This is a genomic window from Noviherbaspirillum sp. FW303-A3 (assembly GCF_058788695.1).
This window is the reverse complement of sequence record NZ_JBYTAZ010000001.1, coordinates 2825764-2883275: the sequence shown is the minus strand read 5'-3', so window position 1 is coordinate 2883275 and position 57512 is coordinate 2825764. Positions and strand designations below refer to the sequence as shown.

Below are 57512 nucleotides of genomic sequence, written 5' to 3'. Positions count from 1 at the left end.
TTTTCGATGCGAATGCAGCGATGCGCCGATTGCGTGCGAGTCGTTTTGCCGCAGCGTTGCCGGCGAGGACCAGCAGGCTGCCGTAGAACAGGGTGCAACAGGAAATCACCACGCCCATCGCCGCGAAGGTGACTGCACCCTGATGCGTCGCGGGATCGATGAAGAGCGGGAAGAAAGCCATGTAGAACACGATGGCCTTCGGATTGATGAGCGTGACGAGGAAGCCGCGGCGGAAGTCGGCGGCATTCGAGAACGGCACGACCGCCCCGCCCTGTTCACTCTTGGCGAATACGAGACGCAGGCCAAGATACGCGAGGTAGGCGGCGCCAAGATATTGCAGTCCCTGGAACAGCAGCGGGTTCGCCTGCAGCAGTGCGGCGACGCCAATGGCGGCGAGGAACATCAACACGAGGTCGCCCAGCATGAGACCGGCGAGCGACGCGAAGCCGCCGCGCAATCCACGCTGGCCTGCGCAGGTGAGGACGCAGAAGGTGCCCGGACCGGGCAGCATGAGGAAGACCATGGTGGCTGCGATGAGTTGCCACACGTCGGTGATGCCGATGGAATGAAACAGTGCGTTCATGCCTGTCCTTCAGCTTCGATGAATACGAGATGGCGCTCGGCGTCGAGGCCGGGCACGGTCAGCGATTCTACCTTGCCGACTTTCCATCCGGCAGGAAGTCGCGCGATTTCTTCGTTCGGCATGACGCCCTTGAGGGCGATGAAGTGTCCGCCCTCCTCCAGCAGATGGCCGGACCAGGTGACGAAGTCGTTCAGTTCGGCGAATGCGCGCGAGGTGATGACGTCGAATTTCTGCGGCACTTTCAGCTGCTCCACCCGGCTGGTGTAGACAGTCACGTTGGCCAGGCCGAGTTCGGCTTTGACTTGCGTGAGGAAGGCGGTCTTCTTGTGCACGGTGTCGACCATGGACACGCGCATGTCGGGACGCGCGATGGCGAGCACGATGCCGGGCAAGCCGCCGCCTGCGCCGACGTCGAGGATGTTCGTCGCCCCGGCGAACGCGGGTACGACCGTGAGCGAATCGAGCAGGTGGTGCGTGACCATCTGCTTCGGATCACGCAGCGCGGTCAGGTTATAGACAGCATTCCATTTTGACAACAATGCGAGGTAATCCATCAGCTTGCCGAGCTGGGCATCGTTGAGGTCGAGTTGCAATGTGCGGGCGCCGTCGGCAAGCGTGCGCATCAGTTCATCGCGGGAAAAGGAGGTCATCGGCGGACTGTCCTTACACGGCCGCCGGGGCGTTGACGAAGTCCTTGAATCCGCCCTTCTTCAGGTGCACCAGCAGCAGCGAGATCGCTGCCGGCGTGACGCCTGAAATGCGGGAAGCCTGGCCCAGGGTCTCGGGACGGTGCTTGTTCAGCTTCTGGCGCACCTCGACGGACAGGCCGCGCACTTCCATGTAATCGATGTCGGCGGGCAGCTTCAGGTTTTCGTAGTGGTCGTGGCGCTCGACCTCGCGCGCCTGGCGGTCGATGTAGCCGGCGTATTTCACCGAGATCTCGACCTGCTCGGCGACAGTGCCGTCGGCGACGCCGGGGCCGGCGAGATCCTGGCCTTCCATGCCCTTCAGCGTCATCAGGCTTTCGTAGCTCACGTTGGGACGGCGCAGGAGGTCAGCAAGCGCGTACTCCCGCTCGATTGCCTTGCCGAGGATACGCTCCGCTTCTGCCTGCGGCAGGATGCGCGGGTTGACCCAGGTGGACTTCAGCCGCTCCAGTTCGCGGGCCACGGCTTCGCGCTTGCGCTCGAAGACTTCCCACTGGGCGTCGCCGACGCAGCCGAGTTCGCGGCCGATTTCTGTCAGGCGCATATCGGCGTTGTCCTCACGCAGGCTGAGGCGGTACTCGGCGCGGCTGGTGAACATGCGATAGGGTTCCTGCACGCCCTTGGTGATCAGGTCGTCGACCAGCACGCCGAGGTAGGCTTCGTCGCGGCGCGGCGTCCATGATTCGCGCCCCTGGGTTTGCAGTGCGGCGTTGATGCCGGCAAGCATGCCTTGGGCGGCGGCTTCTTCATAGCCGGTGGTGCCGTTGATCTGTCCGGCGAAGAACAGGCCCTGGATGGCTTTGGTTTCCAGCGAGGACTTCAGGCCCCGCGGATCGAAGTAGTCGTACTCGATGGCGTAGCCGGGACGGAGGATGTGCGCATTCTCCAGGCCGCGCATGGAGTGAACGAGTTCGAGCTGCACGTCGAACGGCAGGCTGGTCGAAATCCCGTTCGGGTAGAACTCGTTGGTCGTCAGCCCTTCCGGCTCCAGGAAAATCTGGTGCGCGTTCTTGTCGGCAAAGCGGTGGATCTTGTCCTCGATCGACGGGCAGTAGCGCGGGCCCACGCCTTCGATCACGCCGGTATACATCGGGCTGCGGTCGAGGCCGCCGCGGATGATGTCGTGGGTGCGTTCGTTGGTATGGGTAATCCAGCACGGCAACTGCTGCGGGTGCATGGCGGCGGAGCCCATGACCGAGAAAACCGGGATCGGGTCGAGATCGCCCGGCTGCTCTTCCATGACGGAGAAGTCGATCGTGCGGCCGTCGATGCGTGGCGGGGTGCCGGTCTTCAGGCGGCCTTGCGGCAGCTTCAATTCCTTCAGGCGCGCGGACAGTGAAATCGCGGGTGGGTCACCGGCACGGCCAGCGGAGTAGTTATTGAGGCCGACATGGATCTTCCCGTCGAGGAAAGTCCCTGCGGTCAGCACCACGGCGCGGCTGCGGAAGCGGATGCCGACCTGCGTCACTGCGCCGACAACACGGTCGCCCTCCACCATCAGGTCGTCCACCGCCTGCTGGAACAGCCAGAGGTTGGGCTGGTTTTCGAGACGGCGGCGAATGGCGGCCTTGTACAGGATGCGGTCAGCCTGGGCGCGGGTCGCGCGGACGGCCGGACCTTTCGAGGAATTCAGGATGCGAAACTGGATGCCGCCTTCGTCGGTCGCAATCGCCATCGCCCCGCCCATCGCATCCACTTCCTTGACCAGATGCCCCTTGCCGATTCCGCCGATGGACGGATTGCAGGACATCTGGCCGAGGGTTTCGATGTTGTGGGTCAGTAGCAGGGTCTTTTGACCCATGCGGGCGGAAGCCAGTGCGGCCTCCGTGCCGGCGTGACCGCCGCCGACAACGATGACGTCGAATTCAGTAGGAAAAAGCATATTTCGCCTCGAAGAGACGGGTAAGGAAGTGGGCGGCGGATACGGTGCCGGAGGCGAGATTATAAAGTGTTTTTCGCCCTGCCCCTTCCGTTAGTCACGCTTTCGCTCCTGTTTGTTTCACGTGAAACAAAATTAGGAGGTGATGCGGGCGAGGACGAAGCCGACGATGAATGACAGTCCGGACACGATCAGCCAGTAGCCCCAATGTACCGCCTTGAAGGGATTCAGCTCCTCGTAGGGTTGCTGCATGACCGGGTCGGGGATCAACACGGGTGCCGGCTGGGTGATGGCGACTGACTGCTTTTGCACCCTCCTCGCCCGCAACTCCTCCATGAGCGCGTCTGCAGCCTGGACGTCGTCCGCATCAAGTGTCGGCTCCGGCCATGCCGGACGGCTTGGCGGCGATGTGGGGACGGTGAGCAACGGGGCATCGTCGACAACGGCAGCCGCTGCAGCCGGTGTGCTTTCCATCATCTGCCCGGCGGCGACCGGTGCGGGTGGATCTGCCCATGCGCTGACTTGCATCCCGTGACTTAACATCCCAAGTTCATCCTCCGGATCCCTGAGGATCACGGTTACCGGGTCCATTGGGTCTTGCTGGAGGAATCGGTCTATGACCGTCCGTTCGAGCTCATCGGGAGCCTGCCCGTCCAAGGGCATGAAGACCTCCAGCACAAGTTCTTTTGCCTGGAGCTTTTGCAGGGCGCGACCAAACCGCTCGTCCGTCAGGACGGGAAGCTTCGCGCGGATCTCCTTGTAGGACGACACCCCGTCCACCATGATCAGGACAAGTCGTTCGCTTTGGGTCAGCCCATGGCTCTTCTGATGAATCTCTTCGCGTCCGGAATGGGTACGCTGGAATATGGTGGCAGGATCGGTCATATCTGGTGAAAGGTTATGTTTCACGTGAAACACTTGGACGTCAAACCGCGCTGAATGTTTCCGGCGGCCATCAATTCATCCTAGTCTCCGATCCTTTAGACCGCTATACCAAACGTACAACATGCCTGCCGTAAATTGTAAGCAGGGATTACCTCCCCGCCCCACCTGCTACTGCACCCTCCCCTTGCTACAATAGAAGATCAACCAAGGAGAAGAGATGAGCACAACAACAGCCCTCGGCGCATTTACCTTCAGCACTGTCCCGCATATCGTGTCCGAGATTGGCGCAGTAAAAAGGATCGGCGCGCTTGTCCAGCAACATTTCCCGAAAGCCCGCCGTGCGCTGGTCGTGACGGATGGCGGTTTCCTTAAGACTGGGCTGGTCGATGCTCCCATTGCCAGCCTGCGTGCAGCCGGATTGACGGTCAGCATCTTCTCCGATGTGGTCGCCGATCCGCCGGAACCCGTTGTGCTGCAAGCCGTGGCCGATGCCCGCAAGAACGAGATCGACCTTGTCATCGGACTTGGCGGCGGCAGCTCCATGGATGTCGCCAAACTCATTGCCGTGCTTGTGGACAGCGACCAGGACCTGAAGTCCATGTATGGCATCGGCAATGTCAAAGGCAGCCGTGTGCCGCTGGTGCAAGTGCCCACCACGGCCGGCACTGGCTCGGAAGTGACGCCGATTTCCATTGTCACGACCGGTGCAACCACCAAGATGGGTGTCGTCTCGCCCCAGCTTTACGCCGACCTCGCCATCCTCGACGCGGAACTGACGATCGGCCTGCCGCCGAAAGTGACCGCTGCCACTGGTATCGATGCCATGGTGCATGCAATCGAAGCCTATACCACCAAGCTGAAGAAGAACCCCTTGTCTGACATGCTGGCGCGACAGGCACTCTCATTGCTGTCCAGCAATATCGTCACGGCATGCGAGGATGGGAAAAATCTCGGTGCCCGCCAAGCCATGTTGCTAGGCGCGATGCTCGCGGGGCAGTCGTTTGCCAATGCCCCCTGCGCCGCGGTGCACGCCCTCGCCTACCCGATCGGCGGCATCTTCCATGTGCCGCACGGCTTGTCGAATTCGCTGGTGCTGCCGCATGTGCTCCGATTCAACGCACCAAATGCCGCCGGCATGTATGCCGAACTTGCCGAGATCCTTGCCCCGGGCGTTACCGGCAGCACGGAAGCACGCACCCAGGCATTGATCGCCAGGATGGATGAGATCGCCCGCCGTACCGGGATCGAAACACAACTGCGCCAGGTGGGGATTGCCGAAGCCGACCTGGACCGGCTTGCCGACGACGCCATGCTGCAGACCCGGCTGCTGACCAACAACCCGCGCGAAGTGACGCGCGCCGACGCCCGGGCAATTTACGCTGCAGCTTTGTGAGCGTTCTGCGTCACCAAATAAAAACGGCAGCCTTGGCTGCCGTTTTTATTTCCACTCGCTAGTCCTAGTGGGCTGCACCGGATCCCGTCGGCGTTCGCTTGAACAGCGCACCGAGTTCGCCCACGATGCCGCGGCGGAAGGCCAGCACGCAGACGATGAAGATGAAGCCGGTCACGATCGTGACCGACTCGCCGATGGTACGGAACCATTCGATGTTGGTCAGCACCGCCATCCAGTTGCCGAAATCGCCAAGCTTGTTCTCCAGCGCGATGATCAGGACTGCGCCGACGATCGGGCCGGTCAGCGTGCCGAGGCCGCCGACCAGCGTCATCAGCACCACCAGTCCCGACATGCTCCAGTGCACATCGGTCAGCGTCTCGAAGCCGAGCACTACGGTTTTAGTAGCGCCCGCCAGCCCGGCGAGGGACGCCGACAGCACGAAAGCCAGCAGCTTGTACCTGTCGGTGTCATAGCCGAGGGAGATGGCGCGCGGCTCATTCTCCTTCACCGCCTTCAGCACCTGGCCGAACGGTGAATGCACGGTGCGCACGATCAGGGCGAAGCCGGCGATGAAAATCGCCAGCACGACATAGTAGAGCGTCATGTCGTTCGCAAGATCGACCACGCCGAGCAGCTTGCCGCGTGGCACACCCTGCAAGCCATCCTCACCGCCGGTGAAGGGTGCCTGCAGGAAGACGAAGAACAGCATCTGCGCCAGCGCCAGCGTGATCATCGTGAAGTAGATGCCCTGCCGGCGGATCGCCAGGCTGCCCATCAACAGGCCGATCAACGCGGCGACGACGACGCCGGCAATCAGCCCCAGTTCGAACGGGAAACCCCACACCTTCAACGTATGGCCAGCCACATATCCTGCTCCGCCAAAGAACGCTGCATGCCCGAACGAGAGCAAACCGGTGAAGCCGATCAGCAGGTTGAATGCACACGCGAACAGCGCAAAGCACAGCACCTTCATCAGGAACACCGGGTAGACGAAGAACGGCAATGCCAGCGCGCCGGCGATGGCGATTGCGTATCCAACTTTCCTGTTCATCCTATGTCCCCTTTATTTCTCTTTGCCAAACAGACCCGCCGGACGGATCATCAGCACGATGGCCATGATGATGAACACCACCGTCGCCGAGAGTTCCGGATAGAACACGCGGGTAAAGCCTTCGATCACGCCCAGCCCCAAGCCGGTAAGGATCGAACCCAGGATCGAGCCCATGCCGCCGATCACCACTACCGCAAACACGACGATAATCAGGTTCGAGCCCATCAGCGGCGACACCTGGATCACGGGTGCAGCGAGCACGCCGGCGAAGGCAGCGAGTGCCACGCCGAAGCCGTAGGTCAGCGTGACCATCATCGGCACGTTGATGCCGAAGGCTTCCACCAGTTTCGGGTTTTCCGTACCTGCGCGCAGGTAGGCGCCGAGCTTGGTCTTCTCGATCACGAACCAGGTGGCAAGGCAGACCACCAGCGAAGCCAGCACCACCCAGGCGCGGTACTTCGGCAGGATCATGAAGCCGAGGTTGAATGCGCCGGAAAGTGCCTCAGGCACCGAATACGGCTGGCCCGACACGCCGTAGAAGGAGCGGAACAGGCCTTCCAGCATCAGGGTGATGCCGAAGGTCAGCAGCAAGCCGTACAGGTGGTCCAGCTTGTACAGCCAGCGCAGCATGGATTTTTCAATGATGATGCCGAAGATGCCGACGAGTACCGGCGCAAGCGCCAGCATCACCCAGTAATTGATTTCGAAGTAGTTCATTCCCATCCAGGCGAAGAACGCACCCATCATGTACAACGCGCCGTGCGCGAAGTTGATGACATTGAGCAAGCCGAAGATGACCGCGAGCCCGAGCGAGAGCATGGCGTAGAAAGAACCGTTGACGAGGCCGAGCAGAAGCTGGCTCAGCAAGGCCTGCAGGGGAATGCCGAATAATTCCATAGGCAGAATAGTGAAAGTTGCTGCTGGATATCTGCGCCTTTGATTGCAAGACGCACCGTAAGACCCCTTCCCCCTCTTGGGGGGAAGGAACTCTATCGCTAGTGATAAGAAGGTACTTGAATGACGCGGATTACTTCCACAGCGCGCACTTCGATTCCGCCTTGGTGGTCCAGGCTGTCGCCGCCGGAATCGTCTGTGCGACCTTGTAGTAGTCCCACGGATACTTCGAGTCCGACTGCTTCTTCACTTCCATCAGGTACATGTCGTGCACCATGCGGCCGTCCGGACGGATCTCGCCGCCCTTGGCGAAGAAGTCGTTGATCTTGGTCTTCTTCATCTGCGCCATGATCTTGTCGGCGTCATCCGAGTTGATCGCCTTCACCGCGTTCAGGTAATGCGTGGTCGCGGAGTAATCCGCGGCCTGCAGCATGGACGGCATCTTCTTCATCTTTTCGAAGTAGCGGCGCGACCACTTGCGGGTGTCGTCGTTCAGGTCCCAGTACCAGCCGTCGGTCAGGTACATGCCTTGCGTCAGGTTCAGGCCGAGCGCGTGCACGTCGTTGATGAACATCAGCAGCCCGGCCAGCTTCATCGACTTGGTGATGCCGAATTCGTTGGCTGCCTTGATCGAGTTGATGGTGTCGCCGCCCGCGTTCGCCAGGCCGAGGATCTGCGCCTTGGACGATTGCGCCTGCAGCAGGAAGGACGAGAAGTCGGATGCGGACAGCGGGTGCTTGACGCTGCCGACAACCGTGCCGCCGGCGGCTTTCACCACTTCCGCAGTGTCTTTCTCGAGCGAAGCGCCGAATGCGTAATCGGCAGTCAGGAAGTACCAGCTCTTGCCGCCCTGCTTCACGATCGCAGAACCGGTGCCCTTGGCCAGCGCAACGGTGTCATACGCGTAATGCACGGTGTAGGGCGAGCATTCTTCGTTCGTCAGGCGTGCGGACGCGGCGCCGACCGAAATGAACGGCTTCTTCTTTTCCGAAGCCACTTTCGCCATCGCCAGGTTGGCGCCGGAGTTGGTGCCGCCGATCAGCACGTCCAGGCCCTGCTGGTCGAACCATTCGCGTGCCTTCGAGGCGGCGATGTCCGCCTTGTTCTGGTGGTCCGCGCTCACGACTTCGATCTTCTTGCCTGCAACATTGCCGCCGAAATCGGCGACCGCCATCTTGATCGCTTCGACGCCGCCCGGGCCGTCGATGTCGGCATACAGGCCCGACATGTCGGTGATGATACCGATACGGATGACGTCACCCGAAACCTGTGCCGATGCGGTGCCTGCTGCGGCAAATGCACAGGTAGCCGATACTGCAACTGCAATTGCTTTCAATTTCATTGCGATCTCCTTGGTGTTCCAGCTAGTGGTTGTTATACCCCGAGCAGCGAATGCAGCACGGGCATCTTGTTATCCAGTTCGGATGCAGCGAAGGTCTCGACAATCTGACCGTGTTCCATGACGTAAAAGCGATCTGCCAGCGGCGCGGCGAAGCGGAAATTCTGTTCCACCATCACGATGGTGTAGCCCTTGGCCTTGAGGGTCGTGATCATGCGCGCCAGCGCCTGCACGATGACCGGCGCAAGGCCTTCCGAGATCTCATCCAGCAACAGCAGGCGCGCGCCGGTGCGCAGGATGCGGGCGACGGCCAGCATCTGCTGCTCGCCGCCGGACAACCGCGTGCCCTGGCTCGATTTGCGTTCCTTCAGATTGGGGAACATCGCGTAGATTTCATCGACCGACATGCCCTTGTCTGTCTTGGACACGAAAGGCGGCAGCATCAGGTTTTCTTCCGCCGACAGCGACGAAAAAATGCCCCGTTCCTCGGGGCAGTAACCTACGCCTAGATGCGCCACCTTATGGGTGGGCATTGCGATGGCCTCGGTGCCGTTGATCTTGATCGATCCCTTGCGTGCGCCAGTCAGTCCCATGATCGCGCGCAGCGTCGTCGTCCGTCCCGCGCCGTTGCGGCCCAGGAGCGTAACCACTTCACCGTGGTTCACGGAAAAGTTGACGTCGTGCAGGATGTGCGACTCGCCGTACCAGGCGTGCAGGTTGGTGATTTCCAATGCCGCTGATCCAGCCATTCAATGCGCTCCTTCGAGTGCGCCGGCGGTAGTGCCCATGTAGGCTTCCATCACCTGCGGGTTCTTCGATACTTCGTCATAGGTTCCTTCGGCCAGCACCGCCCCGCGCTGGAGCACCGAGATGCGGTCGCTGATGCCGGCGATCACGCTCATGTTGTGCTCCACCATCAAGATAGTCCTGCCCGTGGAAACCTTCTTGATCAGGTCGGTGACGCGGTGCACATCCTCATGCCCCATGCCCTGCGTGGGTTCATCGAGCAGCATGAGCTGGGGCTCCATCGCCAGCGTGGTGGCGATCTCCAGCGCGCGCTTGCGGCCATAGGGAAGATCGACAGTCGTCGTGTCGGCAAACTTTTCCAGGTCAACCTCGGCAAGCAGTTCCATTGCGCGGTCGTTGAGCACGTTGAGCTTGCTCTCGCTCTTCCAGAAATGGAAGGAATTGCCGAGCGGCCGCTGCAAACCGATACGGACATTCTCCAGCACCGTCAGGTGCGGAAATACCGCGGAGATCTGGAAAGACCGGATGATGCCCTGGCGCGCGATTTGCGCCGGCTTGGCCATCGTGATGTCTTTGCCGTTGAAAAGAATATGTCCCGAGGTCGGGACCAGGAATTTGGTGAGCAGGTTGAAGCAAGTGGTCTTGCCCGCACCGTTCGGGCCGATCAGTGCGTGGATATGTCCACGCTGCACCTTCAGGCTCACATTATTGACGGCAGTGAATCCTTTGAATTCTTTCGTCAGCTGCCGCGTTTCCAAAACCACATCCGCCATGGATTCTCCCTGTTGACTGTAAGGAGGGCGACCGAAGTACCCTCCACCGCCGCCGCTGAGGCTGCGATCATTAACCAAAAGGACGTGCATAACGCTGATGCACAGTACACAGTACGACTAGGGGGGTGGCAATACAACAGACAAATCATCTGCCGATTGTTTGGCCTGTATCAATACCGTACATGTATCGACATCAGGCACTCGGCCGATGTTAGCATGAAGAAAAAATAATTGCTTGTGGTTAAGTCAAGCTTTCTCTCGACGTGACTGTTGGTACTCAAACATGCACGAATACCGGCTGCATTGCAGACGGCGCCGTCTCCAGCATCTGCCAGCCGCGCGCCAATGCAACACGCTCGAGAGCCGGATCACCGTGCACGACAAATTGCTTGCCGACCGCTTCAAGCATGGGCAGGTCGCTCAAATGATCGCCGCAGGCAATGCACCGCTGCAGATCGATCCGATGCGCATCGGCAAAGCGTCGCATGGCTGATGCCTTGCCGTCGCCGATGATCTGCGGGGGAACAATGCGGCCGGTGTACGCACCGTGTTCCGATTCCAGCGAGGTCGCGAGACATGCATCGAATTCCAGGTGCCGCAGCATCGGACCCAGTATCTCGTGCGAAGACCCGGAGACAGCCACCAGGAGATAGCCCCTGCGTTGCAGGTGCCTGGCCAGATGCAGTGCAGATTCGATCCACAGCCTGTCGCCGTGCCGCACAAGCATTGTGGCAAACCACTGCTCGGCCAGGCGCTCTACCTCATCCACTCGACGGCTGCGGAAGCTTTCATAGAATCGGCGGTTCAAGGCCAAACGGTCATCCGGTGCAGCGGCGGCATGCAGGTCCGCGATGAATTCCTCATACGTCGCGAACGCGCCCCTGTGCGTCGCTGCCTGTGCGTAGAAATACTCCTGGAATGCAAACATCGACTTCAGGTTGAGCAAGGTATTGTCGACATCGAAGAAAGCGGCATTGCGGCATTCACGCTGCATCGCGCACCTCCTGCGACAAGACCGCATCACGCACGGCCACGCCGCACCTGCTGAAATAATGCGCGACCTCGTCAGGCGACCAGTTCCTCGAGGACATGGCGCAAAAGCCGTCCGGACGTGCCAGCACCATTGCCTTCGCGCTGCCGGACAGCGCGTGCAGCACGCTGCCGTCGCGATCGTCGACCAGGCAACAACCATCCGGAAGTCGCTCCTTCCATGCTGCCGTTTCCCGGGTAACCACCACCACGTTCAGGAAGGGATGGCGCGCACAGTTGGCCGGGGCCAGGAATTGATGCAGTTCAACGAGTGCCTGGGCGTCCAACCGCTCCTTCAGCAGCAGGAGCGTGAAAGCAGTCCCATGAACCATGCTGGCCAGGGGCACACGACCATCGCCCTGCGACACCCAGGCATGAGGTATGCGACTGCCGGCTTGCAACAGGCCGGAGCCGGAACTTCCCGCAAGCGGCCCCACTTCCCCATACCCCTGCAACATGCCCGCAAGCAGCCGTGGCAATTGTTTCTGCACGCGCTCGCTGCGATTGAACAGCGGCGTCACATAGCGGCGCAGCAGGCGATGCGGCAGTGTCGTCTTCGTGATGAATTCCGTGGTCTTTGCTGTTACTGCAGCAATGCGGCGTGCAATGGCTTCACGCTCCACCTGATACGTGGGCAGCAAGGAATGCTGTGCCCAATCTTTCTCGATGTAAGCAAGCTTCCACGCAAGGTTGAATGCATCCTGCAAGCCGGTATTCAGTCCTTGTGCACCAAGGGGGCTGAACAGATGAAACGCGTCGCCGGCCAGGATCACGCGCTGCCTGAGCGCGGTTTCCGCCAGCCGGTGATAGAAGGGAGCGCTGGTCAGCCACTGCGGTGAATGCACACGAATGCCGCCCGGACCGTTGGCGTCGACGATGCGCTGCAACTCTTCCAGCGTTGCCTGCGGGCGTTCATCGCCCTGAAAATCCGCATAACGCTTGTCTGTCTGCGCAATGATGCGATGCATGCCATCCGGCATCGGAATCACCAGCAGGTAGCCGCGGGCGGACAGGAAGAATTGCAGTTCCGTTTTCGGTCCATCCCAATCGATCAGGACATCGCCCAGAATAAAGGCCTTGCCGAAGTCGCCACCGGGAAAATCAATGCCTGCCATCTCGCGCACGGCACTGCGGCTGCCGTCGGCACCCACCAGCCAGTTGCACTCGACACGCTCGACACGGCCATCCGCATGCGCGATGCGCACGACCGCCGGCCGGTCCAGCGCAGCGGGATCGCCCTGATCCTCGATCGCTTCCAGCGACGTTCCCCATTCCACCGCCCCGCCCAGCTCCTCCAGCCTTTCAAGAAGACGGCGTTCTGTCCGGCTCTGCGGCAAGCCGAGCACAAAGCCGTAAGGCGACCCGATATCGTCGAAACCCGCTGACATCAGCGTGCGCCCGCCCTCTACCAGGCGAAAGCTGCGCATCGGAAGGCCGTCGTCGAGCAGCTGTCCGGTCAATCCCAGTGCATGCATGCTTTCCAGGGTGCGTGCATGCATTCCGATGGCTTTCGAATAGGGCGTCGGTCCGGCACTCTTGTCGACGATGCGCACGGCCACGCCGTGCTGGCGCAACAGCGCGGCAAGTGCGAGGCCCACCGGTCCCGCGCCGCAAATGAAGACTGACATTCTCTGACTTTTCATGTAAATTTTTTAACGCTTTCGATGCAATTCTGTCAATACGCTGACCTAATGGCGCGTTCCTTCGCCCATGCGCCAGATCCCGTCAACCTACCCTTCTCGCGCCTATGAAAAAAAGCAGGACCAAGTCCGTCGACCTGAATCTGTTCAAGGTATTCGCCGCCGTCTACAACCTGAAGAACCTGACCCATGCCGGCGAGCAGCTCGCGCTCACCCAGCCGGCCGTCAGCCGTTCCCTCGACCGCCTGCACCATCTGTTCAACGAGCGCCTGTTCATCCGCACCGAAGGGGAAATGCGTCCCACGCGCACCGCCGAAATGCTCGCGCCGCTGATCCTCGAAGGCCTGGCCATGATGGAGACAGCAGTGGCGACCAGCGTCGATTTCAATCCCCAGGAACTGGCCGTCACGCTCAAGCTAGGCGGCAACGACTATGTCTCCTCGGTGATCCTGCCCAACCTGGTGGCACGCCTCAGCAAATCCGCGCCGTCGGTTTTCCTGGCAACGATTCCATGCACTTACCTCGATGCATCGAACCTGCTCCAGCGCAACGTCATCGATTGCGCGGTCACTTCCTCGCTGCCGTCCGGCGAACGCATGGCGGCGCAACCCCTGTTCCGCGAGGACTACGCCGTGATCAGCGCGATCGACCATCCGATGCTGAAGGACGGTCATCCGCTCGACCTCGAAACCTACCTGTCCTGCGAACACATCCTTGTGTCCTACACAGGCAGCCGCGACGGCTGGGTCGACGAACGTCTTGCCGAAATGGGACGCCGGCGCCGCGTGATCGCCTCCACCCATATGTTCCTGACGGTGCCGCACATCATCCATTCCACGCCTTATCTCTGCACGCTGCCGCGGCGCCTCGCCATGCAATTCGCCAAGGCGCACCCGATCCGCGTTTCCGAACTGCCTTTCGAGAGCCAGACCCATCTGTTCCACCTGGTCTGGCCACGGCACCAGTCGAGAAACCCGATCTCGACCTGGCTGCGCGGCCAGATCCTCGATACCTGCGCAGAGCTGGGGGAATCGAAGGTGCTGAAGGTCGCCTAGGCCATCGCCTGGTTCGTCACCGGCGACATCACCTTCGTCAGCGTGCTGGTCAATGCAGCCAGCGCCATCTTCCTTTCCTTTTCCAGCAGGCGGTTCTGCTGGACGGCGGTGTACTCCACCGCCACTTCGCACACGCACTCGCCGCACTGATAGAAGGCAACGGTCGCCTTGGCCGAGATGCGGTCTTCACGGCGCCGGTCGATTTCGTTGAGGTTGAAGCAGATCTCGGTCGGCAGCGGGAAAGCAAACTTGTGGTACGAGGTATCGAACTTGTTGATCGCAAAGTAGTACTTCTCGTCCTTGGGCAGCAGGAAGCGTTCCGTCACCGCCAGGAAAGCCTGGCGCGCCGCCTCGATCAGCACCATTCCCTGCACATGGTGGCCGGTCACATGGTCGGACATGATTTCGCAGGCGTCGTCGATCGACAGCAGCATGCTGTATTCATTCAGCCCGATGCGGCGCGGATCGGTGATCAAGACGTTGTGGCGATCCCACTTGTGGCAGAACTTGCGGCCGGTGCGCTCGCTGATCTGCCGTTCGCCGATGAACTCGACCGGGAATTCGCCTTCCTCGACGCGGTTCTTGAGATAAGTACGCCAGCTTTCCGACACGCCCTGGCCAAACACCACCTGGCGCGGCAATTCGTCCGCCTGCACCAGCCCGTCAAGCAGGTTGGCCAGCTTCGATACCGTCATGACGCCTTCCAGCGCCGCGAAATCCGAGAATTTGTCGCCAACAACAACAGTGACTGCACTCTTTTGCATGTTGCTACTCCTCCGGTGATACGGTTGATCGGTTCGTTGCAATGAAGATGGGGAATGGATGGGCCGCCCGGCTCAGCGCACGGCGTCCAGCAGGGGTTGCATGCCCTTGATGCCGTTGGCGAACAGGGCCGCCAGGCTGGATGCGATCGCCTTGTCGTCGCCGCCGGCGGGCACCGTGTACCAGGCTTTCCACTGCAGCCGGGCTGACTGTGCGCCGTCGGGAAGGAGGCGGAATTCGGAGCGGTAGTTCGTGACCGGCAGCGGGCCGCTCTGGATGGTGTAGGCGAAGGCGCGGTCGTTGATCGAGTATTCTTCGAGGCGCTCGACGAAAGCCGAGCCGTCGCGCATGACGAGGGTGCGGTAGATGCCTTCCTTGCGCTCGTCGAGCACGCAGCTGGCGACCAGCGACTGCCATTCCGCAATGGCGCAGAAGCGGCCGAGGGTTTTCCAGGCGGTGTCGGCGCTGACGTCGAAACGATGCGTCACTTCGACATTCGCGGGACGCACTTCCGAACAGGACGCGCTGCTTGCCGCAAGCAATCCCGCGCAAAGCATGACCGAAGACAGGACTTTATTCAATTTGAGGTCTCTTTCTATCTGGCAAAGTTCGCAAAAACAAATCGGGCCGTCCGCCATGGAGCCGGTTGCTGGGACCGTTGCTTGCTCCATCACTGCGACGACATGGAAGATGATAGACAGGCCTGCACCGTTTATAAAAATGCATGATTTGTATAGTTGGTATGACTGGGCGTCATTACGCAACGGCAAGGAGGGAGAGAGGAAGGGACACCGGAAAGGCGCAGAGACAGCTTAACGCGGTTTGCGCCCCGGATTGCACACCCGGGGTGTCAACTCAAATAACCGGGGAAGTCATTCGGCGCCGAAACGCTGCACCATGAAATCCACAAAGGACTTCAGCTTGGGTGTCATGTTGCGGCTGGAGGGATAAAGGATGTGCATGGGCTGCGCCGGCAGCGCGTAATCGGCCAGCAGGCGCACCAGCCTGCCCTGGGCCAGGTCTTCTTCCAGCAGCACTTCGGGCTGCATGATCACGCCCATGCCGCACAGCGCCGCTGTCTTGAGCGCCTGCCCATTGTTGACGCGCAGGTTGCCATTGACCGCCACCTCGTTGAGACCCTCGTCGTCGATGAAGGTCCAGTGCTTCTGCGAGGCGCTGTACTTGAAGCCCATGCAGTTGTGCATCGCCAGCTGTTCCGGCGATGCGGGCGTGCCGCGCCGGGCGAGGTATTGCGGCGATGCGCAGACCACCATCCGGTACGGCATCAGCGGCCGCGCAACCATGCTTGAATCGGCCAGGCTGCCGATGCGGATCGCCGCCTCGATGCCCTCTTCCACCAGGTCGACCACGCGGTCATTGAGCGAGAGTTCCACGCTCACTTCCGGATAGAGCGCCAGGTAATCGCTCAACGCCTTGGCGAGGGCGTTCGCGCCGAAGGACACCGGCGCATTGACATGCAGAACGCCACGCGGCACCTGCTGCATCTCGCTGGCACAGGCTTCCGCCGCATCCACCTGCGCCAGCGCAAGCTTGCTGCGTTCGTAAAAGGTCCGTCCGATTTCGGTCAGGCTCTGCCGCCGCGTCGTGCGGTTCAGCAGGCGTGCGCCAAGGCGTTCCTCGAGGAAGCGCAAGTGCTTGCCCACCATCGTGGGCGATATGTGGCACGCGTCCGCCGCCGCACTCAGGCTGCCCTTTTCCACGACACAGACGAATACTTCCATGCATGCCAATCTATCCATGGATTACGCACTCCAGGTTCAAAGTAATGAAACTATTGTCGGGTTTATCAATTCAAGGTTGCCAATCATACTGGCGTCGCTGGGGAAAACGCAAAAACATCGGAAGACAGGTTGCAGGGAAAGGGGAAGCAAGGTGACGAGGGTATTCGGCATGTCCGATTCGGGAAACTGCTACAAGGTCAAACTGTTGCTGGAACAGTTGCAGGCTGCATATCGGTGGGAAGAAGTCGACAGCGTGAACGGCGGAACGCGCACACCGGCATTCCTGGCAATGAACCCGAACGGCAAGGTGCCGACCATGGTGCTGGACAACGGGGAAGTGCTAAGCGAGTCGAACGCGATCCTGTGCTACCTCGCCGACGGCACCCCGCTGTGGCCGGCCGAGCGGCTGGCGAAGGCGCGGGTGCTGCAGTGGATGTTCTTCGAACAGTACAGCCACGAACCCTATATCGCCGTGGCGCGCTTCATCTGCCGCTTCCTGCCGCCCGGCCATGTACGCCGAACCGAGCTGCCGCGGCTGCACGAACGGGGCATGCAGGCGCTGCAGGTGATGGAAAAGCATCTCGCGGGACAGGCCTTCTTCGGCGGCAGCGCATATTCGATTGCCGATATCGCGCTGTTCGCCTACACCCACAAGGCGGCGGAGGGTGGCTTCGACCTCGCGCCCTTCCCCGCCATCCGGGACTGGATCGCACGCGTCGAAGCGCAGCCCCGCTTTGTGCCGATGATGGGGGCGGCATGATGCCGCCCGGTGTTCATGCCGCGAGCGCAAGATCGCTCTCCTCCCGCTCCTTGCGCAGCGACATGGTTACCTTCGCGCTGGAAGGCAGGGCATTGAGGCGGCGCTCCAGCGATTCGACGATGACCTTAGAACGCAGCGACAGCAGGCTGAAGGAACCCGCGTCGCCCATGCCGTGCGTGGATTCGCACAGGCCGTTCATGTAACACGGATTGTCCGACTGAACCGTATGCAGCATCTTGACCGTGTAATCGCTATTGACCTGGATAACGCCGCCCTCACCCTTTTCCGCATAGGGCGCGAGCGGGGCGAAGATGGCAGGATGGCGTTCGTCCTGCGCGCCGGTGCCGAGGTTGCGGAAGCCCGTGGCCAGCACCACCAGGTCGAAATGCTCGGCGCGCTCCTCGGGATGCTCGATCTGCGTGTAGCGCAGCGTCGCGCCGCCCTCGTCGGTCTCGACGCCAAGGATGTCCGCGCTGCGGCGGATGGACAGGCGCTCGCGATTCTCCACCTTCTGCTGGTACATCTTCAGGTACAGCGCATCCAGCACATCCGAATCGGTCGCGGAATAGTTGGTGTAGTGCAGGTTCTCGGACAAGCGCTTTTTCTTGTCCTTGTCGAGCGAGTAGAACAGGTCGACGAATTCAGGGAAGTACACTTCGCCGGTGAACGGGCTGGTGTCCTTCAGGCGGAAACCGAAGCTCCGATTGAACCCGACCACTTCCGCATCCGGCAGCTCGTCGGCCAGGTGCACCAGAATCTCGGCCGCGCTCTGGCTGCCGCCCACCACCGCCACGCGTTTGGGCGGCGTACCGCTTTCCTGCAGCGCCTTGAGCGTCGGGATGTAATGGTTCAGGTGAATCACGCGCGGCGTCAGCTTGTTGGCAAACACCGGCGGAATGAAGGGCGTGCGTCCCGGCGCCAGCAGCAGCGAACGACCGCGATGCACCTCTCCGTCCGAGGTCGACACTTCATAGTGCGCCTTCCCGCCATTGGCCCTGTCCGCCGCGACATAGCTCACGCTCTGCACTGAAGTGCCGTACTGCACCTGGTGCGAGAAATGCCCTGCCACCCATTCCACATATTGTGAATATTCCGTACGCAGCGGATAAGTGCGACCCAGGTTCAGGAACTCGAACAGGCGTCCCTTGCTGAACAGGAAGTTGGTGAAGGAATACTGGCTGCGCGGATTGCGCGGCGTGGCGAGGTCGCGCAGCGGATGATTCTGGATGTCCGACTGGCCGAACTGCATGCCGGGCTGCCATTGAGAGGTCGGGGCGCGCTCCAGGAAGCGCATCGAAAGGCCGGTATCCAGTTCTTCATTCGCGATGGCTACGGCAATGTTTGCGGGACCAAAACCAACACCGATAACGTCGAGGACTTTGTTCATTTTTCAGCTCCAGTAAATTAAGAAATAAAAGGATTCAGCAACAATTCAGGTTCACTGCGGCGGCAGGTTCTTCAGCCATCCGCGCATGTCGGCGGCAACAACGTCCGCCCGTTCTTCAATCAGGTTGTGGCCGGTGCGCGGATACGTCACCAATGCCGTTCCCTGCCATTCCTTCGCAAAGCGCCGCCCATAAGCAGGCGGCAGCCACGTATCCTCCTCGCCCCACAGCACCAGCCCCGGCATACGCAACTCGCCGATCCGCTCATGCTCGTTGAAAGCCACGGCCCGCATGCGGGACAGCATCGCGGTGCGCGCGCCCTCGCGCAGCAGCATGCGGTGATAGCGATCCACCAGTTCCGGCGTCGCCCGCGACTTGTCGGCGAAGACTTCCCTGACGTTTTCCTCCACCACGAAACGCGGCGTCAGGCGCGACAGCACTTCACCCGCCACCGGCACCTGCGCCAGCCGCCACACCAGCGGACTGGCGGCGGGGTACCCGGTCGGTGCAGCCAGCACCAGCCCGCGTACCCGGTGCGGGTCCTGCAGCGCAAAGCGCCACGCGACCTGACCGCCGACCGAATGCCCTGCGATCACCGCCTTGTCTATCCGCAACGCATCGAGGAAAGCGCGCAGATAGCCGAGATAGGATTCGATGCTGTAGTCGCTGCCGCCGTCGAAACCCGAGAGCCCGGAACCCGGCAGGTCGACGCGAATCACGCGATACGCGCCGCGCAACTGCCGCGCGACGTCATCCCAGGCATGCAGCGATGCCCCCGAGCCATGGATCAGCACCACCGCCTGGCCTTGGCCTTCATCGACGTAATGCAGCGGCACACCCTGGATGTCGATGAAGCGCGATTGCGGCAATCGATATTCGGCGCGTACCTGCGCATCCGCGACGTCGGGCCGGTACAGCGAGCCGGCACCGAGCAGCAGTGCAGCCGACAGCAGTACGCCAGCCGCCATCCTCCATCGTGGTTTTCCGTCCGCGGAAACCGGCCAGGGCGGCGTCAGCAACGCGCCGACCGGGGTGTAGGAAACGTCATGCTTGTTCATGTGCGCTCCCTCATTGCCACGATGCGGCCAGCGGCAGCGCAGCAGCCGGTTCAGCCAGGAAGGACACGATCCGCTCGCGCATGCCTGGCTGGCCGTAGAAGGTGAAGTGATCCCCTTCCTGCGCGATCTCCAGCACGGCACCCGGTATCAGGCGTGCCGCCTTGCAGGTGCCGTCCGGATGTGCGGTGGTATCGCCGTGCGCGGTGACCATCAGCGTAGGTGCCTGTATCCTGCCCAGCCACGCTTCCGGCGCGTCGTCCACGAAGCGCGTCACCATCCGCGCATAGCGGTACACCTCTTCCACGCCGCGCGTGGGCATGGCAATCAGGTGCTGGTAGGCCGGGTCGGTCTGGCCCATCATTTGCTCCACCTTGCGCTTGAGCATCTGGTCGGCCCAGCTGAACATGAAGCTGCGCTGCTCCTGGCTGAACACCATGTTGAACATCATGCGCGCGGTGCCGCGGCTGCCGGCCACCTTGGGCATGAGCAGTTTCATGTTCTTCTGGAACTTGGTCAGTTCGCTGCCCTTGAGCATGAAACTGCCGTGCAGCAGCGCCAGCGACGTCACGAATCCCGGTGCCCGTGCGGCAGCCTTGGCCGCGATCAGCGCGCCAGTGGACCAGCCGGCCAGGGCGGCGCGCTCGACGCCGAAAGCTTTCGCCACCGTGAACACATCGTCCACATAGGCATCCGTCGTCACATCCATGCGGTCGAACTGCTCCGCATCGCTGCCCATGTCCGGCAAGCCGCGGCAATCCCAGGTCAGCACCCGGTGCGTGCGGCGCAAGACCGCCGCCAGCGGGAACCAGGCATCGACCGGCATGCCGTAGGCATTGGCCAGCAGCACAGCGGGCTTTGCCTCGTCACCGCACTCGTACGCCACCAGCTGGCCGCCATCGGGCAATGGCAGGCGGTGAACGCGGAACAGCTCTTCCAGGCCGCCATACTGCAGTTCGCGCAGGCCGGCTTCCACGTAGTTGAGCATGTCGGCGTCACTCATCTCCACATGCGGCGCACGCGTCCGTTCGAACGACTTGTCGTTCTGCGTATAGCCTGCATAGAAGCGCAACCGTTCCACCAACTGCCGTTCGGCGTCGTCGCGAGGCGCGAAATCCTCCTGCAGGCGGATGGCGTCCAGGCCAAGGCGGCCGGCAAGCATCTGCATCAGAACCGACACGGGGAAATCGCGGCTGTTCACCAGGTGGTGCACGCGGCAACCCGGTGCGGCAGATTCAGTGACAATCGCAAGGAAATCCTCCAGCAGCTCGTCGACCGGCACAAAATTGATCCGGCCTTCCCTGCCCGGCAGGTTGAGCGCCCTCATTCCAGCGCGGCGGGCCGCCCTGGCGAGGCGCTGCAATTCGCGCATCAGTCCGTACAGCCCGGTACGCGAACCGCCCGTGGTTTTCGACGCGCGCGGCCCGACCACCACCGATGGCCGCAGGATGTCGAGGACGATGCCGTGCTCGGCGCAAAATTGCTGCGCGAGATGTTCGGCCTCGGCCTTCGAGCGTTCGTAATCGTTGTTGTAGGACGCCGGGCGATGCAGGGCTTCCGGCACATGTCCGCCCATGGTGCCGGCCACGTAGGCGGTGGACACCATCACGAAGCGACGCACGCCAAGTTCCAGCGCCAGTTCGAGGAGATGACGAGTACCGTCGACGTTCACCTGGCTGGCGCAGTGCTCGTCATCGAAGGGGTGCAGGTTTGCGCCCACATGCCAGATTTCCTCCACGCCGGCGAGGGCGGCGCGGGCCGTATCCGACATGCCCAGTCGCGGCGCATCGAGGTCGCCCGTCACCACGTCCACACGCTCCAGCAGGCCAGTGGTGTCCGCGATCGGGCGGTAGGAACAGGCCGCCTTGGTCAACGACGCTTCCAGCCGCTCGCGGGACGCCTCGCCCTCACGGCTGCGCACCAGTGCGCTGACCGCATGGGACTGCGCCGTGCGCAGCAGCAGGTGGCTGCCGATGAAACCGGTGGCGCCTGTCATCAGGATGCGTTTCATGACCATTTTTGTGCCTCCATCGTGAAGACGGCCTGCGCCGGCTGCCGCTTGAACAGGTAAGCGATGTTCGCCGCGGCGATGCGCAACAGGTTGCGCGGCGACAGGAAGGTGCGGACGCCGATGTGACGGCCCATGAAAGCGTGCAGGTAATTCGCCATCGTCTGGTCGTGCACAGCGGCAATCGAAATCATCTTTTCCAGCAGGTTAGGACTGCGACCCGCCGAGCTGTCAGCGATGAAGAATTCATGGCCCCACAGCCGCTTGCGATGCAGCCTGCGGTAATCCGCCAGGCACCTTTCCAGCGGGCGGCTGCCCTGGAAGGCCGGCAGCACCGCATCGGCCAGCCAGCCCGCGCTCTGCATCGCCCAGCCGCAGCCGACACCCGACATCGGATCGGCGGAGATGGCGGCATCGCCAACCAGCGCCATGCCCTTCCAGACCGAGGGGCGGCGCGCATCGTCCAGGCGCAGCATGCCCTTGAAACCGGTCACCCGTTCGGCCGCGCCGAGATCGGGCGCATCCGGCAGGTCGCCGTAGAAGCGGCGGAAGGCGCCGTCGAGGTCATCCTTCCATTGCGGCAGCTGGTCATGCGGCGCGAAACAGCACAGCATGGTCAGGCCGTGGCCGAAGGGATAGGCGAAACCCATCTCGCGGTCCTTCACCCAGAATTGCGAACGCTGTCCCGACTTGAGCGGCAGGTTGCGGTAGTACGCGTAGTACACGAAGCGCTTGTTGTCGCGCAGCTTCGCCGGCACGCCGGCCAGCTCCGCCATGCGTGAGCCGCGGCCGTCGGCAGCAACCACCAGCGGTGCGCGCAGCGTCAGCTCCGGCCCGTTGCCCACCTGGTAGCGCACGCCGACGACGCGGCCATCTTCCTCGATGAGCGTCTTCACCTGTGCGCCCAGCATCAGTTCCACGCCCGGCGTCGCCTGCGCATGGGACCGCAGGATGGGATCCAGTTCCTCGCGCCGGATTGAGTAACCGTGCGCCGGCAGGTCGCGGTTGACCGCGTCGCGGGTGGCCGCAATGCGCCCCCATTTCGTCCAGAACTCGGCACTGTTTCGCACGCCGCCGGCGGCCTCGATGGCATCCTTGATGCCAAGGCGCTCGATCACCGGCAAGGCGCTGGCCTGGATGAAGGTGGTGCAGATTTTCTTGTAATCGTCGATCGATGCCTTGCGTTCCAGCACCGCGACCTTCAGGCCGCCGCGGCCGAGCAGGGTCGCTGCGGTACAGCCGGCGACGCTGCCGCCGATGACGATGACATCGTAATGTTGTGCGTTCATGTTCAGATGCTCCAGTCGGATATCAGGCTCAAATCATGTAGTCGACACCGAAGTCATCGAGGAAGGACTGGTCCCCGGTCAGCGCCGGCGGATCCTGGTTGTCCGCCATCGGCCTGTTGCGCGCCGGTATGCCGGTCGCGATGTGCCGCTGCGGCACGTCGCGCAGCACCACCGCCCCCGCGCCTATCCTGGCGTTGTCGCCGACACGGATGTTGTCCAGCAGGGTGGCGCCGGCGCCGATCAGCACGCCCGATCCGACCTTGGGATGGCGGTCGCCCTGCTTGCTGCCGCTGCCGCTGCCGCCGAGCGTAACGTTATGCAGGATCGAAACGTTGTCGCCGATGACCGCGGTCTCGCCGATCACCACGCCCGTGGCATGGTCGATCATCACGCCGGCACCGATGCGCGCCGCCGGATGGATGTCGACGCCGAAGGCCGCGGCGGCGGCGCTCTGCAGCGCCAGCGCCGAGAACTGTTGGCCGGTCATCCAGAAGTGGTGGGCCACGCGATAGGCCTGCAGCGCATGGAAGCCCTTGAAGAACAGGAAGGGCGCCGACAGCGAGTAACTCGCCGGATCCCGGTGGACGACGGCGAGCAGGTCCTTGACCATGACCGCCACCAGTTCCGGATTCTCCTGGTAGGCCTGCTGGCACAGCTTGCGTATCGACCATTCGCTGACGCCGGCGCTGCCCATGCGGCTGCCGAGCAGCAGCGCAGCGGCATCGGCCATGCTGCCGTTCTGCAAGGCCATCTTGTCGAGGAAGGAGGAGATGACCGGATTGGCGACACGCTGCTGTTCGACTTCCGCCAGGATGTCGTTCCACAGCACGTCGGCGTCGGAGAGGGTGTTGGCGGGTTGGGTGATGATGTCCAGAGTGTTCATTGCAAAAGCTCCTGTAAGTTGAAATGTGAAATGGGTATTGCCGGTTACGCGATTTCTTCCAATGCTGCTTCCTGCACAAACTTCACCAGGTCGCCCAGCGTAGCCGGCGGCGGCATGCCGTCCGACAGCAGGGCCAGGCGGCCTCCTGCGATTTCGTCGAGCCTGACGATGATGTTCACCAGCGCCAGCGAATCGATGTCCAGGTCGGACAGCGGCGTATTGCCGTCCTGCCTCCCTGCGTCGAGCGGATGTCCGAGCACCGCCTCGACCGTCTCCAGCACCTGTTGCCAGGCGCGTCCTTGTTCCTCATGCTTGAACGTCACGATGCCTCTCCTATGTCAGGCCGCCAGCGCATCGAAGGATGCGGCGCCCCGGTTGTTGAAATAGCTGGCGCGCGAACCTGCCACCGCCTGCTGCAACGCCTGCAGCGCACCCTTGCGGTCGGCCTTGCCGGAACTCATCATGAAACCGCCCGCCGTCACCGCCAGCACGCGCGGACACATGTAGGGCGGCAGCAGGTTGGCGATGTCCCTGCCCACGCTTTCCAGCCGCGCGCCGGACCAGTCCTCCCCTTTGCCGGTATCGAAGACCACGCCGGCGATCACCGGCTGCCCGTCGCGCTCGACCACGCCGACCACTGCGTTGTCCGCTTCCGTCACGCGCAGCAGCGCGGCCTGCACCTCGGTCAGATTGATGCGGCGTCCGCTGAGCTTGACCTCGTGGTCGCGCCGGCCGTCGAACTGCAATTCCCCGCTGTCGAGGTAGTGGCACAGGTCGCCGGTGCGGTAGTAGCGCTGGCCCGCGATGTCGACGAAGGCGACGGCGGTCTCCGCCGGCTTGTCCCAGTAGCCGTCCATCAGTTGCGGTCCGCCCAGCAGCAGCTCGCCGACGACGCCCGGCGCAACGATGGAAGCGCCCTGTTCATTGACCAGCAGCGTGCTGACCGTCGGCAGCGCCCGTCCGATCGGATAGAACGCGGTGCGTCCCTCCTCGGCCCGTTCGATCACATGCACCAGGCTGATCGAATTCACTTCGGTCGGACCATATCCGTTGATGACGCGAATGCCCGGATAGCGGGCCAGCCATTCATTGATGACCTTCACGTCGCACACCTCGGCGCCGGTCATGACTACGCGCAGCGCGCCCAGGTCGTGCCGTGCCAGCGCGCTGCCGTCGCCGGTGATCAGGCGCAGTACCGTCGCCACCGCGATCAGGTGGGTGATGCGATATTCCTCCATGCGCTTGAGCAGCAGCGGCTGCAGCGGCAGGCCCGGCGTCAGCACCACGCCCGCGCCGAAGGACAGCGGCAGGAAGGTGTCCTGGATCGAGACGTCGAAATGGAAGGGCGCATTGTTCAGGCAGCGCGATTGCGCATCGAAGCCGAGCACGCGGTTGTGGCCGTCGAAGTAGGTCAGCACCGCGCCGTGCGACATCACCACGCCCTTGGGCGTGCCGGTGGAGCCGGAGGTATGCAGGATGTACGCCGTGTCACTGCGCGAACCCGCCGGCACTTCCTCCTCCGGCACCTCGTCCACCGCTTCCAGTGCGCGGATCTGCTCGAACGACAGCGAGCGGATCGCACCGAGCTCGGACTTCAGCGCCGCCAGTTGCGCCTTGGTGGCGATCACCAGCGCCGGACGGATGCTGTCGCGCAGCCAGGCGATGCGCCCGGCCGGCGAACTCACATCGACCGGCACATAGATGGCGCCCGCCTTCCAGATGCCGATGGCGGCCGGCACAATGTCCGTGGTCTTCTCCGCCAGCACCAGCACGCGGTCGGTACGCGCCACGCCGCTGGCGGCGAGGCGATACGCAACGGCGACGGCCTTGCGTTCGAGTTCGGAAAAGCTCAATGCGCTGCGGCCGTCCGTCACCGCCAGCGTATCCGGCTGCGACAGTGCCCAGCGGCGCACGATGCCGCCCAGCGTCTGCAAGCCTTCCAGGTTGATGTTGCAAATCTCAGTCATGTTCTTGCTCCGTATCAAAAGTCGGATCGCGAATGTCGGATCGTCTTGTTCAGACATGGCCTTCGAAGCCTGCCTGCAGGTAGGCGGCGATATCGCCCTTGCCCTCGGTCAGCACATCGCGCACCCAGCGGTCGCGCTCATGCTTCATGACTTCCAGCTCCCATACGCAGCAGGCGATGCGGCTGCCTGCGAAATCGGTGAAGCCACCGCCGCCCGGCACCTCGTAGAACACCTGCGAGCCCAGCATGTTTTCGCCGGTCCACCAGTTGAGCAGGAAGAAGCTGCCGTCATTGGCTTCGTGCACGATCAGGAAGGCGGCCCCGTACACCGGGAAGTCATGCCGCATGTTTTTCAGCAGGCGCATCGCCTGTTCCCAGGCTCGCTCCACGATTGCCTTGTCGGCCGGCCTGCCCTTGCTGCAGATGCCGTAGACCTTGACCTGCCAGTTGCTGCTTTCATGCACGCCGAGAAAGGACACCGGCCGCGTGCGGTAAGGAGAAAACTCAGCCATGCTTCAACTCCTCGGTGCGACGCGCGCGTGCCCAGAGGAACAGCGGCAGCGCGAGCGAGAAGGCGATGCTGTAGGTCAGCAGCGGATACACCCAGAAGTGCCGCATGCCCAGCCTGCGCGCCTCGCCCCAGGCCCAGGCAAAGAACACCAGGGTGCACAGCAGGATGTCGGTCAGCAGCTGGGATGCCACCCAGTTGCGCGCCGCGTCGGCATAGAACGCGGGCGACAGCAGCATCAGGTTGGCCAGGCTGGCGCCGCCCAGCTCGGCCAGCTTGTCGACTGAGAAGCGATAGGTGAAGTAACTCGGCGCCAGGCCGCCCAGCAGGACCAGCGGCAGATAGGCGTTTGCATTGTTGCGGTTCATGACTGCTCCTTGTTGATGGTTTTCGGATGGATGGAAACCGGCGGGATGCCGTCTTCGGGCGCCGCATGCAACGACTGGCTGAACTGCAGCAAGCCGTCCTGCAGCAGCCACTTTCCGTAGCGGCCGGCGCCGCCTTCATTGCCGGCGAAGCGCACGCGGCCCAGCACGGTTTCCCATGCGCGCGCCGCCAGGGCATCGGCCAGCGGAAGCCCGTCGCACTGCTTCAGGAACTGCCCGATGATTTCCAGCGCTGCATAGGTCTCGAGGAAATACACGCCTGGCGTATAGCAGTAGCGCCGCGTGTGTTCCAGCACCAGCTCCTGCGCCGACGGATAGGCGGAACTGGGACGGAAGCCGTACACGAGCAACGGGCCGTCGTGGCCGCGCAGCGCGGCGCCCAGTTCCGTCGTCGCCGCATCGTCAGTCAGCACAAGCCGGGTGGCCGTGCCGAAGATGCCCTGCTGTTTCACGAACTTCACGCTGGGGTCGAACTGGCCGACGAACACGCAGGCATCGACCGGCACCGTGCATTCCGTCGTCCGTGAGGCGATGCGTTCGACGTGCTGTCCACGGCGCAGCGCCGCCTGCACGATCTCGATGCTGAGCGCCACGCCATGCAGGCTGCCGTCGCATGCCACAGCCAGCGACGACACGCCGTGCGAGAGGGACAGGTCGCGGGTGAGCGCCTCGGCCAGCCTGCGGTCGGGATCGCATACGCGGTACACATTCCCGCCGGGTTCCACCAGGCCGCCGGCGGTGGCAGCCGGCAGCAGCAGGGGAATGTCCGCATCCTGGTAGATGCGGCGTGCCGCATCGGCGGCGGCACTGGCAAAATGGCCGATCACCACATCCGCATCCCACGCCACCAGTTCCCTGGCGGCTCGCGTGGCGCCTGCTGCATCGGCGGCATCGCATTCGTAGCGCAATTCCACCAGCGAGGAATCCACCACCCCGGTCTGCAAAGCCAGGTTCACCGCATTCAGGAAGGTCTGGCGATGCACGCTGCGGCCGCTTTCAAGGTTGGCGGACAGGCCGATCCTGAAGGGACGGCGGGATGCAATGCCGTTCACGGTAGAAGAACTCATCATGCTTGCTCCATCATGGCCGGCGCCGGGGCCGGACCAGGTTTGACGTCAGGGACTTGCGGGGAAAATGCCTCCAGCGTGCATGCCTTTGCATAGAGCGCATTGCGTCCGAGCGCTTCGCAAATTTGGTTGGCGGCGGCTTCGCCCGCGGCGAGGCAGTACTTGAATCCCCGCCCGGAAAAGGCCGCGATCGTGAAAAGGCCTTCCGCGGCGAAGCCGATCTGTGGACGCAGGCTGGCGCTGTACAGGTCGTAGCCGGCGATGCCGCCGAGCGGCTGCGGCGAGATGCCGGCGTGCAGCACGCCTTCTGCACGCATCCTTGCGTCCGCGACGACCGCCATCGACACGGCAGGCACGTCGGCAACGGGCGCGGCATGCGGCAAGTCCAAGTTGCACTTCGAACCGCAGAAGAAAGTCCCTTCGCCGGCCGGCACGAAATAGGTCTGGTTACATTCATCGACCAGAGGCGTCACCGTCGTCCCCTGCATGCGCACCAGCGGAATGCTGCGCACGAATACCGGCAGCTGCGGCAGGTAGGTCCGCGTCGCCGCTCCGGCGGCCACCGTCACGATGCCGGCGCGGATCGTGCCGTGCGGCAGGACGATTTCCCAACCGTGCGGCGCACGTTCCAGGCGGATGTCGCTGCCCGCGTTTTCCAGCACGGTCGCCCCCATGTCGGTCAGCGAGCGGATCAATTGCTGGCAGGTCAGGCGCGCATTGCCGTGCCCTCCCATCGGCTCCGCCAGCGCCAATGGCGCGGGGTGGTCCGGGCGCAGGAAGGGAAGTTCCTGCAGGCAGCTTGCGGGCAGGCGGCGCATGACCGGATAGTCCTGCTCTTCCAGCCACTGCGCACCGGCGGCGGCGGCTTCGATGTTCTCTGGCGCCACCAGGTAGTGGAACCCGGTGCGCCTGAGCGGTGACGGCCCCGGCAATCCGTGCCGCTCCCATTCGGCAAACAGTCGCACGCCGCGCAAGGACAGCTGCATCAACGCCGGATCCGGATCGTAGGCGCGCACGATGCCGCCGGTCATCGACGACGCCCCGCCGCCACCGGCAACCCCAGGCTCCACCAGGCACACACGCAAACCCGCGCGTGCCAGGAACCAGGCTGCCGGGCAGCCGGCGACGCCGCCGCCGAGCACCGCCACATCGAAGTGCCGCGTCGTCATCACGCAGCCTCGAGTGCGAGAGGTTGCGCCGATGCGTCGGCAAGCGCGGCATTCAGCCATTCGATGGCGACGGATTGCTCCAGACCGATGCACTGCATCACCTCGGCCGACCAGGACGGATGGATGGGGCTTGCCAGCACCGCATAGGCAGCCAGCAGCATGCGGGCATCGACGGCGCGGCGCACTGCGGCATCGGCAGCGAGGTCGAGCACGGCCGTACACACATGGGCCAGCTTGCGCATAGAGAAGGCGCCTTCGCTGCTGGCCTTGCGCCAGTCGCGCAACAGAGCATTGAGTGCTTCACGGTCGCGCGGAGCGATGGCAATGAAGCGTTGCTTTTCCGCTGTGTCGAACAGCGCGTCGCGCAGGCGGTTCTGCTTGCCGATGAAATCCTTTTCGTACCAGGCGGAAAATTCCGCCATGCTGAAGTTGCACACCGCATCTTCCGGACTGTTGAGCGCCAGGTAGGTGCGCACCGCATCCGCCGGATGGGTCTTCAGGATGTCGCGCACCCAGATCGCATGGCCGCGGCTGGTCGAAAAGTCCTCGCCTTCCAGCTTGAGGAAGCGGTTGGTGTAGATCTGCACGTCGCGCTGGAAACCGTCGACCAGCGACAGCAGTACCGGATAGGCTACCGCATGGCTGAACGAGCAGTCGAAACCCAGGAAATGCACCAGGCCGGTTTCGCGGTCCTTGAGCCAGGATTCGATCAGCTCGGGCTTGCCCTGCTTTTCCGCCCACTCGCAGAAGGTGGCAAAGTAACCGGCGATGCCGCAGAACCAGGTGTGCACATTCGGCCGCCCCGGCTCGTCGAGTTCGATACCGTATTCGTGCGGACGAGTGATGCCCCAGTCGAGGTCCGGCAACGCCAGCACTTCTTCCAGGTAGTCGCGCAGGTGCGGACGCAGCGCCTTGGTCTCGTACAGCGAACGCAGGAAGCCGCGAAAGGCATTCAGGCGCAGGGTATCGCGCTCGACCGTGCGCCATTCCACGTCGGACGGACCGAGGGTGCAGCGGATGTTTTCCATCTTCGACACATCCGGCGCATGGGCGCAATCCTCGCACTGACTGGCATCCGAGGACGCGCCGCAATGGTTGCAGTCGCCGCGGCCGAACGCTTCGTAGCCGTACATGCCGAAGGCCGGAAAGTAAGGAATGCGCTCGGTCTTGCGATACAGGTTGCCGCTGTCGCGCGCCGCCGTATAGAACTGCGTCACCGCGCGGCGGAAATAATCGTTGTGTCCGGCCTGGTGGAACCAGTCGAGCTCGATGTCGATCATCCCGAGCGTCTCGGCGATCTTCGTGCCGTTCTCGCGGCCGAGCGCAAAGCGTTCGACATCGAGTTCACGCGCCTTGCGGGCCAGGTAGCTCTGGTAGTCGTCGGCGTAGCACAGCAGCACCACCTCGTCGCCACGCAGGCGGCGGGCACGGGCGTAGACGTCGGCCGCCATGTACGGCCCGGAAATGTGCCCCAGGTGCAGGTCGCCGTTGGGCGTCGGCGGGGCGATGGTAACGATCTTGCGTGCCATGTCAGAGAACCTCCTCGTGCAGATATTTGGTGGCGGCGTCCTTGTCCCAGAAAATGCAGTACATGTGGAAGTCGTCGCCGCTGTCGTTTTGAATGAAGTGATCGCTGCCCGGCGGCACCGCGACCACGTCGCCTTTCCTGATCGGATGCGGTTTGCCGTCCAGCACTACGTCGGCCTTGCCGTCGATGCAGATGAAGATCTCGCGCTCCATGTGCGAGTGCGGCAGGGAACGCGTACCCGGGCGCACCACGCACCACGCCCCGCCAAAGGGCGCGACCACGCCCTCCCAGGGCAGCAGCCGCTTGGCATCGAGGTCGTACTCGTGCTTGAGCTGCGACCAGTCCATTCGGTTGATTGCTTGCATGTTCCTTTTCTCCGCTTACTGTTGGATGGATTCGGCCTGGGTCGCGCGTTCGACCACGTTGCGCACCGTCTTCACCGACTGCATCGCCTCGCCCAGCGCGCTGCGCAGGATGGCCAGCGCCTGCGTGGCTTCATCCACGCTCAGCGTGAGCGGCGGCAGCAGGCGCACCACGATGTCGTCGCGGCCTCCGAGCTCCACGATCAAGCCTTTCTGCAGAGCGAACTTCTGCACCACCTTGGCGATTTCCGGAGAGGGTTTGCGGGTGAGCGGATCGCACACTTCGAGACCGAGCATGAAGCCGCGTCCGCGCGCATCGGCCGCCAGCGGAAACTCGTCCGCCAGTTGACGCAGTCCGTTGAGCAGGAAGGCGCCGACCTCGCGCACATTCCCCAGCACATCCTCGTCACGCACCACGCGGATGGTTTCGACGCCGGCCGCGAAGGCGATCTGGTTGCCGCGGAAGGTGCCGATGTGCGCGCCCGGCTTCCAGACGTTCAGCCGCTTGTTGTAGAACATCAGCGCCACCGGCGAACCCATGCCGCTCAGCGCCTTCGCCGCCAGCACGATGTCGGGTTCGATGCCGTACTGTTCGAAGGCAAACCAGGTGCCGGTGCGTCCGCAACCGGTCTGGATCTCGTCGATGATCAGCGGGATGTCGAACTCGCGCGTCAGGGCACGGACACGGCGCACGAACTCCAGGTCGGCGGGAATCACACCGCCCTCGCCCTGCACCAGTTCCATGATTACTGCGGCCGGACGGCGCAGGCCGGAATTCGGATCGCGCAGCGACTTCTCCAGGAAGGTCGCGCAGTTGGTGTCGCATTCGCTGCGCTTCAGTCCGAGCGGACAATCATGGCAATGCGAATACGGGAAGAAGTGCACGCCCGGCATCAGGTTGCCGAGATGAACCTTCACTTCGCGCAAGCCGGTGACCGCCATGGTCGCGTGTCCCGCCCCGTGGTATCCGCCCTGGAAGCTGATGACTTCATCGGCGCCGGTATACAGCTTCGACAGCTTGAACGCCGCTTCCACCGCATCGCTGCCGGTCGGGCCGCAGAAATGCACGAGCATCTCGTCGCGCATGGCCTCCGGCAGCATCGACAGCTGCGCCTGGCGGAAGGCCGTCTTCACCTCGGTCGGAAAATCCAGGCCCTGGGTCAGCTTGTCGAGCTGCTGCTTCGCCGCAGCGATGACACGCGGATGGTTGTGGCCGAGCGGCATGACGCCCGCGCCGGTGAGGCAATCGAGGAAAACATTGCCGTCCAGGTCTTCCACATAGCTGCCCTGCGCCGCCTTGATGGCGATGGTCAGCTTGCGCGGATAGGAAACGGCGCCGGATTCTTCCTTGCGCTGCAGCGTCAGCTGCTCGGCGGACAGCGGTCCCGGAATGGATGTCACGATGGACGGACGGGTGTAGGCCGGGGTAGACACGGTGATTCCTGTACTCATCTCAAGCCCCCGAAAGTGCGGGTTGGTTGAGGATCACCGGGTTCGGCAGCGGCAGGCGATCGGCCTTCCAGTCGGCACTGGCCCTTGCGCTGGTCATCTCCACCATGAGGGTGGAATTGTGCTCCGCGCCGACGATCGCCTTGCCATGCATGACCAGGTTCATGGTCTGGCCGGGACGCAGGAAGAAATCACGTGAATCGCCCTCGACCGTGATCCACAGCATGCCGCTCCTGCAATGCACGCTGATCGGCTGGCGAACGTCGATAGTCCGGTTCTCACCGGCAGGGAGCTTGACCTCCCTGCCGAAGCTCTCGCTCTGCAACACCTGTATGTTCATCTGAGTCACCTCTTGTCGTTGAAGGAACAAGGGGGATGTTAGTCAGGCGCTTGTCAGAGTTGAAATGAATGGTTTGTATAGTGGCTATGCATGCGTGCATGGCGTCCGCGCTGCGGCGGGGACGCCATGTGTTCTGCAGGAAAGCAGGCGAGAGGAGGGAGGAAGGAAAGCCGCGGCGGTCAGGAACCGGCGGCCGACTCGAAGGCAGGGTTGTCCGTTAAATTGTGGCGGCGTGCATTTTCGCGCAGCGAAGCGGTGAACAGCTGGGCCGATTCGGCAATCTTCAAGCGGCCGAGGTCGAAGCGCTGCAGGTGCTGAAGCACGATCTGGTTGATCGCCATCGTGGCCTGCATCATCAACAGTTCCGCTGTCGACGTCGCTGCATCCGTCTGGGCGACGGGGATGAAGGGCGCTGCGCTGTCTTCCTTCTCCGCCAGCAGGCAGTGATAGACGTCGGCCAGGGACACCGTGTGCGGCGGACGCGTACACACCCAGGTATCGGCATTCTTCCCGTGCGGCTCGAGCAGTCCACCTGCGGACAAGGTACGCATCAGCTTGCGCAGGTAGCGCAAGGACACATCCAGCGACTCGGACAACTGCTGCGCGGTGGGCGGGCGCGATGCATTGCAGATGAGCTGGGTCATCACTGCGAGCGCCGTGGACAACTGCAGGTGCAGTGTTGCGTTACCGAGGATGAATTCTTCATGTTGGACCATGCGCACAGCCTTTCGGAAAAAGGTGTGGCGCCCTGTCCGTCTCCAAGACAGGGCAAACCACCAGTGCCGCAGGTTAGTGGAACGCAGCGCAGCAAATCCAATGCAATGTCTGCATCAAACTATGCAGATATTGCATAACCGTCAAGCCGGTTCGACAACACGCAGGATGGTTTGCTCGCTTTGCGCCTCGTTGCGCGCAGCGCGTATCCATTGAGCAGCTTTTTCCGCAATCATGATGGTGGGCGAGTTGGTATTGCCCGACGTGATCGTTGGCATGACCGATGCATCGACAACACGCAAGCCCTTCACTCCCCGCACGCGCATTTTGCTGTCGACGACTGCAAACGGGTCATCGTTCCGTCCCATCTTGCAGGTGCCGACCGGATGGAAGATGGTGGTACCGATGTCGCCGGCGGCTTTCGCCAGCTCTTCCTCGGTCCGGTAATGCAGGCCGGGCTTGAATTCCTCCGGGGCATATTTCTTCAATGCAGGCGCGGCAACGATATCGCGCGTGATCTGCAATGCATCTGCCGCCACCTTGCGGTCTTCCGGCGTGTGCAGGTAATTCGGCGTGATCTTCGGCGCCGCAAAGGGGTCGCCTGAAGCAATGCGCACATGACCGCGCGAAGTCGGACGCAGGTTGCACACGCTGGCAGTGAATGCAGGGAAAGGATGCAACGGCTCGCCGAACTTCTCGAGCGACAAGGGTTGCACATGGTATTCGATGTTCGGTGTCGGCTGCGAAGGATCGGAGCGTGTGAAAGCCCCCAGCTGCGATGGCGCCATCGACATCGGGCCGCTGCGCGACAAGGCGTACTGCATGCCGATCTGCATCTTGCCCAGCAAGCTGTTGGCCATCGTGTTCAGGGTCTTTACCCCCTGTACCTTGAATGCCATGCGCAACTGCAAATGGTCTTGCAGGTTTTCGCCCACGCCGGGCAGGTCAGCGACCACCGGCACGCCATGTTTCTGCAGGAGCGTGCCAGGACCGATGCCCGACAGTTGCAGGATCTGCGGCGAACCGATCGCGCCCGCCGTCGAAATCGTTTCGTGTTTAGCCTCGGCGAACCATTCCTTTCCGCCGCCCGTGAATTCCACACCGGCACATGCGAGCCCGGCTTCCGTCTGCCGGATGCGCAGGCGCTTCACATGGCAGCCGGTCATGATGTCGAGCTGGCCCTTGCGGCCTTCGGTCGGCTTGAGGAAGGCGCGCGCGGTGTTCCAGCGCAAGCCTTTCTTCTGGTTCACCTCGAAGTAGCCGCAACCCTCGTTGTCGCCACGGTTGAAGTCGTCCACATTCGGAATCCCGCGCTGCTTTGCCGCTTCGCGGAAGGCATCGAGGATTTCCCAGGACAGGCGCTGCTTTTCCACGCGCCATTCGCCGCCGGCGCCGTGATAGGCATCGGCGCCCTTGTGGTAATCCTCGCTCTTCCTGAATACCGGCAGCACATTCTCCCAGCGCCAGCTGTCGTCGCCCGTCAGTTCCGCCCATGTATCGTAGTCGCGCGCCTGGCCGCGCATGTAGATCATGCCGTTGATGGACGAGCAGCCGCCCAGCACTTTGCCGCGCGGATAAATCAGCGCGCGGCCGTTGAGGCCGGGTTCGGCCTCGGTACGGTAGAGCCAGTCCGTGCGCGGATTGTTGATGCAATAAAGGTAGCCCACCGGGATGTGGATCCACACGTAATCGTCCTTGCGGCCGGCTTCGATGAGCAGCACCGACACGTCCTTGTCCTGGGCGAGGCGGTTGGCAAGGACACAGCCGGCAGTGCCGGCGCCGATGATGATGTAGTCGTAGGTTCCTGCGGATTCCACAGTGGGGTCTCCTCGGTGATTGGGGTATGGATCATCAGCCCTGGGGCTTACGATCTGCTTACTGAGGCTTGCCTTATTTCGCGACCGGCATCGTGAATTCCGCCCCCTTGGCGATGGAATCGGGCCAGCGCTGCATCACCGACTTGTAGCGCGTATAGAAACGGATGCCCTCTTCGCCGTACGCATGCATGTCGCCGAACAGCGAACGCTTCCAGCCGCCAAAGGAATGCCATGCCATCGGCACCGGGATCGGCACGTTGATGCCGACCATGCCGACTTCGATACGGCGGGAGAATTCGCGCGCCGTATTGCCATCGGAAGTGAACAGCGCGACGCCATTGCCGAATTCATGCGCATTGATCAGTTCCACAGCCGAGGCGAAATCCGGCACGCGGACCACGCACAGCACCGGGCCGAAAATCTCTTCCTGGTAAATCTTCATCTCGGGTGTCACATGGTCGAACAGCGAACCGCCGAGAAAGAAGCCGTTCTCGTGTCCCGGCACCTTCAGGCCACGGCCATCGACCAGCAGCTTCGCGCCGGCACGCACGCCGTCTTCGATATAACCCTCGATCTTGTCCTTGTGCTGCGCGGTGACGACCGGGCCCATTTCGGCATCGGCTTCCATGCCGTTCCTGACCTTCAGTGCCTTCACGCGCGGGATCAATGCCTCGACCAGCCTGTCGGCCACGCTGCCCACAGCGACAGCAACCGAGATCGCCATGCAACGTTCTCCGGCGGAACCATAAGCGGCACCGATCAGCGCATCGACTGCCTGGTCGAGGTTCGCATCGGGCATCACGACGAGATGGTTCTTCGCCCCGCCCAGCGCCTGCACGCGTATCGGAAATGCCCCCTTGCGCTTGACGCCTTCAGTGTAGATGTACTCGGCAATCGGCGTCGAACCGACGAAAGACACGGCATTCACATGCGGATGGTGCAGCAGCGCATCGACCGCCACCTTGTCGCCCTGTACGACATTGAACACGCCATCCGGCAGGCCTGCCTGGTGCAGCATGTCGGCGATCATCAGCGACGGCGACGGATCGCGCTCGGACGGCTTCAGGATAAAAGTATTGCCGGTCGCGATCGCCATCGGCGCCATCCACATCGGCACCATGAACGGGAAATTGAACGGCGTGATGCCGGCGGTGACGCCCAGCGGTTGGCGCAACTGCCAGTTGTCGATGCCGCCGCCGATGTTGTCGGTGAACTGCGTCTTCATCAGTTGCGGGATGCCGGTCGCGAATTCCACCACTTCCAGGCCGCGCACGACTTCACCCTTCGCGTCGGAAAACACCTTGCCGTGCTCGCGCGTGATCGCGGCGGCGAGGTCGTCATGGTGCTTCTCGATCAGTTCCTTGAACTTCGACAGGATGCGGCCACGCTTGAGCGGAGCGGTGTCGGCCCAGGCCGGCGCGGCGGCACGAGCCGCGGCAACCGCGGTATTCACTTCCTCGACGCTGGCCAGCACCACTTCGGCGCTGACTTCGCCGGTGGCAGGATTGAACACGGCCTGCTTGCGGCCGCTGGTCGATTCGGCCACGCGGCCGCCGATGAAATGCTGGATGAGAGGCTTCGTCATAAGAATTCCTTTGGAAGATTGCCGGTTTTTGACAGCATATCCCTGTCCAATCAAGGAATCCAATGAGTTCTTGTCAAAACCAATATAAAGAACTCTTATAATGAAACGATGGATCTCACCCAGTTACGCGCCTTCGTCACCGTCGCCCGCGAGGGCAACCTGACCCGTGCCGCCGAAAAGCTGCACCTGACCCAGCCCGCAGTGAGCCTGCAGATCAAGGCGCTGCAATCCAGCCTGAACCTGGTCCTGTTCAACCGCACGCCGGCCGGCATGTCCCTGACCGACGACGGCGCCAAATTGCTGCCCTACGCGGAAAGGGTGATGGCCAGCATGGCCGAATTCCGTGAAGGAGTCGCCGGCCTGCATACGACGCTTTCCGGCACGTTGTCGATCGGCACCATCCTCGACCCCGAATTCATCCGCCTCGGCCCCTTCCTGAAGCGCCTGGTGGAAACCTACCCCCAGTTATCCACACAGCTGCAGCATGGCATGTCCGGCTGGGTGTTGCAGCAAGTGAAAGCCGGCAATCTCGACGTCGGCTATTTCCTCGGCACGCCGGGCAAGGAATGCCATTCCCTGACGCTGACCTCGTTCACCTACAACGTGGTCGCGCCGCAAGGCTGGAAGAACCGGGTCGCCGGCAAGGACTGGGAAGCGCTGGCGAAGCTGCCCTGGATCTGGACGCCGCCGGAATCGGCCCACAACCGCCTCCTGACGAAAACCTTCGGCCAGCTGAAGGTCACGCCCAACAAGGTGGCGCTGGTCGACCAGGAGCCTTCCATGCTCGATTTGGTGAAATCCGGCGTGGGGCTATCCCTGGTGCGCGAATCCATCGCCCTGCGCGAAGCGCATGCGCACGGACTGGTGATCGCGGATGCCGTCAGCCTGTCGACCGAACTCTCCTTCATCGCCCTGGCCCGACGCAAAAACGAGCCGACGATCGCCGCCGTGTTCTCTCTTTTGCAGGCTTTGTGGCGAAGCTGACAACGATTGTGAATAAGTCCTTGGATAACCCGTGATTTGTTTGGGAGTAAACACCAAGGTGTGTGGACAGGGCATTTTTATCCAAGATCTGTCCTTTGCCCGTACAACGATTATCCAGCGGTTATCCCATGCGTAAACAATTGATCCGATTCAGGTTTACCGGCTTATCCACGTAAACGGTACGTTGTTAACACTACTACTATTCGTATATATAAATCTTTATTCAAAAACCCCGGAAAGCTTTTTTCCCCGGTTCTTCAAAAAACGGCATCGAAGCATTGTTTTTTGAACTGCTTTTCTTTGGTTGGAAAATGCTGGCAAAAAGATAACAACAAACTCCTTGCATGCTAAAAAAAGACCGTTCTGTTAACACCTGCATGTGGATAACTCTATGGATAGCAGCTTGAAGAGTTGGGGAAAAGACGTCCGGATGTTCACAGGCGTTTTTTTATTCAAAAGCTGTCCTTCACGCATACACCCCTTATCCCGCTTTTTATACAGCCGGTAAACGCTTGATTGCTTTCCGGTTTACCGAGTTATCCACAGTTTTTAGCACTTGTTAACACTACTACTATTCGTATATATCAAAACCTATTTAAAAAACCCCGAAAAACATCAGCGGCCGGAGTTGCACCGAAACATCGAATGGCAATACGCTATCGAATTGCCCGTTTTCAGGATGAATGGGCCGTCTTATTCAGAAAAATATTGCAGATGTCCCAACAAATCACCCGTCTCGGGTTGGTCAGTGCCCTCCATCAGGAGCAGGCAGGCCTCATCGAATCCATGCAGGACGCGCAAACCGTCACCAGGGGCATGCGCGACTACGTCACCGGCAAGTTATGGGGGATAGACACCGTATGCGTGCTGTCGCGCATCGGGAAGGTCGCAGCTGCCGCGACCGTGGCCACCCTCATCGAACGCTTCAACGTGTCCCATATCGTGTTTACGGGCGTTGCAGGGGCTGTGGAAAGCGATGTACAGGTTGGGGATATCGTGGTGGCGGATTCGCTGGCGCAGTACGACATGGACGCCACGCCGCTGTTTCCGCGTTATGAAGTTCCACTGCTGGGACAGTCCCATTTCGCTTCGGACAAGCATCTCACCGATCGTCTTGCCAAAGCGGCAAGCGAATTCCTGGAACATGACCTGGACGAGATGGTGCCCGGCCACGACCGCGACGCGTTCCGGCTCAGTTCACCGCGCGCTTTCCGCGGGCTGATCGCCAGCGGCGATGAATTCATTGACAGTCAGACAAGGCAGCTGGAGTTGAAGACGGCATTCCCTTCCCTGCTCGCGGTGGAAATGGAAGGCGCGGCGGTCGCACAAGTCTGCTTCGAGTTCGGCGTGCCGTTTTCCGTGATCAGGACGATTTCGGATAGCGCGAACGAAGCTTCGCCGCATGATTTCATGCAGTTCATCGAAAGCGTGGCATCACGCTACGCTTTCGGTGTCGTCAAACGCTTGTGTGGAATGGGAGATCGCCTGCCGCCGGCATAAGGCGGCAGGACTTGAAGGGCTAGTGCCCGGTGGAGGGAGCCAGCAAGGCAGAGAAGAGGTCGGCCAGCGTCATGCTGGACGGATCGCCCGCCAGCCGCCAGAGCCCTTCCCTGCCCGCATCTGGCTGCAGCAAGCCGGACCGGTATAGATGGCTGCACATCTGCTCCACCTCTTCCCGCGGATGACACGCTACCTGCACCAGATGGTCGATGCCGACCTCTGCGGGAGACTGCCTGAGCAGTTCCGCCAGGATGCAGGAAGAAAGACAAAGCCGCTCGTGCAGGTCCGGGTTGCCCAGGATGTCGTTGTCCTTCATCCGCTTACGCACCCAGGGTCATCAGGCTCGCATTGCCGCCGGCCGCCGTGGTGTTGACGCAGATGGCACGCTCGGCCACCAGGCGCCACAGCGGAACGGCTTCGCTGCCGCTGGTCTCGATGACCGGCACCAGGGCGCCGTCGCGCGATGCCAGGCGCACCGACAATTCCGCAAGCTGATCCGCTTCCACCAGTGCCATGGACAGGTTCGCCGTGGCCAGCGATTTTTCCTCCGTCACATCGATCGCCTTGCGCACCGTGTCCGGCAGGCCGGCGGGCAGCAAGGCTGCGGTCAGCGAGGTCACGACAACCCGGTTGCCCGTCGCAAAGCATGCGGCAAGCTGGTTGAGCAGGACATCGACATGCGAAGCGAAGCACAGTACCGTGCCGCGCGGCGCGAAGCGCAAGGTATTGCGCTCGCCGGTCGGGCCGGGCAATACCATTTCCGTGTTCAGCAGGCTGGCATGCACATAGCCGTCGCCGAGTGTGGCCACGCGGGTATGTCCATGCGAGCCGGCCCATTTCATCAGGCTGTCGAATGCCGGCAACGCCGCGTGCTGCTGCTCGTGAATCGTATGCGCGGCACGCGAGACCACGGCATTGCGCTGCAGGCGTTTCAGGTAAAGCGGACCGCCTGCCTTCGGACCCGTGCCCGACTTGCCTTCGCCGCCGAACGGCTGCACGCCGACGACCGCGCCGACGATATTACGGTTCACGTAGATATTGCCGACATGCGCGCGCGCCGTGATGAAGTCGATGGTTTCATCGATGCGAGAATGGATGCCGAGCGTGAGGCCGTAACCGGTCGCATTGATCGTGTCGATCAGTTGCGGCAGGTCGTCGCGGCGATAACGGATCACGTGCAGTACAGGACCGAACACTTCGCGTTGCAGTTGCGCGATCGATTCCAGTTCGATGACCGTCGGCGGAACGAAGGTGCCTTGCGCACATGCTTCCGGCAGGGGCAGCTGGTACACGTTCGGCGATTGCGCCTTCATGCGCTCGATATGGCCGAGCAGGTTCTGCTGCGCTTCGGCGTCAATGACCGGACCGACGTCGATGGCCAGGCGATCCGGATTACCGATGCGCAGTTCCTGCATAGCGCCCTTCAGCATCTTCACCGTCTTGTCCGCGATGTCTTCCTGCAGGCACAACACGCGCAGTGCCGAGCAACGCTGGCCGGCGCTGTCGAAGGCCGAGCTCAGGACATCCTGCACCACCTGTTCCGGCAGTGCGCTGGAATCGACGATCATCGCATTCTGGCCGCCGGTTTCGGCGATCAGCGGGATCTCGCGCTTTTCGGCGGTCGCTCGCTTGGCAAGCGTGCGGTTGATCAGCTGCGCGACTTCGGTCGACCCGGTAAAGATGACGCCGCGTGTACGTGCGTCAGAAGTCAGCGTGGCGCCGACAGTTTCACCCGTGCCCGGCAGGAATTGCAGCGCGCCGCGCGGAATGCCTGCCTCATGCAGCATCTGCACTGCGCGGAAGGCGATCAGCGGCGTCTGTTCCGCCGGCTTGGCCAGTACCACATTGCCTGCTGCCAGCGCGGCGCTGACTTCGCCGATGAAAATCGCCAGCGGGAAGTTCCACGGGCTGATGCAAACGACAGGACCGAACGCCTGCGTGTTCGGGCCGTTCTGCACCTGCGCGGCGTAATAGCGCAGGAAGTCCACCGCCTCGCGCACTTCGGCAATCGCGTTGGGCAAGGTCTTGCCGGCTTCGCGGATCGCCAGCGCCATCAGTTCCGCCTGGTTCTCTTCAAGCAGGTCTGCTGCACGAACCAGCGCTGCCGCACGTTCTGCCGGCGGCGTGGTTTGCCAGTCGGTGGCATAGGCGTCGGCGGCAGCAAGCGCGCTTTCCACTTCCGCTGCGCCTGCTTCGACCACGCGGCCGACAACATCGCGGCGATCCGCTGGATTGCGGATGTCGTGCGGCTGGCTTGTACTGGTCGCACCGGATGCGAGCAGCGGTAAAGCCTGCCATTGCCTGGTCGACAAAGTCTGGAACGCAATGTCGATCTCGCGCAGCACGTTTTCATTGGCGATATCCACGCCGGCCGAGTTGCGGCGCTCGGCGCCGTACAGGTTTACCGGCAGCGCGATGTTCGGATGCGGTTCGCCACCGAGCTGTTTCGCCGTCTTGAACGGATCGGTGATCAACGATTCCACCGGCACGTTTTCATCGACGATCTGGTTCACGAAGGAAGAATTTGCGCCGTTCTCGAGCAGGCGGCGCACGAGGTAGGCGAGCAGCGTTTCGTGCGAACCGACCGGCGCATAGATGCGGCAGGGTTTGCCGAGATTGTCGGCGCCGACCACCTGGTCGTACAGCGTTTCGCCCATTCCGTGCAGGCACTGGAATTCATAGTCATCGATACCGCGTTCCTGTGCCCAGGTATAAATCGATGCCAGCGAGTGCGCATTATGTGTGGCGAACTGGGGATAAATCACGTCGGTCGACGCCAGCAGCTTTTGCGCGCAAACGAGATAGGACACGTCGGTATAAACCTTGCGCGTATAGACCGGGTAACCGGGCATGCCATCCACCTGCGCACGCTTGACTTCCGCATCCCAGTACGCGCCCTTCACCAGGCGCACCATGAACTTGCGGCCGCTGCGGCGCGCGAGGTCCGCCAGGAAATCGATCGCGAACGGGCAACGCTTTTGATAGGCCTGCACCACGAAGCCGATACCCTCGAAACCATCAAGTTCCTTGTCGAAAGCCAGCGCTTCCATCAAGTCGAGCGACAGCTCGAGACGGTCGGCTTCTTCCGCGTCGATGTTCAGGCCGATGTTGTATTGCTTGGCCAGCAGCAGCAGGCGCTTCAGGCGCGGCAGCAGTTCGTTCATCACGCGCTCGCGCTGGGCGCGCGAATAACGCGGGTGCAGCGCAGACAGCTTCACCGAAATACCCGGGCCATCCTTGATGCCGCGGCCATTCGAAGCGCGGCCGATGGCGTGCACCGCGTTTTCATAGGCGTCGTAATACTTCGCCGCATCTTCCTCGGTCAACGCCGCTTCGCCCAGCATGTCATAGGAATAGCGATAGCCGCGCGCTTCATTGGGGCGACTGTTGTCCAGCGCCTCGCCGATCGTCTGGCCGGTCACGAACTGGTTGCCCAGCATGCGCATCGCCAGGTCCACGCCCTTGCGGATCAGCGGCTCGCCGCCCTTCGCGATCAGGCGCGTCATCGCGGAGCCAAGCCCCTGTTCGCTATTGGTGCCGACCAGCTTGCCGGTAATGAGCAAGCCCCAGGTCGCCGCATTGACGAACAGCGACGGCGATTCGCCGAGATGCTTTTTCCAGTCGCCCTTGCTGATCTTGTCGGCAATCAGGCGGTCCGCGGTCTGGTGGTCGGGAATGCGCAGCAAGGCCTCGGCCAGGCACATCAGCGCCACGCCTTCCTCGGAAGACAGCGAAAACTCGTGCATCAGCGCGTCCACGCCGGAGGAACGGGTACGTTTTTCACGCACGGACTGAACGAGGTTGCGCGCCAGGTCCTGGATCTTTTCCTGCGCCGCGTAATTCGGCTTGACCTGGTCCAGCAGCCATTGCACGGCATCCCGCTCGTCCCGGCGCCAGGCGGCGGTAATGGCCGTGCGCAGGGGCGTCGGCATATGGTCGATATCGGCGTGCAGCGCGGAAAACGGGGCGGACGCGGAGAATTCTTGTGCGGCAATCAGCATGGTAAGGGTGAAAATCCTGGAAAAATGATTTTCGATTGTAGTGAGGATCGCCGTGGATTAATTCTGGAAATGAAGGTGGCTGTCGAAATTTTGTATTTTGTGGGACAATATTGCCGAACAAAATTCTTACAAGGCGATGGCCATGCTAGACAAGATCAGCAAGAAAATCCTTTCCGAACTGCAGAATGACGGCCGCATCAGCAACGTCGAACTTGCTTCTCGCGTCAACCTCTCTCCGGCTGCCTGCCTGGAGCGCGTGCGCAAGCTGCAGGAAGCCGGCTACATCCTCGGCTACAGCGCCACGCTGAATCCGCAGCTGCTGGATGTCTCGCTGCTGGTCTTCATCGAAGTGGTGCTCGACCGCACGACGCCGGAAGTGTTCGAAGCCTTCAAGCGCAGCGTGCAGGTGATCCCGGAAGTGCAGGAGTGCCACATGGTGGCGGGCGGGTTCGACTACCTCGTGAAGGCGCGCGTGAAGGACATGAATGCCTACCGCGAATTCCTCGGCAAGTCGCTGCTGCAGTTGAAGGGGGTACGGGAGACGCACACCTATGCGGTGATGGAAGAGGTGAAGAATACGACGCGGTTGCCGATCCGGTGAAGTGAGTTCACGGGGCGGCTTTGCGCGCCCTGTTAGTGTTCATGCTCGCAGCCAAAGCCTGAAAACCAGAGATGTCAGTGTGCATGTAGTCAGGCCCGCATTCTTTCCGGCTCCGATAGCACCAGATCCATACGCTTGTCCCCACCCTGATACAGGATGCGAGGATCGATGGCATGGGTATTGTCCAGCCCGAACCCCGCATGCGAGTCGTGCACATACATGTCGAAGAAGGCGATGATCTCAGGATCGGTCAGGGCAGGTTCTTTCCACGCGTCGTAAATGATCCGCTGATATGGAGTCAGCTTTGTGCGATCCATCTTCAGGATCCGCTGGCTGTCTTCCATGAACTCCTTGTCGTACTTCTTCAATCTCTTCGCCACCTTGCCGACGGATGGCTGTTGAGCGAGCTCCTGGCTCTTGCGGTAATAGGCGTCCTCTTTGTCCTTCCAGGCCGACTGTGTCTCATTTCTTTTCCTGACGCGTTCCGGTAACGGGCCGTCCCGGTAGATCTCACGCACGGCGTGTGCATACGCATCCAGCGCCTGCTCGCGCTCCTTGTCTGCCTGGGCACGCTCCTTTTCCAGCTGTTCGTTTTGCCTGGAGACGCTGGCATCAATCCGTGCAAGTTTTTCATCTTCTTCGGTCTGCGTTCCCGCCTTCTCCGCAGCCAGCATTCGCCCGACGCGAATGATGCGCCAGCGGAAATACCATTTCATGTGCGAGAGGAACAGGGCGTTGACCGGCTGGCCGCCGAAGCCGGCGTGCTGCATGTAGTGGTTGTATCTCCGGGCGAGTACGGGATCGAGCGTGAAACTCTGCAAGACAGGGTCACGCAACTCTTCGATTTTCATGAAAGGCACACCTCTGCCAATTGCGATCTTGTGCATTTCCCTGAGCGGGATAAGCGAAAGAAGTTCGCTCTCCTTTTCACTTTTCCCGCATTCACCCGGCCGGTAGCCGCCGCCTACATTCGAGTGCGCCCCTGGGTAAACAGATTCGCGGCAATTGGCTGCATAGCTACCGTTATTCAGAACCAGATCAACTGGGAAGGAATTTCGGTATTCATGCACGGCGATCATGTGTTCGCAATGTTTGACGAAGGACTTGTCCGGTATGCGCATGTCGCCTCCCCAGGCGATATGACCATCTGCCTGACTCAGGAATACATCGAGTGCATTGAACGCTGTTTTCTGCACGATACCTGTAGGTGTGAGGGACATGACCGGGTTGTTGTAACCTGGTCTCGCATCGCGCAGAATGGTCTTGGCGGCCGCTGGAACGCCGACTGACGCAACCGTATCGAACAGCCCCATGAAATAGATTTCAATCGGATGGCGGCCTTCCTTTGTTCGCCATCCGCCTTGACCGTCGGGTTCGCAATATTTGGATTGCAGGCGTTGTGCGAATGCACGGGCCAATGCTGCGCCGCGCGAGAAACCGAACAACGCAATATGTATTATGCGAATCTTGTTGACGGGATTTTTTGCGAGCGCGGCAGCTCGTTTGATTGTTTCATCCAGGCTCCCGTACGCCTGTTTCAGTCTGTCTTCCCCTCGATTGGCAACTGCATTGCCTGTAAGTCCAGCCAGCCCTTCACCGGAATCACTAATGTCTTTGTTATATGTACCTAGGCCTGGGATGTATATGCCATAAATACCTCTTAGCGAGTCTTTTATTGGGTGGGTCTCATATAGTCGAGCTACATTACTATGCTTGCGAGTTTTCACATCAGCTTCAAAATTATTACCTGTCCCGTCGAAAAAGATACTGATCCATGGTTCCTGTTGGCAATCCGCAGTAGCGGAAGGTTTTGACTTGTTTTCGACTTGTTTGCGTAGTTGTGCAATCCGAATCTCTGCAGGCGTAGTGGATTTTGCATCCGCGTGGGTTGCGGTAGAGCTTGACCCATGGACTGCGATTGGGACCAGATGACTAGCCATGCTTATCTCTCAAAGTAGTTTTTTTGGGACAGCTTCAGCCGAGGTAGGGAATCCCATTCTGTCAATTCGACCTCGATATGGTTATCCTGATAGATATGAACTTCTAGGTACTTCGGATTGCTTCCCTTGGGCGCAGGGATAAGAGCCTTTGCCGTTTTCCAAGGGCCATCGCTAGCGTTGTTTGTCCATTTGACTTCAACTTCATAGGGGAAGCCTATGCCTTCGATGTAATAGAAGCAGCAAAATGGTCCGCCCCCTCCATCAGCAAGCGAACTCAAGAAAATATGTCCACCCCCATATCCATTGACGTTAAAGCTCTGAATGTACTTGTCGGTGTAGTTGTACCCAATCAGATCCACTTTTATTTGTTTGCCCGGCTTGACTGTACGAAGCAGATCATTCAGTTCCGACTTGGACACAGCCTTGAGATAGACAAGATCATTGTCATTGCGTGACATGACGAGTCTGTCCTTGTCTCGCTTCAGTTCAAGCGTGCCGCTTGGCGGAAGCGCAACCTGCCCCTGTCGTCCCGTGTCCACATCGAGAATCACTTGCGTATCGTTGCCCGTCCAGGTGCCTTCGGCACCTTCGTCAAGCCCGCCGTAGACCATCGCATAAACAAACTTCCCGTTTGGGTAAAGTTCGATTTCGGATGCGGCTTCGTTCTGGCCACTGAGGATGTATTTGCCGACTAGCGCGGGTGGGCGACTGCCTGATTGAGTCATGCCGCCAATCCGGTCGCAGCCCATGACAATCAGGCTCAGGAACGAAACCAGAAGCAGCGTAGTTACGCCACGCCATGTGAATTGATGCAGGAACATGAACTTATTTCTCCGTGAGGGTGTTGTCCCCGACAAGTGCAGAAATTCTTTCTTTCAAGGGGATGTTTTCCAGGCTTTCCTCACCTTCCACCAAGGCAATCACACAACAGGCCAGTATCTCTGGCATGGCGTTTAATTGATGTGCACTGGTTCTCGCGATCTGGCGCTTGACGAACGCATGTTGTTCACCCCTGTCCAGGTGTGAAATGAGGTCGTTCTGGCTGTCATGCAATTGCGCCAGTACGGCGTCCGGGAAGGCCAAGTCGCTGAGGATGTCTTCCTGCGATTGGTTGAAAGTGAGCGGGGGGACGAAGGCGTCCTCCATCGCGAAGCGGCATGCGCAGGACCGCAATCCGTTGTCGCGGTCCACGTACCACCATCCATGGACGATGCTTGAAAAGATCGCTGCCTGGTCGTGGTCCAATACCGCCAGGACATTTGGCAGGACGCGCGTGTCGTAATAGCGCAGGAGCACCTCCATGTTCCCGGACAACATGGCTTCGGTGCGCCAACCTAACCGGTGTGCGAGTTCCTGCATGGGCAAGGGGGACGCCAGCCAGGAGATGGCGTGGGTCTCCATGGCCTTCCGGATGGTATAGGCGATGGCATGCTCAGCGGATGTGCCTGTTCCAAGGCTGAGCAGGTAGGGAGCAGCGCCTGCTTCTGCGTTTCTTGCCACGGGGAAGATGGCATCGAATAGCGAAACATGCAGGGTGTTGCGCAATGGCCCGCGTCGAATCGATTTGGAAAAATCCGTTATCTGTGCGGCATCCACGAGTGCATACCAGTCACTTTGCGGGTATTGTTTCAGCTTGCTGCGCAAGGTGGCTTCGAGGTCGGCCGCGCTCGTTCCATGCAGCATAAGGCGACTATCCGTCATGCCGCATACCTCCGTGCGAAGGGGCTTCCGGATTGCGCTGCTTTCATCAAGCAATCGATGCATATGTCGTGACCTGGCAAAGCCGGCAGGGGTGGTTCGACTTTTGCCGGTCCGGTGAAATTCTTCACACTGCCATGAATATTGATCGGGCCCGGAGCCTTCAGCGTAATCTGCCCATGTGCGATCTCTACCTGGCATCCTCCTGCAGTCAGAGTGATGCTTTTTGCTGAAGTGAAGTCGATATCGCTTGTGACAGATGTGAGCTTGATATCCTTCTTTGCAATCGCCTCGATCTCGTCGTCCTGTGCCTGGATCTGCACCTTGCCCTTGCCTGCGAAGAGTTTGATGCCGGACTTGGCGACGAACACGCTCCAGGCTTCCTTGATGGCCATCGACAGCTTGTTGCCGACCGCGATGTTGGTGTCCTGCTGGCTGGAGAAGTGGATGTGTTCGCCGGCGGCGATTTCATGGCTCTTCGGCGTCGCATTGATGATGCCTGCCGGGCTGGAGAAGGCGAGGATCGGTTCTTCATAGCCCGGCACATCCGCCTTCTGTCCAGTCCCACCTTGTTGTGCGTACGTCTTGCTGGCGACCTTGACCAGCCGTTCTGCTTCCTCGTTCGCTTCCAGCGGATCGGCATTGTGATCCTTCGCGGTGTCGGACAGCATCTTCGACAACTCGAGGTTGCTCGTGAGCTGGTTGGTCAGTTCCTTGCTGTCCAGATGCGTGCTGCTTTCATTGTTCCTGGCATCGGTGCTGATGAGCATGCCTCGACCTGCACGCAGCGCACCGTACTGGTCGGTCCTCAGCTCGAATCCCTCGCCTCGCGGTTCACCTTTTCCATCCCTTCGCGGGTGGACGAGGTAGCCTTGATTGAGTGCGGTCTTGCCATGATCCGTCGCGACCCGGATGCGCTGCTCGTTCGTGCTGTCGTCCCAGACCACTTCGTTGAGCCCCCGCCCCTTATACATCTTGCTCTTGATGCCGGACAGCGCCTTGTTGCCGGGGAGATTGCCGGCATCGGTAAAGGCCGCCGGACGGTGCGTGCCGTTGTAGACCGAGCCGATCACGATCGGTCGGTCGATGTCGCCGTTGATGAACTGGATCAGTACTTCGTCGCCGATGCGTGGAATCCACACTTGCCCATAGTGGCTGCCGGTCCATGATTGCGCCACTCTGATCCAGAGGGAATCGCGGTCGGTGCCGCTGGCCCCCGCGCCTTCGGCAAATGCGTGGTCCAGGCTGCGGGTGAACGGCATCCTGACCTTGATGCAGCCGTACTCGTTGACGTGGATCTCTTCGCCGGGCGGGCCGACGACGATGGCGGTCAAGAGTGTTGGTGCGACCGGCTTCGCATGTTCGGTGGTGCTGAACGCGGGAATGATGGGGATGTGACGACGAGTGGCGTCGAAGTCGGTGCGGAACACCGGTTCACCACCCTTGTCCTCCTGCAGCAGGTTGTTGCGGGCGAACAGGCGGGTGCGCAGCACCGTGAACTGCCGGTCTTCCGGCGCATCCTGGTCGTGCACCGGGTGGTCGGCCAGTTCGAAAAATCGACCGACGGCCAGTTCACGGTGGCTGCCGCTGCCGTTGAAGGACTTGCTGGCGAATTCATGCGCGCCGATGCGCAGCTTGCCGTAGCGCGCGTAATCGTCGTCGTCGTTGGCGCTGTGGTGCGGTTCATAACGCACGTCTTCCAGCGTGCTGGCCAGTTTCTCGCCGTGCTCGCCCTGGTCGATGCCGGCGCCATCCTGCTGGGTGCTGGTGACGACAGTCTTGTAGTCGTAGCTGGCGCGTTCGGTGCCGCCGGGTTGTAAAGTCCGTACCCCCTGCCATGCGGTGATGCTGTCTTCGGACTCGGTGCCGTCGTCGCGGTGGAAGCGCACTTTACTTGCCGACGTCGGTTCCAGCACCGACACATCGTCGAACAGCACCAGTGTCAGTTTCGGGTGCTCTCCCGGCACGCCGGCATCGCCATGCTCGAAGTACCAGGAAATCCCCTCCTGCGCGAGCCAGCGGCAAATGAACGCGGTATCGGACTCGTTGTACTGGGTGACCCAGGACTGGGCGGGATGCTCGCCCATGCAACGGTCGTCGAGATCGAAGCAGGAAGCCAGCACCGGGTTGTTCTGGCGATGTTCCTGCAGCAGCACATCGACAAACTCGCGCACCGACAAGTCCTGGAACACGCGGCTGTTGACGCGGCGGGACAGCACCGCGAAGGGATCCTGCAGGGTGAGCACATAACGGGTGAAGCCACCATCGGAGCCGGCGAACTCGGCGCGGGTGACCAGGCCGCACAGCGCGCGCTCCTCGCCGCCATCCGTCAGCAGTGAAACCTGCACCGGCAAGCCGATGAACTGCTTCAGTTCGAGGTGGGCATCGGAAGACAGGCAAGTCAGGGCGTAGGTGAAGCCTTCGGAAATAGCTTCATCGCCGGACAGCTCCTGCGGCAGCAGCGTGCCTTCGTCGATGTCGGAGCCGGGGGCAAACGACAGCGTGAACAGGCGGTCGGACTGAGTGAAGACAAGGGCGTCGAACGGAGACATTGATTGTCAGATTAGTAACAAATCGGTGTCGCCGACAATATCCCAAAATCAGTGTAGATGCAATATTGGCAACATCGTCATTTCCGTGCCTGGAGGCTGGCCAGCAAGATATCCATATCCGAACTTCTACAAGGAGAACAATCTCGTCTCCTTGAACAGTTGCGGCGTGATTCCATAGCGCCGCTCGAATGCCCTGACCAGTTGCGGCGTCCCCGAGAAACCGGTTTGCGCTGCAATCTCCTTCAGGCTGCGGCCGGTTTCGAGCAATTGCCGCACATGGTCCACCCGCAGGACTTCGACGAAGCGCGCCGGCGTCTCGCCCATCGTTGCCGTGAACTTGCGGTAGAAGCTGCGCTCCGACATCGCCACGCGCTCGGCAAGTTGCGGCACGTCGAGCGGCTGTTGCAGGTTGGCGGCCATCCAGTCGATCAGCTTGCCGAAGGGGGCGCCAGCCTTCGCCTGCGCCTTCAGCACCGGGCTGAACTGCGACTGGTATCCGGGACGGCGCGCGTAGAGCACCAATCGCGCGGCGATGCGATTCGCGACCTTGCTGCCGAGATCCCGTTCCACCATCGCCAGGCACATGTCGATGCCGGTGGTAACGCCGGCGGATGTCCACAAGCCGCCGTCCTCCACGTACAGCGAATCGGCGTCCACATCCACGGCGGGGAAATCCGTCTCCAGTTCCCTGCAGGCCGACCAGTGCGTCGCCACGCGGCGGCCATCCACCATGCCCAGCTCGGCGAGCAGGAAGACGCCGGTGCAGATCGATCCGTAACGCTTGGCCGAAGCGCCGGCCTTGCCGACCCAGTCGGCAACGACGCGGTCGCCCGCCAGCCGGCGCAGCACATGCTCGTCCCCGCCGGCGACCAGCAGGATATCGACGTCCTCCGGCGGCAGCGTGCGCAGCGCATGGGTGGCAAGCTGCACCGCGCAACTGCTGCTGACCGTGCCTCCGCGGGCCGACACGATGTGGACGTCGTAGAACGTGCGTCCGCAGCAATCGTTGGCAGCGCCGAACACGGACGCGGGGCCGCTCACGTCCAGGATCTGGACGCCGTCGAAAACAAGGATGGCAAGGGTATGGGGCATTGGCAGAATTTAGCGCTTTTCTGTCATTTCTGCCAGATCCCGGGCACCTAGAATCGTCTGCATCACATTCCGCGAGGAGCACCCATGACCCCGACGATCCATATCGGCTTTCTGCTGTTTCCCAATGTCACCCAGCTCGACATGACCGGGCCGGCCCAGATCCTGAGCCGCGTGCCGGGCGCGAAAACGCACCTGGTCTGGAAGCGATGCGAGCCGGTCGAAACCGACGTGCGTTTCACCATCAATCCGACCGTGTCGTTCGCCGATTGCCCACAGCTCGATGTCCTGTGCGTGCCCGGCGGTTTTGGCGTCGGCGACATGATGCATGACGCCGAGGTGCTCGCCTTCCTGCGCCGGCAGGCGGAAGGCGCGCGCTATGTGACGTCGGTCTGCAACGGGTCCCTGTTGCTGGGCGCCGCCGGCTTGCTCAAGGGCTACCGTTCCGCCTGCCACTGGTTGTGGCGCGACTACCTGCACCGCTTTGGCGCGGAACCGGTGGCCGAGCGCGTGGTGCGCGACCGCAACCGCATCTCGGGCGGCGGGGTGACGGCGGGCATCGATTTCGGACTGACGCTGGCGGCGGAACTGGCGGGAGAAGAGACGGCGAAAATGCTTCAGCTCGCCTTCGAATACGACCCGAAGCCGCCCTTCGACTGCGGCACGCCGGACAAGGCCGGCAGCGAGATTGTGATGCGCCTGCGCGCGCTCCAGCACGATCGGCTGGCGCAGGCGGAACAAAAGATCTTCAGCGTCCCGGTGTGAAAGGAATACGCCATGCTTGAACTGCGACCCAACTGCGAACACTGCAACAAGCCGCTTCCGCCGGACGCGACGGAAGCGATGATCTGCAGCTTTGAATGCACCTTCTGCCGCGACTGCGTGGAGTCGGTGCTTGGCAACGTTTGCCCGAATTGCGGCGGCGGATTTGCGCCCCGCCCCAATCGTCCAAAGGCCAGGCTGCAAAAGAATCCGCCAAGCGGTGAAGTTGTCTACAAGCCTGTCGATATGGAAAAGCACGCAGCGTTCGCGGCGGGATTGAAGGACATCCCGCCGCACCTGCGCTGATCACGCGGACATCAGCACTGGCAGGGTCATCGACTCCAGCAGCGTGCGCGTGACGCCGCCCAGCATGATTTCGCGGAAGCGCGAGTGTCCGTAGCAACCGGTCACCAGCATGTCGGAACCGAGGTCGGCGGCCAGCGACAGCAATGAATTGCCGACATCGATGCGCGTCTTCTGCCGGATCACGTTCACCTTGACGCCATGGCGTGCGAGGTAGAGGGCGATATCGGCGCCCGGCACATCGCCGTGGGCGTCGCCGCTGTCTTCGGCATTGAACACCGCCACCTCGACGATGTCAGCGCGCCTTAACATCGGAATCGCATTCACCACCGCGCGCGTGGCGCTGATACCCGCATCCCAAGCCACCAGCACCCGTTTGCCGATGCCGTCGAAGCGGCCGGCGTGGGGAACAACCAGCACCGGGCGGCCGGCATTGAGCACGACGTATTCGGGGAAGTCCGGCATCACCACCGGCGAGGGTTCGTCCGGATTGGTCTGGCCGAGCACCAGCAGGTCGCCGTAGCGGCCGCGCAGCGCCAGGCCGGCACCTGCCTCGTCGTCGATCATGGTGCCTTCCCAGGAACGCACCTCTGACTTTTGCATCTGGGTTTCGAAATCATCCAGTGCATGGCGCGCGCGCTGGCGCAGTGCGTCGAGGTGCTGCGCGAGATGGTTCGTGGCCGCCGGGATCGTCGGATCCACCATTCCGGACTGGTAGATGTAGCGTGACACCCCGGTGGTTGCCACGCCGATCAGATGCGCGTTTTCCTGCACGGCGATCGACGCGGCCAGGGCGATGTACTGTTTCGCGTGCCGGCATTTGTCGGCATGCACGATGATGGTCTTGTATGACATGTCGTCCTCCTTTGGTGAAGTGACTCGTCAGTGTTTCTCCTTCTTCTTCCGGTAAACCAGCACCGGGATATCGCACAGCGAAAGCACTTTCGACGTGATGCTGCCGACCAGCAATTGCTCGATGCCGCTGCGTCCGTGCGATCCGATGAAGATCAGGTCGCAGTTCAATTCCCGCGCCATCTCGACGATCTTGTGCGCGGGCTTGTTCGAATGGACGGTCATGGCCGTCACCTTGAGCCTGGCTTCGGCGGCCGCGCTGCACAGGCCGGCAAGGTAGCCGTCACCGGTCTTGCGCGAGCCCTCCCGGAATTCCTCTTCCGTGGGATAGGACGGCGGGATGATCTCGACGCTGACCGGATACTGGTACTCCGGCGCAACATACAGACCGACCACTTCCGCATCGCACATGGAGGCAAACTCGACCCCCGCCAGCGCGGCGAGTTCGGCCAGCCCGGAGCCGTCGGTCGGGACAAGTATCTTGGTATACATGGTGTCGCTCCCCTTGGTATCGGCGCCGCCATCCCGCTTTCCCATGCATGGCGGGATGGGGAACCCTTGAGTCCAATATAGTCACGCACCGCAGCAAATGCACGGGCAGCGATTGATCTCAGTCAATCAATCCGGGAAAAGGCCAGGCGCGCGGCACTCCTTGTCCGGCCTGCCGACACTTCCTCAAAGAACCTTGTGCTGACGTGCCGGTCGAACCGGAAGGTTAAAAATCGGTTAAGAGCCACATTCGAAGGAACCGCGGTGCAGCCGCCTATCGATATCTATCGCACGATTGCCGAAAGCGCGGCCGATCCCATCTTCGTCAACGACCGAAGAGGGTGCGTGCTCTACGCCAACCCGGCGGCGGAAAAGATCTTTGGCTATTCCAAGGAGGAGTTCACTGGGGCCTGCCTGCACGACCTGATCCGACATCATCATCCCGATGGGACGCCCTTTCCCCGCGAGGAATGCCTGATGTTCCGCGCCCACTCCGGCGGCAAGAGCACGCACGACATCGTCGAGACTTTCGTCCGCAAGGATGGCAGCTTCGTCACGATGGCAGCGAGCATCGCACCTGCCTGCGTCGATGGCGAGCAGGAAGTCACGGTATTTTTCATGCGCGATGTCACCGAGCGCATCCACGCGCAACAGGCGCTGGCGGAAAGCGAGCAGCGTTTCAGGCTGATCACCGATTCCATGCCGCAACTCGTCTGGGTCATGTCGCCCGACGGCACGATCACTTACGTTAACGCACGTTTCCGCCAGTACGTAGGACCGCAGCTGAACATTGGCGCCGATTATGCCGCTGCCGTCCATCCCGACGACGTGCGCGCCACCCAGCAGGCCGTCGAACATGCACTGTGCGCGGGAATCGACTTTCGCATCGAACACCGCGGCAGGGCCGCCGACGGCAGCTATCGCTGGTTCCTCACGCACGGCGTGCCGCTGAAGGATGCCGAGGGAAAGATACTCGCGTGGTATGGCTGCTCCACCGACATCGATGACATCCGTCATGCAGGCGATGCCTTGCGGCGAAGCCAGGAAACAGTGCGCCTCGCGACGGAGCTGACCAATCTCGGGTTGTGGGAGTTCTACACGGAAACCGGAGAGCTGATCTGGGATGAAACCACCCGCCGCACCTATGGCGTGGCGCTGGAAGGTCCCGTCAACTACGACATCTTCATTGCCTGCATCCATCCCGATGACCGGGAGCGCGTCGACCGGGTGGCGCGCAAGTCCACCGTGCCCGGCAGCACCGGCCGCTTCTTCACCGAATACCGCATCATCCGCGCCAACGACGGCGCGGAACGCTGGCTCAAGGTCAACGGCGAGTCGCTGGTGGACCAGGATGGATATACCCGTTTCGTCGGAACCACGCTCGACATCACCGACATCAAGCTCGCCGAACAGCGCATACGCCAGGCGTCGCAGCGTGACCCGTTGACCGGCCTGCCCAATCGCGCCCTGCTGTTCGAGTACTGCGAGCACCTGCTGGCGATCGCGCATCGCACGCGCAGCAGCGGCGCGCTGCTGTTCATCGACCTCGACCGCTTCAAGCCGATCAACGATACATACGGCCACGGCATCGGCGACCAGGTGCTCAAGCAGGTGGCCAGGCGGCTCGGCGAGTGCACGCGGCAGGAAGACATCGTCGGCCGTCTCGGCGGCGACGAGTTCGTGGTCGCGCTGCCGCATCCGGATGACGTCTACGGTCCGGCCACGGTGGCGCGCAACATTGTCGACAAGATCAGCGAGCCCTATCACGTCGGCGACCTGCAGCTTTACATCTCGCCCTCGATCGGCATCAGCCTGTATCCGCGCCACGGCACCGATCTCGATGCCCTGATCAAGTGCGCCGATGCCGCCATGTACGAAGCCAAGAAGGCCGGCCGCAAACGCTACCGCTTCTACAATCCCGCCATCGACCAGGGCGCGGACCAGCATCTCCAGCTCGAACTGCGGCTGCGCGATGCGGTCGAGCGCGGAGGGTTCCTCCTGCTGTACCAGCCGGTGATGGATGTCGACAGCGCCACACCCTCGGGTGCGGAAGCCCTGCTGCGGCTTCCGATGCCGGATGGCGCCATGCTGACCCCGGCACAGTTCCTGCCCACTGCCGAAGCGGCCGGCCTGATCAACCGCATCGGCGAATGGGTCGCGCAGGAAGCCTGCCGCCAGCACCAGCAATGGCGCCAGGCCGGCCTGCCGGCGATCAGCATCGCCATCAATGTCGCGCCCCAGCAGTTCCGGCAGCGCTCCTTCATCCGTTACCTTGCCAACAGTATCGAAGACAGCGGCATGGACCCTTCATGCCTGCAGATCGAACTAAAAGAAAGCTCGGTGCTGGAAGACGTAAACGAAACCATCTCTGCCCTGGAAGAGATCCGCGCCCTCGGCATCCGCGTCGCGCTCGACGACTTCGGCGTCGGCTTTTCCAGCGTGCGACTGCTGAGCAGCCTGCCGATCGATGCGCTGAAAATCGACCAGTCCTTCGTCAGCCGCATCGGCCACGATGCAAAGAGCCAGGTGATTGCCGATACCGTGCTCGCGCTCGGACGCACCCTGAACCTGCAGGTCGTCGGCGAAGGCATCGAGTCGGAAGACATCTTCGATTACCTGCGCGGACACGGCTGCAACCAGGCACAGGGCTATTACTTCAGCGGGCCGCTCACGGCGGATGAGTTCGTCAACTGGTACCATGCGGCGCAGCCCGAGAGGCATGTCATACACTGAGCTTGCCCGCATACAACCTGATCAGCATCCCATCTGACGAATCCGCTTGACGGTATCCACCGGCAGTGGTTTCCTCTTGCCATCCACTCTTCCGCTGGCGGAACGCCGGCGAGACAACGACAACACTCCATGCGCATTCGAACCCGCCTGCTGTTGCTGGTCCTCGCTGTCCTGGTTCCAGCCTTTCTGGTGGCAGCTTTCGGCATTGTCTACATGTACAAGGAGGAGCGCGCCTTCCACCGCGAGAACATGCGCGAGACGGTTCGCGCGCTGGCGCTCGTCATCGACAAGGAAGTGGCCAGGAAGGAGGCATTGCTGCAGACGCTGGCTGCATCGCCCACGCTGGACCGCGGCGATTTCGAAGCCTTCTATCGCTACGCGCAGACGCTCGCCGCGCAACGCGACGTGGCCATCATCCTGCACCACGTCAACGGCATCGACCAGGTCATCAATACCCGCCTCCCCTACGGATCCGCCCTGCCGTCAATGCTGCCTGTTGCCCGCCAGCTGCGCAGCCAGTATCCGCCCGATGTCACGCTCATCACCAACCTCTACACGCCGCCGGTCGGGCAGGGACACAGTTTCGCCGTCCAGGTGCCGGTCATGCGCGGCGGCAAGGTGATGTACTACCTGGTGATGGGGTCTTACGTGAAAGAGTTGCAGTCGGTGTTCAACGAACAGGGGCTTCCCCAGGAATGGCATGCCGGGATCGTGGACCGCAACGGTGTCCTTCTCGCGCGCAGCAAGGACCCGGAGAAATTCGTGGGCATGCCGGTGCGCGAAGACTTTGCCGCTGCACTGCGCACCGGCGAGGGCTTCCATGAAGGCCGGACGCTTGCCGGCTTGCCGGCGACCGCCTTCTTCAGCCGTGCGCCGATTTCGGGATGGACTTTTTTCGTCAGCGTTCCCAGCAGCGTGCTCAAGCAGCCGGCCGAGAACGCCGCGCTGCTGATGGCTGCCATCTCGTTGTGCGTCATCGTACTGACCGCGCTTGCCGCCATCGCCATCGCGCGGCGCACGGCCCGATCGGTGGAATCCCTGCGCCGCTCGGCCGAGCGTCTCGGTCGCGGCGAGCGCATCGAGCACGTGCACACCGGCACGCTCGAGATCGATGCGGTGAACAACGCCATCGTGCGGGCGGGCGGCGACATCCGCGATGCGCGCGCCGGACTCGAACTGCGCGTGGCCGAAGCGGTGGCCTCCGCCGAACGATCGCAGCGCGCGCTGCTGCAGGCGCAGAAACTGGAAGCCCTGGGCC

At 61.8% G+C, this 57512-nt stretch carries 52 protein-coding genes (2 of these 52 only partly in view); 11 read left to right on the top strand and 41 right to left on the bottom strand.

Annotation, left to right across the window (positions count from 1 at the left end; all coding sequences use genetic code 11):
- From leuE to AC3WOY_RS13930, 4 genes are all read right to left on the bottom strand, one after another.
- On the bottom strand, window positions 1–583 hold the 5' portion of the coding sequence (gene leuE / locus AC3WOY_RS13945) for a leucine efflux protein LeuE (RefSeq protein WP_492424735.1). The gene continues 50 nt to the left of window position 1, outside the view; the window shows 583 of its 633 coding nt (coding positions 1–583); it begins with the start codon at window positions 581–583; the stop codon falls past the left edge of the window.
- Entirely contained in the window at window positions 580–1233 is a 654-nt protein-coding gene (gene rsmG, locus AC3WOY_RS13940; protein WP_492424733.1) for a 16S rRNA (guanine(527)-N(7))-methyltransferase RsmG, read from the bottom strand. Before rsmG ends, leuE begins: the two co-directional genes overlap by 4 nt.
- Window positions 1234–1246: 13 nt before the next feature.
- Window positions 1247–3172 (bottom strand): tRNA uridine-5-carboxymethylaminomethyl(34) synthesis enzyme MnmG, encoded by a 1926-nt coding sequence (mnmG, locus tag AC3WOY_RS13935; RefSeq protein ID WP_492424731.1) that lies wholly within the window; start codon window positions 3170–3172, stop codon window positions 1247–1249.
- A 132-nt stretch (window positions 3173–3304) separates the two neighbouring features.
- Entirely contained in the window at window positions 3305–4078 is a 774-nt protein-coding gene (locus AC3WOY_RS13930; RefSeq protein WP_492424729.1) for a hypothetical protein, read from the bottom strand.
- A 193-nt stretch (window positions 4079–4271) separates the two neighbouring features.
- Between AC3WOY_RS13930 and AC3WOY_RS13925 the strand changes: the two genes are divergently transcribed.
- A complete protein-coding gene (locus AC3WOY_RS13925; protein ID WP_492424727.1) occupies window positions 4272–5447 on the top strand; it encodes an iron-containing alcohol dehydrogenase in 1176 nt (391 codons plus the stop codon).
- A 64-nt stretch (window positions 5448–5511) separates the two neighbouring features.
- Here AC3WOY_RS13925 and AC3WOY_RS13920 read toward each other — a convergent pair whose 3' ends face one another.
- From AC3WOY_RS13920 to AC3WOY_RS13890, 7 genes are all read right to left on the bottom strand, one after another.
- A complete protein-coding gene (locus tag AC3WOY_RS13920) occupies window positions 5512–6498 on the bottom strand; it encodes a branched-chain amino acid ABC transporter permease (protein ID WP_492424725.1) in 987 nt (328 codons plus the stop codon).
- A gap of 12 nt (window positions 6499–6510) precedes the next feature.
- Entirely contained in the window at window positions 6511–7395 is an 885-nt protein-coding gene (locus AC3WOY_RS13915) for a branched-chain amino acid ABC transporter permease (RefSeq protein ID WP_492424723.1), read from the bottom strand.
- A gap of 130 nt (window positions 7396–7525) precedes the next feature.
- Window positions 7526–8734, bottom strand: a complete 1209-nt coding sequence (locus AC3WOY_RS13910; protein ID WP_492424721.1) for an ABC transporter substrate-binding protein — start codon at window positions 8732–8734, stop codon at window positions 7526–7528.
- Window positions 8735–8766: 32 nt separating this feature from the next.
- Window positions 8767–9480 carry an ABC transporter ATP-binding protein gene (locus tag AC3WOY_RS13905; RefSeq protein ID WP_492424719.1) on the bottom strand — a complete coding sequence of 238 codons (714 nt, stop codon included), beginning with the start codon at window positions 9478–9480 and terminating at the stop codon, window positions 8767–8769.
- Window positions 9481–10251 (bottom strand): ABC transporter ATP-binding protein, encoded by a 771-nt coding sequence (locus tag AC3WOY_RS13900; RefSeq protein WP_492424717.1) that lies wholly within the window; start codon window positions 10249–10251, stop codon window positions 9481–9483.
- A gap of 277 nt (window positions 10252–10528) precedes the next feature.
- Window positions 10529–11245 (bottom strand): HAD family hydrolase, encoded by a 717-nt coding sequence (locus AC3WOY_RS13895; RefSeq protein ID WP_492424715.1) that lies wholly within the window; start codon window positions 11243–11245, stop codon window positions 10529–10531.
- Complete coding sequence (locus tag AC3WOY_RS13890; RefSeq protein WP_492424713.1) at window positions 11235–12908, bottom strand: FAD-dependent monooxygenase; 1674 nt, start codon at window positions 12906–12908, stop codon at window positions 11235–11237. The genes AC3WOY_RS13895 and AC3WOY_RS13890 overlap by 11 nt, the downstream gene beginning before the upstream one ends.
- A 119-nt stretch (window positions 12909–13027) precedes the next feature.
- On the opposite strand from AC3WOY_RS13890, the gene AC3WOY_RS13885 reads away from it, so the two are divergent.
- Complete coding sequence (locus tag AC3WOY_RS13885; RefSeq protein WP_492424711.1) at window positions 13028–13975, top strand: LysR family transcriptional regulator; 948 nt, start codon at window positions 13028–13030, stop codon at window positions 13973–13975.
- Here AC3WOY_RS13885 and AC3WOY_RS13880 read toward each other — a convergent pair.
- The 3 genes from AC3WOY_RS13880 to AC3WOY_RS13870 form a co-directional block, all read right to left on the bottom strand.
- A complete protein-coding gene (locus AC3WOY_RS13880; RefSeq protein ID WP_492424709.1) occupies window positions 13972–14739 on the bottom strand; it encodes an AfsA-related hotdog domain-containing protein in 768 nt (255 codons plus the stop codon). The two genes, AC3WOY_RS13885 and AC3WOY_RS13880, sit on opposite strands and share 4 nt — an antisense overlap.
- A gap of 72 nt (window positions 14740–14811) precedes the next feature.
- On the bottom strand, window positions 14812–15318 hold the full coding sequence (locus tag AC3WOY_RS13875) for an SRPBCC family protein (RefSeq protein ID WP_492424707.1): 507 nt from the start codon (window positions 15316–15318) through the stop codon (window positions 14812–14814).
- A gap of 291 nt (window positions 15319–15609) precedes the next feature.
- Window positions 15610–16497: a LysR family transcriptional regulator gene (locus AC3WOY_RS13870; protein WP_492424705.1), complete on the bottom strand. Its 888-nt coding sequence runs from the start codon at window positions 16495–16497 to the stop codon at window positions 15610–15612.
- Window positions 16498–16648: 151 nt separating this feature from the next.
- Here AC3WOY_RS13870 and AC3WOY_RS13865 point away from each other — a divergent pair, with 151 nt between their 5' ends.
- On the top strand, window positions 16649–17239 hold the full coding sequence (locus AC3WOY_RS13865) for a glutathione S-transferase family protein (RefSeq protein ID WP_492424703.1): 591 nt from the start codon (window positions 16649–16651) through the stop codon (window positions 17237–17239).
- Between the two features lie 13 nt (window positions 17240–17252).
- Here the strand turns inward: AC3WOY_RS13865 and AC3WOY_RS13860 are convergent, their stop codons facing one another.
- The 18 genes from AC3WOY_RS13860 to AC3WOY_RS13775 all read right to left on the bottom strand — a co-directional run bounded on the left by AC3WOY_RS13860 (window position 17253) and on the right by AC3WOY_RS13775 (window position 36750).
- Complete coding sequence (locus AC3WOY_RS13860) at window positions 17253–18626, bottom strand: lysine N(6)-hydroxylase/L-ornithine N(5)-oxygenase family protein (protein WP_492424701.1); 1374 nt, start codon at window positions 18624–18626, stop codon at window positions 17253–17255.
- Between the two features lie 51 nt (window positions 18627–18677).
- Window positions 18678–19682, bottom strand: coding sequence for an alpha/beta fold hydrolase (locus AC3WOY_RS13855; RefSeq protein WP_492424699.1), 1005 nt, complete (start codon window positions 19680–19682; stop codon window positions 18678–18680).
- Between the two features lie 10 nt (window positions 19683–19692).
- On the bottom strand, window positions 19693–21690 hold the full coding sequence (locus AC3WOY_RS13850) for an alpha/beta fold hydrolase (protein ID WP_492424697.1): 1998 nt from the start codon (window positions 21688–21690) through the stop codon (window positions 19693–19695).
- Entirely contained in the window at window positions 21687–22976 is a 1290-nt protein-coding gene (locus tag AC3WOY_RS13845; protein ID WP_492424695.1) for an NAD(P)/FAD-dependent oxidoreductase, read from the bottom strand. The genes AC3WOY_RS13850 and AC3WOY_RS13845 overlap by 4 nt, the downstream gene beginning before the upstream one ends.
- Before the next feature lie 28 nt (window positions 22977–23004).
- Window positions 23005–23859, bottom strand: a complete 855-nt coding sequence (gene cysE, locus AC3WOY_RS13840; protein WP_492424693.1) for a serine O-acetyltransferase — start codon at window positions 23857–23859, stop codon at window positions 23005–23007.
- 44 nt (window positions 23860–23903) lie between these two features.
- Window positions 23904–24182 (bottom strand): phosphopantetheine-binding protein, encoded by a 279-nt coding sequence (locus tag AC3WOY_RS13835; RefSeq protein ID WP_492424691.1) that lies wholly within the window; start codon window positions 24180–24182, stop codon window positions 23904–23906.
- 15 nt (window positions 24183–24197) lie between these two features.
- Entirely contained in the window at window positions 24198–25826 is a 1629-nt protein-coding gene (locus AC3WOY_RS13830) for an amino acid adenylation domain-containing protein (protein WP_492424689.1), read from the bottom strand.
- A 49-nt stretch (window positions 25827–25875) separates the two neighbouring features.
- The gene (locus AC3WOY_RS13825; protein ID WP_492424687.1) at window positions 25876–26337 is read right to left on the bottom strand and encodes a hypothetical protein; all 462 of its coding nucleotides are present in this window, start codon (window positions 26335–26337) and stop codon (window positions 25876–25878) included.
- Window positions 26330–26701 (bottom strand): DUF2834 domain-containing protein, encoded by a 372-nt coding sequence (locus tag AC3WOY_RS13820; protein WP_492424685.1) that lies wholly within the window; start codon window positions 26699–26701, stop codon window positions 26330–26332. The genes AC3WOY_RS13825 and AC3WOY_RS13820 overlap by 8 nt, the downstream gene beginning before the upstream one ends.
- Window positions 26698–27789: an ABC transporter substrate-binding protein gene (locus AC3WOY_RS13815; RefSeq protein ID WP_492424683.1), complete on the bottom strand. Its 1092-nt coding sequence runs from the start codon at window positions 27787–27789 to the stop codon at window positions 26698–26700. The genes AC3WOY_RS13820 and AC3WOY_RS13815 overlap by 4 nt, the downstream gene beginning before the upstream one ends.
- Window positions 27786–28955: an NAD(P)/FAD-dependent oxidoreductase gene (locus tag AC3WOY_RS13810; protein ID WP_492424681.1), complete on the bottom strand. Its 1170-nt coding sequence runs from the start codon at window positions 28953–28955 to the stop codon at window positions 27786–27788. Before AC3WOY_RS13810 ends, AC3WOY_RS13815 begins: the two co-directional genes overlap by 4 nt.
- Window positions 28955–30484, bottom strand: a complete 1530-nt coding sequence (locus AC3WOY_RS13805; protein WP_492424679.1) for a class I tRNA ligase family protein — start codon at window positions 30482–30484, stop codon at window positions 28955–28957. Before AC3WOY_RS13805 ends, AC3WOY_RS13810 begins: the two co-directional genes overlap by 1 nt.
- Before the next feature lies 1 nt (window position 30485).
- Entirely contained in the window at window positions 30486–30848 is a 363-nt protein-coding gene (locus tag AC3WOY_RS13800; RefSeq protein WP_492424677.1) for a cupin domain-containing protein, read from the bottom strand.
- A gap of 15 nt (window positions 30849–30863) precedes the next feature.
- On the bottom strand, window positions 30864–32279 hold the full coding sequence (locus tag AC3WOY_RS13795) for an aspartate aminotransferase family protein (protein WP_492424675.1): 1416 nt from the start codon (window positions 32277–32279) through the stop codon (window positions 30864–30866).
- A 19-nt stretch (window positions 32280–32298) separates the two neighbouring features.
- Complete coding sequence (locus tag AC3WOY_RS13790; protein WP_492424673.1) at window positions 32299–32634, bottom strand: DUF2917 domain-containing protein; 336 nt, start codon at window positions 32632–32634, stop codon at window positions 32299–32301.
- Between the two features lie 179 nt (window positions 32635–32813).
- Entirely contained in the window at window positions 32814–33350 is a 537-nt protein-coding gene (locus AC3WOY_RS13785; RefSeq protein WP_492424671.1) for an Rrf2 family transcriptional regulator, read from the bottom strand.
- 141 nt (window positions 33351–33491) lie between these two features.
- On the bottom strand, window positions 33492–35165 hold the full coding sequence (locus tag AC3WOY_RS13780) for a GMC family oxidoreductase (RefSeq protein ID WP_492424669.1): 1674 nt from the start codon (window positions 35163–35165) through the stop codon (window positions 33492–33494).
- A 73-nt stretch (window positions 35166–35238) separates the two neighbouring features.
- A complete protein-coding gene (locus tag AC3WOY_RS13775) occupies window positions 35239–36750 on the bottom strand; it encodes a CoA-acylating methylmalonate-semialdehyde dehydrogenase (protein WP_492424667.1) in 1512 nt (503 codons plus the stop codon).
- 108 nt (window positions 36751–36858) lie between these two features.
- Here AC3WOY_RS13775 and AC3WOY_RS13770 point away from each other — a divergent pair, with 108 nt between their 5' ends.
- Entirely contained in the window at window positions 36859–37734 is an 876-nt protein-coding gene (locus tag AC3WOY_RS13770; RefSeq protein ID WP_492424665.1) for a LysR family transcriptional regulator, read from the top strand.
- Window positions 37735–38448: 714 nt separating this feature from the next.
- Complete coding sequence (locus tag AC3WOY_RS13765) at window positions 38449–39234, top strand: 5'-methylthioadenosine/adenosylhomocysteine nucleosidase (protein WP_492424663.1); 786 nt, start codon at window positions 38449–38451, stop codon at window positions 39232–39234.
- A gap of 19 nt (window positions 39235–39253) precedes the next feature.
- Here AC3WOY_RS13765 and AC3WOY_RS13760 read toward each other — a convergent pair whose 3' ends face one another.
- Both AC3WOY_RS13760 and putA read right to left on the bottom strand, forming a co-directional pair.
- Complete coding sequence (locus tag AC3WOY_RS13760; RefSeq protein ID WP_492424661.1) at window positions 39254–39562, bottom strand: hypothetical protein; 309 nt, start codon at window positions 39560–39562, stop codon at window positions 39254–39256.
- On the bottom strand, window positions 39555–43166 hold the full coding sequence (gene putA / locus AC3WOY_RS13755) for a trifunctional transcriptional regulator/proline dehydrogenase/L-glutamate gamma-semialdehyde dehydrogenase (protein WP_492424659.1): 3612 nt from the start codon (window positions 43164–43166) through the stop codon (window positions 39555–39557). Before putA ends, AC3WOY_RS13760 begins: the two co-directional genes overlap by 8 nt.
- On the opposite strand from putA, the gene AC3WOY_RS13750 reads away from it, so the two are divergent.
- Window positions 43167–43424, top strand: a complete 258-nt coding sequence (locus AC3WOY_RS13750; protein ID WP_492424657.1) for a hypothetical protein — start codon at window positions 43167–43169, stop codon at window positions 43422–43424.
- Window positions 43378–43836 carry an Lrp/AsnC ligand binding domain-containing protein gene (locus AC3WOY_RS13745; RefSeq protein ID WP_331940080.1) on the top strand — a complete coding sequence of 153 codons (459 nt, stop codon included), beginning with the start codon at window positions 43378–43380 and terminating at the stop codon, window positions 43834–43836. The genes AC3WOY_RS13750 and AC3WOY_RS13745 overlap by 47 nt, the downstream gene beginning before the upstream one ends.
- 89 nt (window positions 43837–43925) lie before the next feature.
- Here AC3WOY_RS13745 and AC3WOY_RS13740 read toward each other — a convergent pair whose 3' ends face one another.
- The 5 genes from AC3WOY_RS13740 to AC3WOY_RS13720 form a co-directional block, all read right to left on the bottom strand.
- On the bottom strand, window positions 43926–45776 hold the full coding sequence (locus tag AC3WOY_RS13740) for a T6SS phospholipase effector Tle1-like catalytic domain-containing protein (protein WP_492424654.1): 1851 nt from the start codon (window positions 45774–45776) through the stop codon (window positions 43926–43928).
- A 2-nt stretch (window positions 45777–45778) separates the two neighbouring features.
- The gene (locus tag AC3WOY_RS13735; protein WP_492424652.1) at window positions 45779–46597 is read right to left on the bottom strand and encodes a DUF3304 domain-containing protein; all 819 of its coding nucleotides are present in this window, start codon (window positions 46595–46597) and stop codon (window positions 45779–45781) included.
- 4 nt (window positions 46598–46601) lie between these two features.
- Entirely contained in the window at window positions 46602–47420 is an 819-nt protein-coding gene (locus AC3WOY_RS13730; protein WP_492424650.1) for a DUF4123 domain-containing protein, read from the bottom strand.
- Between the two features lie 53 nt (window positions 47421–47473).
- On the bottom strand, window positions 47474–50026 hold the full coding sequence (locus tag AC3WOY_RS13725; protein WP_492424648.1) for a type VI secretion system Vgr family protein: 2553 nt from the start codon (window positions 50024–50026) through the stop codon (window positions 47474–47476).
- A gap of 126 nt (window positions 50027–50152) precedes the next feature.
- Entirely contained in the window at window positions 50153–51118 is a 966-nt protein-coding gene (locus tag AC3WOY_RS13720) for a GlxA family transcriptional regulator (RefSeq protein WP_492424646.1), read from the bottom strand.
- 84 nt (window positions 51119–51202) lie between these two features.
- Here AC3WOY_RS13720 and AC3WOY_RS13715 point away from each other — a divergent pair, with 84 nt between their 5' ends.
- Together AC3WOY_RS13715 and AC3WOY_RS13710 are read left to right on the top strand one after the other, a co-directional pair.
- Window positions 51203–51880 (top strand): DJ-1/PfpI family protein, encoded by a 678-nt coding sequence (locus AC3WOY_RS13715; RefSeq protein WP_492424644.1) that lies wholly within the window; start codon window positions 51203–51205, stop codon window positions 51878–51880.
- Between the two features lie 12 nt (window positions 51881–51892).
- A complete protein-coding gene (locus AC3WOY_RS13710; protein WP_492424642.1) occupies window positions 51893–52183 on the top strand; it encodes a DUF1272 domain-containing protein in 291 nt (96 codons plus the stop codon).
- Here AC3WOY_RS13710 and AC3WOY_RS13705 read toward each other — a convergent pair whose 3' ends face one another.
- Both AC3WOY_RS13705 and AC3WOY_RS13700 read right to left on the bottom strand, forming a co-directional pair.
- Window positions 52184–53035 (bottom strand): universal stress protein, encoded by an 852-nt coding sequence (locus tag AC3WOY_RS13705; RefSeq protein WP_492424640.1) that lies wholly within the window; start codon window positions 53033–53035, stop codon window positions 52184–52186. It lies immediately after the preceding gene.
- 27 nt (window positions 53036–53062) lie between these two features.
- On the bottom strand, window positions 53063–53524 hold the full coding sequence (locus AC3WOY_RS13700) for a universal stress protein (RefSeq protein ID WP_492424638.1): 462 nt from the start codon (window positions 53522–53524) through the stop codon (window positions 53063–53065).
- 261 nt (window positions 53525–53785) lie between these two features.
- Between AC3WOY_RS13700 and AC3WOY_RS13695 the strand changes: the two genes are divergently transcribed.
- The gene (locus tag AC3WOY_RS13695; protein WP_492424636.1) at window positions 53786–56254 is read left to right on the top strand and encodes a sensor domain-containing protein; all 2469 of its coding nucleotides are present in this window, start codon (window positions 53786–53788) and stop codon (window positions 56252–56254) included.
- Window positions 56255–56383: 129 nt separating this feature from the next.
- Window positions 56384–57512: the 5' portion of a hybrid sensor histidine kinase/response regulator gene (locus AC3WOY_RS13690; protein ID WP_492424634.1), read on the top strand. 1076 nt of this gene lie beyond the right edge of the window; the window shows 1129 of its 2205 coding nt (coding positions 1–1129); its start codon is at window positions 56384–56386; its stop codon lies off the right edge, out of view.

Coding starts and splice junctions, on each gene's coding strand:
- rsmG (WP_492424733.1), bottom strand. CDS start 1,233: ATGACCTCCTTTTCCCGCGATGAACTGATGCGCACGCTTGCCGACGGC.
- mnmG (WP_492424731.1), bottom strand. CDS start 3,172: ATGCTTTTTCCTACTGAATTCGACGTCATCGTTGTCGGCGGCGGTCAC.
- AC3WOY_RS13925 (WP_492424727.1), top strand. CDS start 4,272: ATGAGCACAACAACAGCCCTCGGCGCATTTACCTTCAGCACTGTCCCG.
- AC3WOY_RS13920 (WP_492424725.1), bottom strand. CDS start 6,498: ATGAACAGGAAAGTTGGATACGCAATCGCCATCGCCGGCGCGCTGGCA.
- AC3WOY_RS13915 (WP_492424723.1), bottom strand. CDS start 7,395: ATGGAATTATTCGGCATTCCCCTGCAGGCCTTGCTGAGCCAGCTTCTG.
- AC3WOY_RS13910 (WP_492424721.1), bottom strand. CDS start 8,734: ATGAAATTGAAAGCAATTGCAGTTGCAGTATCGGCTACCTGTGCATTT.
- AC3WOY_RS13905 (WP_492424719.1), bottom strand. CDS start 9,480: ATGGCTGGATCAGCGGCATTGGAAATCACCAACCTGCACGCCTGGTAC.
- AC3WOY_RS13900 (WP_492424717.1), bottom strand. CDS start 10,251: ATGGCGGATGTGGTTTTGGAAACGCGGCAGCTGACGAAAGAATTCAAA.
- AC3WOY_RS13895 (WP_492424715.1), bottom strand. CDS start 11,245: ATGCAGCGTGAATGCCGCAATGCCGCTTTCTTCGATGTCGACAATACC.
- AC3WOY_RS13890 (WP_492424713.1), bottom strand. CDS start 12,908: ATGTCAGTCTTCATTTGCGGCGCGGGACCGGTGGGCCTCGCACTTGCC.
- AC3WOY_RS13885 (WP_492424711.1), top strand. CDS start 13,028: ATGAAAAAAAGCAGGACCAAGTCCGTCGACCTGAATCTGTTCAAGGTA.
- AC3WOY_RS13880 (WP_492424709.1), bottom strand. CDS start 14,739: ATGCAAAAGAGTGCAGTCACTGTTGTTGTTGGCGACAAATTCTCGGAT.
- AC3WOY_RS13870 (WP_492424705.1), bottom strand. CDS start 16,497: ATGGATAGATTGGCATGCATGGAAGTATTCGTCTGTGTCGTGGAAAAG.
- AC3WOY_RS13865 (WP_492424703.1), top strand. CDS start 16,649: ATGTCCGATTCGGGAAACTGCTACAAGGTCAAACTGTTGCTGGAACAG.
- AC3WOY_RS13860 (WP_492424701.1), bottom strand. CDS start 18,626: ATGAACAAAGTCCTCGACGTTATCGGTGTTGGTTTTGGTCCCGCAAAC.
- AC3WOY_RS13855 (WP_492424699.1), bottom strand. CDS start 19,682: ATGAACAAGCATGACGTTTCCTACACCCCGGTCGGCGCGTTGCTGACG.
- AC3WOY_RS13850 (WP_492424697.1), bottom strand. CDS start 21,690: ATGAAACGCATCCTGATGACAGGCGCCACCGGTTTCATCGGCAGCCAC.
- AC3WOY_RS13845 (WP_492424695.1), bottom strand. CDS start 22,976: ATGAACGCACAACATTACGATGTCATCGTCATCGGCGGCAGCGTCGCC.
- cysE (WP_492424693.1), bottom strand. CDS start 23,859: ATGAACACTCTGGACATCATCACCCAACCCGCCAACACCCTCTCCGAC.
- AC3WOY_RS13830 (WP_492424689.1), bottom strand. CDS start 25,826: ATGACTGAGATTTGCAACATCAACCTGGAAGGCTTGCAGACGCTGGGC.
- AC3WOY_RS13825 (WP_492424687.1), bottom strand. CDS start 26,337: ATGGCTGAGTTTTCTCCTTACCGCACGCGGCCGGTGTCCTTTCTCGGC.
- AC3WOY_RS13820 (WP_492424685.1), bottom strand. CDS start 26,701: ATGAACCGCAACAATGCAAACGCCTATCTGCCGCTGGTCCTGCTGGGC.
- AC3WOY_RS13815 (WP_492424683.1), bottom strand. CDS start 27,789: ATGATGAGTTCTTCTACCGTGAACGGCATTGCATCCCGCCGTCCCTTC.
- AC3WOY_RS13810 (WP_492424681.1), bottom strand. CDS start 28,955: ATGACGACGCGGCACTTCGATGTGGCGGTGCTCGGCGGCGGCGTCGCC.
- AC3WOY_RS13805 (WP_492424679.1), bottom strand. CDS start 30,484: ATGGCACGCAAGATCGTTACCATCGCCCCGCCGACGCCCAACGGCGAC.
- AC3WOY_RS13800 (WP_492424677.1), bottom strand. CDS start 30,848: ATGCAAGCAATCAACCGAATGGACTGGTCGCAGCTCAAGCACGAGTAC.
- AC3WOY_RS13790 (WP_492424673.1), bottom strand. CDS start 32,634: ATGAACATACAGGTGTTGCAGAGCGAGAGCTTCGGCAGGGAGGTCAAG.
- AC3WOY_RS13785 (WP_492424671.1), bottom strand. CDS start 33,350: ATGGTCCAACATGAAGAATTCATCCTCGGTAACGCAACACTGCACCTG.
- AC3WOY_RS13775 (WP_492424667.1), bottom strand. CDS start 36,750: ATGACGAAGCCTCTCATCCAGCATTTCATCGGCGGCCGCGTGGCCGAA.
- AC3WOY_RS13770 (WP_492424665.1), top strand. CDS start 36,859: ATGGATCTCACCCAGTTACGCGCCTTCGTCACCGTCGCCCGCGAGGGC.
- AC3WOY_RS13765 (WP_492424663.1), top strand. CDS start 38,449: ATGTCCCAACAAATCACCCGTCTCGGGTTGGTCAGTGCCCTCCATCAG.
- putA (WP_492424659.1), bottom strand. CDS start 43,166: ATGCCGACGCCCCTGCGCACGGCCATTACCGCCGCCTGGCGCCGGGAC.
- AC3WOY_RS13750 (WP_492424657.1), top strand. CDS start 43,167: ATGGTCGATATCGGCGTGCAGCGCGGAAAACGGGGCGGACGCGGAGAA.
- AC3WOY_RS13745 (WP_331940080.1), top strand. CDS start 43,378: ATGCTAGACAAGATCAGCAAGAAAATCCTTTCCGAACTGCAGAATGAC.
- AC3WOY_RS13740 (WP_492424654.1), bottom strand. CDS start 45,776: ATGGCTAGTCATCTGGTCCCAATCGCAGTCCATGGGTCAAGCTCTACC.
- AC3WOY_RS13735 (WP_492424652.1), bottom strand. CDS start 46,597: ATGTTCCTGCATCAATTCACATGGCGTGGCGTAACTACGCTGCTTCTG.
- AC3WOY_RS13725 (WP_492424648.1), bottom strand. CDS start 50,026: ATGTCTCCGTTCGACGCCCTTGTCTTCACTCAGTCCGACCGCCTGTTC.
- AC3WOY_RS13720 (WP_492424646.1), bottom strand. CDS start 51,118: ATGCCCCATACCCTTGCCATCCTTGTTTTCGACGGCGTCCAGATCCTG.
- AC3WOY_RS13715 (WP_492424644.1), top strand. CDS start 51,203: ATGACCCCGACGATCCATATCGGCTTTCTGCTGTTTCCCAATGTCACC.
- AC3WOY_RS13710 (WP_492424642.1), top strand. CDS start 51,893: ATGCTTGAACTGCGACCCAACTGCGAACACTGCAACAAGCCGCTTCCG.
- AC3WOY_RS13705 (WP_492424640.1), bottom strand. CDS start 53,035: ATGTCATACAAGACCATCATCGTGCATGCCGACAAATGCCGGCACGCG.
- AC3WOY_RS13700 (WP_492424638.1), bottom strand. CDS start 53,524: ATGTATACCAAGATACTTGTCCCGACCGACGGCTCCGGGCTGGCCGAA.